The sequence below is a fragment of the Meiothermus cerbereus genome, from assembly GCF_051297115.1.
Lineage (GTDB): Bacteria > Deinococcota > Deinococci > Deinococcales > Thermaceae > Meiothermus > Meiothermus cerbereus_A.
This window is the reverse complement of the sequence record NZ_JBEVAL010000013.1, coordinates 1-50349: the sequence shown is the minus strand read 5'-3', so window position 1 is coordinate 50349 and position 50349 is coordinate 1. Positions and strand designations below refer to the sequence as shown.

Annotated in this window: 42 protein-coding genes and 1 other RNA gene; 28 read left to right on the top strand and 15 right to left on the bottom strand. The window is 61.9% G+C overall.

All coding sequences use genetic code 11. The features are described from left to right. The first annotated feature begins 269 nt into the window (after positions 1-269). Positions 270-1691, top strand: a complete 1422-nt coding sequence (locus ABWU19_RS04670; protein WP_435900601.1) for a hypothetical protein — start codon at positions 270-272, stop codon at positions 1689-1691. Positions 1692-1828: 137 nt separating this feature from the next. Beyond that, positions 1829-3250, top strand: a complete 1422-nt coding sequence (locus tag ABWU19_RS04665; protein WP_435900600.1) for a vWA domain-containing protein — start codon at positions 1829-1831, stop codon at positions 3248-3250. A gap of 267 nt (positions 3251-3517) precedes the next feature. Here ABWU19_RS04665 and ssrA read toward each other — a convergent pair. Next, positions 3518-3873: a transfer-messenger RNA gene (gene ssrA / locus ABWU19_RS04660) on the bottom strand. Positions 3874-3934: 61 nt separating this feature from the next. Between ssrA and ABWU19_RS04655 the strand changes: the two genes are divergently transcribed. From ABWU19_RS04655 to ABWU19_RS04645, 3 genes are all read left to right on the top strand, one after another. Then, positions 3935-4342, top strand: coding sequence for a hotdog fold thioesterase (locus ABWU19_RS04655; RefSeq protein ID WP_435900599.1), 408 nt, complete (start codon positions 3935-3937; stop codon positions 4340-4342). Between the two features lie 193 nt (positions 4343-4535). Continuing rightward, the gene (aroF, locus tag ABWU19_RS04650; RefSeq protein WP_435900598.1) at positions 4536-5573 is read left to right on the top strand and encodes a 3-deoxy-7-phosphoheptulonate synthase; all 1038 of its coding nucleotides are present in this window, start codon (positions 4536-4538) and stop codon (positions 5571-5573) included. Positions 5574-5715: 142 nt separating this feature from the next. Continuing rightward, a complete protein-coding gene (locus ABWU19_RS04645) occupies positions 5716-6795 on the top strand; it encodes a prephenate dehydrogenase/arogenate dehydrogenase family protein (protein WP_435900602.1) in 1080 nt (359 codons plus the stop codon). Here the strand turns inward: ABWU19_RS04645 and ABWU19_RS04640 are convergent. The 4 genes from ABWU19_RS04640 to secA all read right to left on the bottom strand — a co-directional run bounded on the left by ABWU19_RS04640 (position 6780) and on the right by secA (position 12227). Further along, positions 6780-7286 carry a DUF1648 domain-containing protein gene (locus ABWU19_RS04640; RefSeq protein WP_435900597.1) on the bottom strand — a complete coding sequence of 169 codons (507 nt, stop codon included), beginning with the start codon at positions 7284-7286 and terminating at the stop codon, positions 6780-6782. The genes ABWU19_RS04645 and ABWU19_RS04640 overlap by 16 nt on opposite strands. Positions 7287-7299: 13 nt before the next feature. After that, positions 7300-8115, bottom strand: a complete 816-nt coding sequence (locus ABWU19_RS04635; protein WP_435900596.1) for a metallophosphoesterase — start codon at positions 8113-8115, stop codon at positions 7300-7302. A gap of 108 nt (positions 8116-8223) precedes the next feature. After that, the gene (locus tag ABWU19_RS04630) at positions 8224-9099 is read right to left on the bottom strand and encodes a metallophosphoesterase (RefSeq protein ID WP_435900595.1); all 876 of its coding nucleotides are present in this window, start codon (positions 9097-9099) and stop codon (positions 8224-8226) included. A 101-nt stretch (positions 9100-9200) separates the two neighbouring features. Further along, on the bottom strand, positions 9201-12227 hold the full coding sequence (secA, locus tag ABWU19_RS04625) for a preprotein translocase subunit SecA (RefSeq protein ID WP_435900594.1): 3027 nt from the start codon (positions 12225-12227) through the stop codon (positions 9201-9203). Positions 12228-12430: 203 nt separating this feature from the next. Here secA and ABWU19_RS04620 point away from each other — a divergent pair, with 203 nt between their 5' ends. Next, on the top strand, positions 12431-13114 hold the full coding sequence (locus ABWU19_RS04620; RefSeq protein WP_435900593.1) for a TapB family protein: 684 nt from the start codon (positions 12431-12433) through the stop codon (positions 13112-13114). A 57-nt stretch (positions 13115-13171) separates the two neighbouring features. Here the strand turns inward: ABWU19_RS04620 and tsaD are convergent, their stop codons facing one another. Continuing rightward, complete coding sequence (tsaD, locus tag ABWU19_RS04615; protein WP_435900592.1) at positions 13172-14152, bottom strand: tRNA (adenosine(37)-N6)-threonylcarbamoyltransferase complex transferase subunit TsaD; 981 nt, start codon at positions 14150-14152, stop codon at positions 13172-13174. A 135-nt stretch (positions 14153-14287) separates the two neighbouring features. Here tsaD and ABWU19_RS04610 point away from each other — a divergent pair, with 135 nt between their 5' ends. Further along, positions 14288-15187 carry an AAA family ATPase gene (locus ABWU19_RS04610; RefSeq protein ID WP_435900591.1) on the top strand — a complete coding sequence of 300 codons (900 nt, stop codon included), beginning with the start codon at positions 14288-14290 and terminating at the stop codon, positions 15185-15187. A 780-nt stretch (positions 15188-15967) separates the two neighbouring features. Then, the gene (locus ABWU19_RS04605) at positions 15968-16288 is read left to right on the top strand and encodes a hypothetical protein (RefSeq protein WP_435900590.1); all 321 of its coding nucleotides are present in this window, start codon (positions 15968-15970) and stop codon (positions 16286-16288) included. A gap of 56 nt (positions 16289-16344) precedes the next feature. Here the strand turns inward: ABWU19_RS04605 and ABWU19_RS04600 are convergent, their stop codons facing one another. Then, a complete protein-coding gene (locus ABWU19_RS04600; RefSeq protein ID WP_435900589.1) occupies positions 16345-17274 on the bottom strand; it encodes an acetamidase/formamidase family protein in 930 nt (309 codons plus the stop codon). Positions 17275-17334: 60 nt separating this feature from the next. Here ABWU19_RS04600 and ABWU19_RS04595 point away from each other — a divergent pair, with 60 nt between their 5' ends. The 16 genes from ABWU19_RS04595 (at position 17335) to ABWU19_RS04520 (ending at position 35258) form a co-directional block, all read left to right on the top strand. After that, a complete protein-coding gene (locus tag ABWU19_RS04595) occupies positions 17335-19593 on the top strand; it encodes a xanthine dehydrogenase family protein molybdopterin-binding subunit (RefSeq protein ID WP_435900588.1) in 2259 nt (752 codons plus the stop codon). 365 nt (positions 19594-19958) lie between these two features. Then, the gene (locus ABWU19_RS04590; RefSeq protein ID WP_435900587.1) at positions 19959-22286 is read left to right on the top strand and encodes a bifunctional salicylyl-CoA 5-hydroxylase/oxidoreductase; all 2328 of its coding nucleotides are present in this window, start codon (positions 19959-19961) and stop codon (positions 22284-22286) included. Beyond that, positions 22283-23053 carry an SDR family NAD(P)-dependent oxidoreductase gene (locus tag ABWU19_RS04585; protein ID WP_435900586.1) on the top strand — a complete coding sequence of 257 codons (771 nt, stop codon included), beginning with the start codon at positions 22283-22285 and terminating at the stop codon, positions 23051-23053. Before ABWU19_RS04590 ends, ABWU19_RS04585 begins: the two co-directional genes overlap by 4 nt. Next, positions 23054-23539, top strand: a complete 486-nt coding sequence (locus tag ABWU19_RS04580; RefSeq protein ID WP_435900585.1) for a MarR family winged helix-turn-helix transcriptional regulator — start codon at positions 23054-23056, stop codon at positions 23537-23539. Further along, a complete protein-coding gene (locus tag ABWU19_RS04575) occupies positions 23536-24375 on the top strand; it encodes an enoyl-CoA hydratase family protein (protein ID WP_435900584.1) in 840 nt (279 codons plus the stop codon). Before ABWU19_RS04580 ends, ABWU19_RS04575 begins: the two co-directional genes overlap by 4 nt. Next, complete coding sequence (locus ABWU19_RS04570) at positions 24376-25638, top strand: acyl-CoA dehydrogenase family protein (RefSeq protein WP_435900583.1); 1263 nt, start codon at positions 24376-24378, stop codon at positions 25636-25638. Further along, positions 25635-27287, top strand: coding sequence for an AMP-binding protein (locus ABWU19_RS04565; protein ID WP_435900582.1), 1653 nt, complete (start codon positions 25635-25637; stop codon positions 27285-27287). The genes ABWU19_RS04570 and ABWU19_RS04565 overlap by 4 nt, the downstream gene beginning before the upstream one ends. A 5-nt stretch (positions 27288-27292) precedes the next feature. Then, a complete protein-coding gene (locus tag ABWU19_RS04560) occupies positions 27293-27706 on the top strand; it encodes a RidA family protein (protein WP_435900581.1) in 414 nt (137 codons plus the stop codon). An 8-nt stretch (positions 27707-27714) separates the two neighbouring features. Further along, complete coding sequence (kynU, locus tag ABWU19_RS04555) at positions 27715-28944, top strand: kynureninase (RefSeq protein WP_435900580.1); 1230 nt, start codon at positions 27715-27717, stop codon at positions 28942-28944. Beyond that, positions 28944-29771 (top strand): tryptophan 2,3-dioxygenase, encoded by an 828-nt coding sequence (gene kynA, locus ABWU19_RS04550; RefSeq protein ID WP_435900579.1) that lies wholly within the window; start codon positions 28944-28946, stop codon positions 29769-29771. The genes kynU and kynA overlap by 1 nt, the downstream gene beginning before the upstream one ends. Before the next feature lie 136 nt (positions 29772-29907). Then, positions 29908-31071, top strand: a complete 1164-nt coding sequence (locus ABWU19_RS04545) for an ABC transporter substrate-binding protein (RefSeq protein ID WP_435900578.1) — start codon at positions 29908-29910, stop codon at positions 31069-31071. Between the two features lie 57 nt (positions 31072-31128). Beyond that, positions 31129-32049 (top strand): branched-chain amino acid ABC transporter permease, encoded by a 921-nt coding sequence (locus ABWU19_RS04540; RefSeq protein WP_435900577.1) that lies wholly within the window; start codon positions 31129-31131, stop codon positions 32047-32049. Between the two features lie 11 nt (positions 32050-32060). Further along, on the top strand, positions 32061-32975 hold the full coding sequence (locus ABWU19_RS04535) for a branched-chain amino acid ABC transporter permease (RefSeq protein ID WP_435900576.1): 915 nt from the start codon (positions 32061-32063) through the stop codon (positions 32973-32975). Continuing rightward, a complete protein-coding gene (locus ABWU19_RS04530) occupies positions 32972-33724 on the top strand; it encodes an ABC transporter ATP-binding protein (protein ID WP_435900575.1) in 753 nt (250 codons plus the stop codon). The genes ABWU19_RS04535 and ABWU19_RS04530 overlap by 4 nt, the downstream gene beginning before the upstream one ends. Continuing rightward, complete coding sequence (locus tag ABWU19_RS04525) at positions 33721-34431, top strand: ABC transporter ATP-binding protein (protein WP_435900574.1); 711 nt, start codon at positions 33721-33723, stop codon at positions 34429-34431. Before ABWU19_RS04530 ends, ABWU19_RS04525 begins: the two co-directional genes overlap by 4 nt. Next, on the top strand, positions 34428-35258 hold the full coding sequence (locus ABWU19_RS04520; protein ID WP_435900573.1) for an alpha/beta hydrolase: 831 nt from the start codon (positions 34428-34430) through the stop codon (positions 35256-35258). Before ABWU19_RS04525 ends, ABWU19_RS04520 begins: the two co-directional genes overlap by 4 nt. Here the strand turns inward: ABWU19_RS04520 and dnaE are convergent. Beyond that, entirely contained in the window at positions 35255-39070 is a 3816-nt protein-coding gene (gene dnaE, locus ABWU19_RS04515; RefSeq protein ID WP_435900572.1) for a DNA polymerase III subunit alpha, read from the bottom strand. The genes ABWU19_RS04520 and dnaE overlap by 4 nt on opposite strands. Positions 39071-39252: 182 nt before the next feature. Here dnaE and asnS point away from each other — a divergent pair, with 182 nt between their 5' ends. Next, positions 39253-40575, top strand: coding sequence for an asparagine--tRNA ligase (gene asnS, locus ABWU19_RS04510; protein WP_435900571.1), 1323 nt, complete (start codon positions 39253-39255; stop codon positions 40573-40575). A gap of 178 nt (positions 40576-40753) precedes the next feature. On the opposite strand, the gene ABWU19_RS04505 is transcribed toward asnS, so the two are convergent. Beyond that, positions 40754-41509: a 2-phosphosulfolactate phosphatase gene (locus ABWU19_RS04505; RefSeq protein ID WP_435900570.1), complete on the bottom strand. Its 756-nt coding sequence runs from the start codon at positions 41507-41509 to the stop codon at positions 40754-40756. Between the two features lie 370 nt (positions 41510-41879). Beyond that, the gene (locus tag ABWU19_RS04500; protein ID WP_435900569.1) at positions 41880-42557 is read right to left on the bottom strand and encodes a Crp/Fnr family transcriptional regulator; all 678 of its coding nucleotides are present in this window, start codon (positions 42555-42557) and stop codon (positions 41880-41882) included. A gap of 18 nt (positions 42558-42575) precedes the next feature. Here ABWU19_RS04500 and ABWU19_RS04495 point away from each other — a divergent pair, with 18 nt between their 5' ends. Then, a complete protein-coding gene (locus ABWU19_RS04495; RefSeq protein ID WP_435900568.1) occupies positions 42576-43235 on the top strand; it encodes an ABC transporter ATP-binding protein in 660 nt (219 codons plus the stop codon). A gap of 274 nt (positions 43236-43509) precedes the next feature. Here ABWU19_RS04495 and ABWU19_RS04490 read toward each other — a convergent pair whose 3' ends face one another. After that, entirely contained in the window at positions 43510-44817 is a 1308-nt protein-coding gene (locus ABWU19_RS04490; RefSeq protein WP_435900567.1) for a protoporphyrinogen/coproporphyrinogen oxidase, read from the bottom strand. A 242-nt stretch (positions 44818-45059) separates the two neighbouring features. On the opposite strand from ABWU19_RS04490, the gene ABWU19_RS04485 reads away from it, so the two are divergent. Continuing rightward, positions 45060-45986: a peptidylprolyl isomerase gene (locus ABWU19_RS04485; protein WP_435900566.1), complete on the top strand. Its 927-nt coding sequence runs from the start codon at positions 45060-45062 to the stop codon at positions 45984-45986. Positions 45987-46228: 242 nt separating this feature from the next. On the opposite strand, the gene ABWU19_RS04480 is transcribed toward ABWU19_RS04485, so the two are convergent. The 3 genes from ABWU19_RS04480 to scpB form a co-directional block, all read right to left on the bottom strand. Then, the gene (locus tag ABWU19_RS04480) at positions 46229-46981 is read right to left on the bottom strand and encodes a WecB/TagA/CpsF family glycosyltransferase (protein ID WP_435900565.1); all 753 of its coding nucleotides are present in this window, start codon (positions 46979-46981) and stop codon (positions 46229-46231) included. 3 nt (positions 46982-46984) lie between these two features. Beyond that, positions 46985-47752 (bottom strand): 2-phosphosulfolactate phosphatase, encoded by a 768-nt coding sequence (locus ABWU19_RS04475; protein ID WP_435900564.1) that lies wholly within the window; start codon positions 47750-47752, stop codon positions 46985-46987. A gap of 143 nt (positions 47753-47895) precedes the next feature. After that, entirely contained in the window at positions 47896-48420 is a 525-nt protein-coding gene (scpB, locus tag ABWU19_RS04470; protein WP_435900563.1) for an SMC-Scp complex subunit ScpB, read from the bottom strand. A 122-nt stretch (positions 48421-48542) separates the two neighbouring features. Here scpB and ABWU19_RS04465 point away from each other — a divergent pair, with 122 nt between their 5' ends. Next, positions 48543-49763 carry a type II secretion system F family protein gene (locus ABWU19_RS04465; RefSeq protein WP_435900562.1) on the top strand — a complete coding sequence of 407 codons (1221 nt, stop codon included), beginning with the start codon at positions 48543-48545 and terminating at the stop codon, positions 49761-49763. Here the strand turns inward: ABWU19_RS04465 and ABWU19_RS04460 are convergent. Continuing rightward, the gene (locus ABWU19_RS04460; protein WP_435900561.1) at positions 49738-50196 is read right to left on the bottom strand and encodes an EVE domain-containing protein; all 459 of its coding nucleotides are present in this window, start codon (positions 50194-50196) and stop codon (positions 49738-49740) included. The two genes, ABWU19_RS04465 and ABWU19_RS04460, sit on opposite strands and share 26 nt — an antisense overlap. Between the last annotated feature and the right edge of the window lie 153 nt (positions 50197-50349).

The following is a 50349-nucleotide window of genomic DNA, read 5'->3' as shown; positions in this document are numbered from 1 at the left end:
TGTCCGAAAGATCGCTTGGGTAGCAGCTTGCTCGACTATTCATGCTCGATTATATCGTCTGGGAAAGTTTTAAGACAGTCTCTCATAAGAGATGTCTTTGATTTGTTCTTTTTGCTGGGGCCCCCACCTGAAGCTGCGCCAGGAGCTGCCCTTGCATCCGGTCGGTTTTGACCTGCCCTAAACAGAAAGCTTCAGGTGGGGTTTATATCACCCCCTCGTCAGGGCAAAAACAGTACATTTTCCAGATTCGGGCGAGTACCATGAAGGCTATGGTTCGCCCGTTGATCTTTTTGCTGCTTCTGCTGGGCTCTGCCCTGGCCCAAAACCTGCTTGCACTGGCTCCGCAGGGCGCTGTAGCCGGCTTTTACCTGAACGACCTGCGCGGCAGCCGAAGCCTGCGTGGGCTGGCCGCCGACTGGAAGCAAAGTGGGATGGAGGCCTTGCTTAACCGTGAGCTGCGGCAACAAGCAGGCTCCGATGCTGCCCTGCTGGGAATTGCCGCAGGCGGCCTGGCGGCAGCTTTGTATTCCGACGGGTTTTTTGTGATAGCCCGCCCCAGCGCCGAGGCCATGAAGGTCTTGCGCCGCGATACCAAAGGCCTGCGCCCCCAGGGCGGCTGGCTGGTGGGGGGTGACCGCGATGTCGAGACAGGCTTCAGCCGCGAGCTGGTGTTTTTTGCCTCACCCAAATATGCCCGCCTGTTCCTGCAAAACCGCCGGGGTCTGCAAGCCCCGGTGCGGGGGGACATCGTGCTGTGGGCAGCCCCTCCACAAGACCTGATACGTAGCCTGGATCTACCTCCCAGAACCAGCGCTGCGGCCCGCATCATCCGCCGCTTTAGCTATGCCATTCAACTCACCCCCGGAGGCTATACCGAAGAAACCCGTCTGGACCTAAACCCCGCCGCCGACCCCGCCCTGGCCAGCCTGCTGCTGCCCAAGGAACGCCCCTACAACGCCGCAGACCTTCCCCAGGGCTACGCGGTCTCGACCGGGGTGTTTGACCTGAGCCGCTTTGGTGCTTACCTGCCGGGCTTGCTGCGCGAGTTTGATGTGCGGCTAAATCTCGACCTGAGGGCATTTGGTGCACGCTTTGCCACCGTCACGGTGCCCGGGCCGCCCCCTGCCCCAGACGGGCGCAGCGAGGCCATACTGGGCCATAGTCTGATTTACTGGGAGCTACGCGACCCCGCAACCGCCGAGGCCAATCTGCTGGCGCTTTTGCAAAGCCTGGCGGCCTTCGCAAGCCCTGAGGGGCAGGGTGGCTTTAAGGTGCTGGGCAACGAAGGCGACTTTAAGGCGGTGGAGGTGGGGCTGATGGGGGTTCTTTACTACAAGCTCGAGCCCAGTCGGCTGGTAATAGCCACCAGCAAAAGCGCCCTGGCCGCCAGCAAGAACCCAGCCTGGCGCAACGATCCCGGCTTTCAGCGTTTCCGCGTGCGCATTCCCGCCAATGCAGTGGGCTATACCTTCAGCAACCAGGGTGCGCTCTTGCAGCAGCAGCTTGGTTCGCTACGCGACCTGTTGCCCCAAACCATCGGGAACCAGGGTGGTGCGCTCGAGCGCGACCTTGCCCAGTCCCTTACCCGCTTCCTCGAGCTTGCAGGCCAGCGCTTTGGCCTGGGGCTTGCCTATGCTGTGGTAGAGGGCAACAGCCTGGTTGGCCGGGGCTTTTACGAGGTGCGGTGGTAGCAGCAAGACCTGCCCTGCGCCTCAGCCATGCCGCGGGCCCATCCGTGCGGAGTTGGGTAGTAATCCAACGGTGTGCTTGGTTGGCATTGGTTGACCAGTGCGCTTTGATTTAAGCCCAAAGCGCCTATGCTAAAAGGGTGCAGGTGGCTTTTGCTTTGCCCTGGCTGTTGCTGCTGATACCCCCGGTCTTGGGGCTGGTCTGGCTATGGTACCGGCGCAGGCAGCCCCCCGTGCGCAAAGTGGCGGGGCTCTGGCTGTGGCAAAAAGCCTTGCGCAAAGGCCGGGCCCGCAGGCGCTTTGATGTGCGGCTATTTTTGCTGCTGCTTTCGGCTTTGCTGGCAACGCTGGCCCTGGCCCTACCCCAAATTTCGCTGGATCGCCCTGGCGAGCTGGTGGTGGTGCTGGACACCTCGGCCTCGATGGCCGCTACCGACGTAAGCCCCAGCCGCCTCGAGCGCGCCAAAACCCTGGCCCGTGAACACCTGGCGGCTTCGCCTCGAGCGGTTCTGGTCGTCGCAGCAAGCCAGGTGCAAACCTTTGGCCCGGCCCCAGGGCAAAGTTTGCTGGAAACCCTCGAGGGCCTTCGGCCCCAGGCGGCCAGCAGCAACCTCCCGCTTGCCATTGCAAGGGGCCGGGCCTTGCTGCCTGGGGCCCGGGTGCTGACCATCACCGACCAGGCCTCGCCACCTGACACCGATGGCTACCTCAACGTGGCCAGCAACGGCAGCAATGTGGGCATAACCGCGATTGGGCCTGGTTTTGTGGCGGTAGCCAACGCGGGGCCTGGGTTGTGGCGGGGCGAGCTGCTGGTAGACGGCCAGCGGTATGCGCTCGAGGTGCCCGCCAGTGGTTACAGCAGCCTGGAAGTACCCTCGGCCACACCCAGCGCCCGCATTCTGGGCAACGATGCTTTGGCCCTGGATAACCAGGCCCGTTTTTCCAGGCGACTGGTGCGGGTAGAGCTTTCGAGCCGCTCACCGGCGCTCGAGCGTCTCCTGGCCTTGCTGGGCACCAGCCGGGGCAGCCCCAGCGAAGTTGCCTTCGAGGTGGGCACCCCCCGGCGCGAGCCCACCCGCTTCACGGTTTTTTTTGCCGAGCAGGCCAGTGGACAGGCCACAGTACTCGACGTGGAGCGTACCCTCCCCTATTTGCGGGGGGCCGAACTGGTGGGCTACAGCCTCCCCATTCCCCCTCCCCCGCAAGCCCCCGGCTGGCGGCCTCTTGCCATTAGCGCCACCGGCCAGGTTCTGGCCTGGTATCACCAGGCTGGGGTGTACCTCCCCCCTGCCGAGCGCCTGCAAAACCTGCCGGCCTTTCCGGTTCTGCTCTACAACCTGGTCGTGCCCCGGGGCGAGATCAGGAGCGGCCTGCTAGACCCCAGCGAAACCCTGCTGCCCCGCCCCAGCCCCGACCAGCCCCTACCCCCCACACGCACCGTACAGATGGCTCCATGGCTGGCCTTGCTGGCCGCGCTGTTGTTGGCGGCAGAGTTTTACTTTTTCCAGTACCGGGTACTGCACAGACGCTTGGAAACCCAGGTATCCCTGAATGCCCCGTAGTGTGCCGCTTCTTTCGAGCACAGCAAAACGGGAATGGCGGCATGCTCGACAACTGCCTCAGAGAGAATGACACCCACTTCTTGTTTTCGTGCGGGGCAAAAATAGCGAAGACAGCATCTCGTAATGTAATCTCGCTGGATCCCTGCCATCTGTTTTTACCAAGAAGCAAAGTGAGCGTATTTGAAGGATTTCTTATGACCCGCACAAAACGAAAAGCCTCGGGTGGGGTCCATAAAAAACCACCCATGCGATTGCATGAGTGGCGCTTGGTGGAGGCGGGGAGGTTCGAACTCCCGTCCAAAGACTCATCCAGCAGACTTCTACGTGTGTAGTTGGTGTTTAGTTGTCGTCCAGGCTGTCGCCACCAACAGCGGGCCTGAACCAAGCTCCGAAGAGGTTTCGCTCTTGGCTACGGAGCCTTGCCTCGAGCTAGCCGACTTTAGGTCGTTCGTTCAGTACGCCATCGGCTGGGCTTCTGAAGAACGTCGCTGACTTAAGCAGCGAGAGCGTAGCTGTTGCTACGAACGTTGCCAGTTATGGCTTTGCCCATTTTTACGAGGCCATGGGCTACCTCGACACGCCGTACTGCCTTCAAGAGCCCCTGTCGAAACCAGAACGCCCCCAGGCGAATACGTATTGTAACAGGTTTTTTTCTTTTTGAGAAGGTGCGGTAGGCTATTACTCATGAGCAAGACCGACCCCACCCAGCTCGAGCGCGATTCACTGGTCAAAACCCTGGGTATCCATATTTTGGAGGCCTCCCCGCAAAAAGTGGTGGCCGAGATGGAAGTTACCCCCAGGCTGCACCAGCCTTTTGGCTACCTGCACGGGGGCGCTTCGGTGGCGTTGGCCGAAACGGTCGCCAGCATCGGGGCCTATCTGGCCGCACCCGAGGGCTATACCAGCTTTGGACTGGAAATCAATGCCAACCACCTGCGCTCCATGCAGTCCGGCAAGGTGACGGCCAGCGCAACCCCGCTCCACACGGGCCGCACCACCGCCGTCTGGAGCATTGAAATTCGTGATGAGCAGGGGCGCCTGGTCTGCATCTCGCGCTGCACGCTGGCCATCACCCCCATACGCGGAAGTTGACAAGCACAAGGACAGCCCGATATGCTCACGGACATATGCAGACCTCGAGGGGTTCCACAAGCCAGAATACCTGCTTTTTTGGGTATTTTTATTGGCCTGTACGCCCCGTGAGGCCTGCGTAGTCGTCTATGGCACCGCTGCTTCCGGGGATTAAGCTCCCCGGAAGTTTTTTTGCGCGCAAGGAGGGCAGGCGATGCTGATAATTATGAAACACGGTTCAGGGCCTCAAGAAATCGAGTCGGTGGTGGCGGAAGTACGCCGGGTGGGCTACCGGCCCCACGTGTCCGAGGGGGAGCACACCACCCTGATCGGGGCTATTGGCAAAGGGCCTACCCCAGAGCTGATTGAGCACTTCCGCGCGCTTTCTGCTGTGCAAGACGTTATTCCCATCTCCAAGCCCTACAAGCTGGCCTCGCTCGAGGTCTCGCCCAAGCCCACCGTCTTGCGCTGGAACACCGGGGCCACCGGGGGTGGTGAGGTGATGATTGCCGCGGGGCCATGTGGGGTAGAGGGCCTCGAGCAGACCCTCACGGCAGCCCACTATGTCAAAAAACACGGCGCCCAGATGCTCCGGGGTGGGGCCTTCAAGCCCCGCACCTCACCATATAGCTTCCAGGGCCTGGGCCAGGAAGGGCTGGAAATCCTGGCGGAAGCCCGCCGGAAAACCGGCCTGCCCATCGTAACCGAGGTGGTCTCGCCGGAACAGGTCGACCTGGTGGCCACCTATGCCGATGTGCTCCAGATTGGCGCACGGAACGCACAAAACTTTGCTCTGCTGCAAGCAGCGGGGCAGTCGGGCCGGGCGGTATTGCTCAAACGGGGCATGAGCATGACCCTGGAGGAGTTTTTGATGTCGGCCGAGTATGTGCTGGCCCAGGGCAACATGCGGGTGATTCTGGTAGAGCGCGGCATCCGCACCTTCGAGAAAACCACCCGCTTCACCCTGGACATCTCGGCAGTGCCGGTACTCAAAAGCCTGACCCACCTTCCGGTCTGGATAGACCCCTCGCACGCCGCCGGTAAGCGCGACTGGGTGACCCCCCTGGCGCTGGCTGGCCTGGCTGCGGGGGCCGATGGGTTGATTGTGGAAACCCACCCCGACCCCGAAAAAGCCCAGTCCGATGCAGCCCAGCAGCTCAACGAAGCCCAGTTTGCCGATATGATGAGCAGGGTTAAGGCCCTTCTGCCTGCGCTGGGGCACAGGCTGGCCCAGGAGCTAAAGCCCGTCTGAGCTGGCAATACCCCGCAGCACATCGGCATCCATCCCTTTGGGTGATGAGGTTTTCCAGAATTCTCAGGCGAACCATGTTTCACGCCGGATTGGGTTAGTTCGTTACCGGACGTGAAGAGGTCTTCAACAGACTTTCCCTATGATGAAGCCTTTGTTTGGCAAAGTTGGCATTTTTGGCATCGGTCTGCTGGGCGGCAGCGTAGCACTGGGTTTGCGCGAGCGCTTCCTGGCCGAGGAGATTCACGCCTACGACCCCGACCCTGGGGCCCTCGAGGATGCCCTGGCCCTTCAGGTCGTGGACAGGGTGCACGCTTCGCTGGGAAGCTGGGTAGCCGACCTCGACCTGGGTGTACTGGCCGCCCCGGTGGGGGTACTAATAAGCGAAGGTCAGAAGCTGGCGCAATTTTCTAGCCCTCATACCGTCTGGACCGATGTGGGCAGCGTTAAGCAGCCCGTCGTACAGGCCCTGACCGGCATTTTGCCCAACTTTGTGGGTTCGCACCCCATGGCGGGCAGCGAAAAAGCTGGGGTAGAAGCGGCCCACGCAGGCTTGTTGCAAAATGCAGTCTGGGTCATTACCCCTGCGTCCAGCACGGCCCCCAGCGCACTCACCACCATCCGCCTGCTGGTGCAGAACCTGGGTGCTTACCCTCTCGAGATCACCCCCGAACTACACGACCGGCTGGTGGCCCGCATCTCGCACCTGCCCTATTTGCTGGCGGTAGGGCTCAACCGGCTGGTGGCCCAGGACCCCCACCAGGAACTGCTGATGTTCCTGGCCGCTGGGGGCTTTCGTGACCTGACCCGTGTGGCCTCGGGTTCGCCCCGCATGAGCCGCGATATGGTGGTAGCCAACAAACAGGCCCTGCGCGAAGCCATCGAAGACCTGCGGGCAATAATGCTGGAGCTGGAAAACCTGCTCGAGCGCCCCGAAAACCTGCTCGAGGTGGCCCAGGAAGCCAAGCGCACCCGCGATTCCCTGCCTATCGTCAAGCGCAGCCTGCTGCCAGTAATGAACGAACTGGTGGTGCAAGTCCCCGACAAACCCGGGCAAATTGCCGCAGTCTCCACCGCTTTGGGCAACGCCGGGGTCAACATCAAAAACTTCGAGGTGCTGGCCATCCGGGACGAGGGCGGAGCCATCCGCATGGGCTTTGCCACCCCCGAGGAGCGCGAGCAGGCCCGCCAGATTCTGGGGGGCATCGGCTATAAGGTGCGCTGAACCCGCCGCAGCACCTGGTTGATGTCCCTGATCATCCAACCCAGTAGCAAGGCCAGAACTGCCAGGCCCAGCCAAGATGCTCCCCCCAGGCTCGGGGTTATTCCCGCCGCAACCTGGTATACCTTCCACTGGGTATATGCAAGATAAATGCAGGCCCAGCCCGTCAGTATGGCCAGGTGGCTGTCCAGCCTGCGCATCACCATGAGCTGCTTGGGCTGTGCCAAGGACAAGAAAAGCTTTTTGTTGGGTAGGTTGAGCAGCTCGGGGTACTTGAAAGCCAGCCGGGTAAGCACAAAAAACAGCAGCGCTACTCCCGAGGCCACCGCCGGGAGCGCCCAGAACTCCGAGCGATCCGCCCAGCGGGTCACGCCGCCATCGAAGCCAAAATGCCCTGGAATCCGCTCCGGCAAGTTCGGATAGGTTGCCGCAGTTAGATACCAGAAGCCTGCAAGCAAAAAACCTACCCAAATCCATCCGGTACTGCTTTTCATTGAGCTGATGGTATTACCCAAGCGGTTCAAAATGGTGAATCACCAGCTCGGCCGGGCAGGCCACCCGAATGGGTGCAGTGGAAAGGCCCAGGCCCCTCGAGATAAAGGCCGGAATAGGGTCGTCTACCCAGCCGCCCGCAAACTTCTGCCCGTAAAGCGAGGAAGTAAAGACAGGGCCGTACCATGGCAGCACAACCTGCCCCCCGTGGGTGTGGCCGCACAGGGCCAGGTCAACCGACCGGGGCACCTGGTAGAGGTAGTCGGGGTTGTGGCAGATGAGCAGGCAGGCTGAGGGGCTGTTGTAATGGGCCAAGGCTTGCTCTGCGCTGGGCTCGCCGTGCCACAGGTCCTCGACGCCGGCCAGAAATAAGTCGTCCCGCAACTGCACGCCAGCATTGTGCAAAAAGCTGATTCCCAGCTCTTGCAGGCGCTTTTCTAGTTCCACCGGGGGCAGCATGGGCACCCGCGGAGGGTTCGCCTTAGACCTTCTGGGTAACCCGTTTTGCGTAGGGTATCTGGCCTGGTAGCCACTAAAGCGGTAGTCGTGGTTGCCCCAGACCGCCCAGGTTCCCAAAGGGGCTTTGAGCCGCTCGAGTTCGGACAAAGTCGGCAGCACCTGGTGCTCGAGGTCCGCGTCGGTAAGGTCGCCCGTAATCACAATCAGATCGGGGCGCGCGGCCAGGGTGGCATCCACCCAGCGCCTTACCGAGCCCTGGCGCATAAAGAAACCAATATGCAGGTCGGAAAGATGGGCCACCCGTAAAGGGGCCGATAAACCCCGCAAGGGCCGCCGGTACTGCTGGACTGCGAAGTTATAGCCGAGGATCACCCCGATATCCTAACTGATAAAACCTCTGCTTGATTTGCTTTTCCTCAAAGCAGCGAGCAGGGGTGTGAACGCCAGGCAGCTTTGCTCGCTAGCGCCGGGGCTGGGCCTTCAGGCTTCTGGTGTGAATTCAAACAGCACCAGCTCGGCAGGGGCGTTTAGTCGCAGCGGCAGTACCGAAGTACCCAGCCCCCGCGAAACATAACCCCAGACCGGAGCACGCCCAGAACCAGGGCCTTTCTCGTACCATCCCGCCAGATAGCGCTGTTTATATTTCGATGGCGTCCAGGGGGCCCCAATGCCCGGCAGGTACACCTGACCCCCGTGGGTATGGCCGCTCAAAACCAGATCTACCGGCAAACCCTGGTAGTAGTCCCAAAAATCGGGGTTATGGGCCAGGGCCAGGCTGGCCTTACCCTTTCGATAGCCCTTTAGCGAGACGCTGGGGTTGGCCTCCTCGGCCCAGTAGTCGTCCACCCCACTCAGGTAAAGGTCGTCTCGAGCCCACAAGCCCTGGTTGGTCAGCACGGTTACGCCGTGTTTAGGCAACTGCTGGCTCAGGTAGCGCTTAACTGCGGGCTGGCCGTTGTCGTGGTTGCCCCAGATGGCGTACACCCCCAGGGATGCCCGCAACATACCGAGCGCAGCCGACAACTGCTCGAAATCGGGGGTGAGCGCCCGGTAAAGTCCCTTGAGCCCGTCCAGGCGCAGCCCGGAATCGATCAGATCGCCGGTGATGACGACCAGGTCGGGGTTCAGGGCATTGGCCGCCTGTACCCAGGCCCGCAACGAGGCTGCACGTACCCAGGGGCCATAATGCAGGTCGCTTAGCTGAACAACCCGCAGGGGCCGTTCCAACCCTGGCAACACCCGCCGGTGGCGAATAACTTCAAATCGGTAGGAAGCGCTGACCGCAAGCCCCCCGGTGCCGGTCAGGCCCAGGCCTGCCCAGCCCAGCAGGGTCAGGAAACGCCGTCGGGTCAGCATTACACCTCAGTGTACGCCCGAAACCAGGCCGCGTTTGTCTTTTTCAGAGCGTAGCGGTAAGCCTGAAGCCCCTTCAGCCGGCTTGCGGTGGGCATCCTGGGCTATCCCTTATTTTTCTTTTTTTCTTCTCGCTCGAGCCGGCGGCGCTCCGCACGGCTCAAACCGGAGTAGGCCGAGGCGGCTTTTTGCTGGCGGCGCACTGTAAAGGGGTCGCGGCTGGCCTGTGGCAAAGCCGCCTCCCCAGAGCCGCTGTACTCGACCCCCTCGGCCCTGGAAGCCGGGGTGGGCTGCTGGTTCACCTCAACCTGCAAGCGGAAAAGGAACTTGGTAACCTCGCTCTTGATGCCCGCGATCATCTCGTTGAAGAAGCGCGTGCCCTCGAGCTTGTACTCCTGGAAGGGGTCGCGCTGGCCGTAGCCGCGCAAAAAAATACCCTGCTTGAGCACGTCCATGCTGTGCAGGTGCTCCTTCCAGGCATTGTCCACTACCTGCAGGGTTACAAAGCGCTCCACCGCCCGCATCAGGTTTGGACCCTGGCGGTTAAGCTCGGCCTCGCGGGCCTCGTAGGCGGCACGGGCAGCTTCTACCAGGCGCTCCAGCCCCTCCTCGGCCTTGAGTTTGCGTAAGCCTTCAAAGTCGAAGTCTTTGAGGGCCGGGATGTAGTCGACCAGGCTCGAGCGCAGGCCCTCGATGTCCCAGTCGTCGGGGTGCTGCTGGGGGTTGAGGTAGTTGGCGGCCACCGCATCCACGGTGTCTTCAATCATGGCCAGGGCCCCCTCGCGCACCACCTCGTCGCTGCCCAACAGCACGTTGCGACGCTGGGCATACACCACCTCACGCTGGCGGGCCATTACTTCGTCAAGCCGCAAAAGCTGCTTGCGGATGTCGAAGTTGCGGTCCTCTACGCGCTTCTGGGCGCGCTCGATGGAGCGTGTGACCATCTGGTTTTCAATGGGCTCGGAGTCGTCGAAGCCCATCCGGTCGAGCATGGCAACAACGCGCTCGGAAGCAAACAGGCGCATCAGGTCGTCGTCGAAGGAGACATAGAAGCGGCTGCTGCCGGGGTCGCCCTGGCGGCCCGACCGACCGCGCAACTGGTTATCAATGCGGCGCGACTCGTGCCGCTCGGTACCGATGATGTGCAGGCCGCCCAGCTCCTTGACCCGCACCTCGTCGGCAGCGCAGGTATCGCGCAGCCGGCGAATCTCGTCAATCACCGACTGGCGTATCCCAATTTCGGCAGCCAGCTTAAGGGCCCCCTCCTCGTCGCCCTGCACCAGTTTTTTGATAAACAGTTCAACGCGCCACTCCGCGCGGGGCTCGAGGCCCTCCTTGCGCAGCAGGTCGGCGGCCAGGTACTCGGCGTTGCCCCCCAGCTTGATGTCGGTACCGCGCCCGGCCATGTTGGTGGAGATGGTGATGGTCTTGCTGCGACCGGCCTGGGCCACGATTTCCGATTCTTTTTCGTGGTACTTGGCGTTCAACACCTGGTGGGGGATGCCCTTGCGGATGCGCTCCAGGGTATGCACCGCTTTTTTGAGGTAATCCCAGGCCACACGGATATTGCCCTTAGCGGGAATGGTGGACTCGTGTTGCTCGAGCTCACTGTCGCGCAGGGCACCGGGGCGCTCGAGGGCTTTCTTGAGCCGATCCCACTCGGGGCCAGTCTGCTTCTCAATGGCTTTGGACAGGGCCTTAGCTCTGGCCTCCAGGCGGGGTAGATAGTGGCGGGGGTCTTTAAGCATGGCCGAAAGCCGCTCAGACTTCTCTACCGAGATGGTGCCCACCAAGACCGGCTGCCCCTTCTCGTACTTTTCGGCAATTTCCTCCACCACCGCAAAGAACTTGCCCTTCTCCGAGCGATAGACCACGTCGGAGTAGTCCTGGCGAATGACCGGGCGGTTGGTAGGGATGCTCACCACATCCATGGCGTAGATTTCCTGGAACTCCTTCTCTTCGGTCTTGGCCGTACCGGTCATGCCCGCGGTCTTCTCGAAGAGGCGGAAGAAGTTCTGATAGGTCACAGTCGCCAGGGTCTGGTTCTCGCGCTCGATTTTGACCCCTTCTTTGGCTTCGATGGCCTGGTGCAGCCCTTCACCAAACCGACGGCCCGGCTGCAAGCGGCCCGTAAACTCGTCCACGATGATAACCTGACCGTCCTGCACGATGTATTCCCGGTCGATGAAGTACAGCTCTTTGGCCCGGATAGCCTGGGTCAGCATATGGGCCAGTTCCATGTTCTCGGTGTTGAACAGCCCCTCCACCCCCAAGAGCTTCTCGGCCTTGGCAATGCCTTGCAGGGTCAGGTGCACGGCCTTTTGTTTTTCTTCGATGGTGTAGTCACCGGTGGGTTCGCCCTTGGTGCCCACGGGAGGCTTTTCCCCACGCTCGAGCTTCTTGGCAATCTCGGCCATGCGGTAATACATATCGGTGGCTTTTTCGGCGGGACCGCTGATGATCAGGGGGGTACGGGCCTCGTCGATCAGAATTGAGTCCACCTCGTCAATGATGGCGTAGTGCAGGGGGGTGTCGTGGCGCAGCACCAGTTGCTCCGGGGCCACCGCCATGTTGTCGCGCAGATAGTCGAAGCCGAGTTCGCTGTTGGTCACGTAGGTCACGTCGCACAAGTAGGCCTGACGGCGTTCATCAGGGGTGGAGTGGTTCTGCACCACCCCTACCGTCAGGCCCAGCCCCTTGTAGATGGGCCCCATCCACTCAGCGTCGCGCCGGGCCAGGTAGTCGTTAACCGTGACCAGGTGTACCCCTTTGCCGGTAATGGCATTGAGCGCAACAGCCAGGGTAGCCACCAGGGTTTTGCCCTCCCCGGTTTTCATTTCAGCGATCTTGCCCTCATGCAAAACCGCACCCCCAATGAGCTGCACGTCGTAGTGGCGCAGGCCCAGGAAACGTTTGGAGGCCTCACGGGTTAGCGCAAAAGCTCTGGGGAGCAGTTCGTCCAGGCTGCTGCCGTTTTGATAGGCTTCACGCAGCTTGGCGTACTCTGCAGCCAGGTTGTCAATGCGCGAAACCTCATCCTCGAGGGCATTTACCGGGGCTACCACTTCTTTCCAGTAGCGAGCCACCTTGCGTTCGTTGTTATCTAAAAGCTTATTAATCCAGGCCAGCATAACCAAGTGCGATTGTACCCTGTCTGAATGAGAATAGCTCGCAGTCTCCTGCCTGCGCCCCAGCCGAAAGCATCCAAACATCTGGCGTTTTGTTGTCAGAAAGAAACCAGCCAAAGCAGGCTATTGGGCGAGGGGCAAGGGTAAAAGTGCAGCTTCAAGGAAAATCCCGGCCTGGCGCACGGCAGTAGGCATAAACTAGAGGCATGCGCACCCTGACGTTGGCCCTGCTGCTGGGCAGCTCAGCCCTGGCCCAGCTTTGCGACCAGCCCTTCTCCCCCGCCCGCCCTGGCTGGGAGTGGCAGTACCGGGTAACGGGCGAACGCTCGAGCACGTATTCGATCCGCAAAACCAGCATCACCGATAGCGGCTTTATCCAGGTGCGCCAGGGCCCAAGCGGAAAGGAAGAAACCACCTACCGCTGTACCCCCGAGGGCATCGCTCCAGCAGACTTTGGCACCCAGGGCGGCGGACGTGTAGAAGCCGGAGCACAGCCCATCAGCTACGACCTGGACGTAGTAAAGGTAACTGGCGTGGCCATCCCTGACTATGACCGCTGGGGCATTGGCAGCAGCTGGAAGCTGGTACTGGAGATACGGGGTAATGGGCAGCAGGGCCCTTTGCGCTTCCAGGTTAGTGGCACCCTCGAGACCACCTACCGGGTGGTGGCCCGGGAAACCATCACCACCCCCGCAGGCCGCTTTATGGCCTACAAGCTGCAAACCACCTTTTTAACCCGGATACGGGCCAGCACCGGGCCGCTGAGCATACCGCTTAATTTCGAAAGCCAGGGCACGAGCTGGTACGCCGAGAATGTGGGCCTGGTCAAGAACATCCAGAAAACCCGCGACGGCGAAACCGTTACCGAGCTGGTGGCTTTGCGCAAGTGAGGGCAGTGCCCCACCCAGCACGTAAATACACGGCAGCATTGAGAGCTGCCGAAGGCTTCAGGCAGGGTTGCTCAGGGGCAGGTAGGCCGCAGCCGGAAGGCTTAACTCACTTGGCGGGTTGTGCGAGCGGGTACGCCAGGCCGCCAGGGCAATCATGGCGCCGTTATCGGTGGCAAGTCCCTTAGGGGGGAAAAGTAGCCGAAGGCCTGCTGCCTGCAAGCGGGCCTTGAGCGTGGCATTCTGCGCCACCCCTCCGGTTACCAGCAAGGTGGTGAGACCCGTATGCTGGGCCGCCCTGGTCACGACCTGCACAATGTGCTCAACCACAACCTGCTGGAACTTGGCGGCAATATCGGCCGGGGCATAGCCTTTCTCTAAAGCCCTGGCCACAGCCGTTTTCAGTCCCGAGAAGCTAAAGGCCAAACCCTCCTGACCCTGGAGCGGTACTGAGAGTGGAACCTTGCTGGCATCACCTTGCTGGGCAAGTTTTTCGATTTCAGGCCCTCCCGGATAGCCCAGCCCCAGTAGGCGGGCCGACTTGTCGAAAGCCTCGCCTGCGGCGTCATCCAGGGTGGCCCCCAGCAGCCGGTAGGTCCCCCAGGCAGGCACCTCGAACAAATGGGTATGGCCGCCGGAGGCAATCAAAGCCAGAAAAGGCGGCTCGACCCCTTGGTGCTCGGCCAGCGCCGCGTAGATGTGGCCCTCGAGGTGGTGCACCGCCACAAAAGGCTTTCCCAGGGCAAAGGCCAGCCCCTTGCCGTAGGTGTAGCCCACCAGCAAGGCCCCGATTAAGCCTGGCCCCCGGGTCGCGGCAATCAGGTCGAGGTCGGATACCCCGATGCCCGCCTGGGCCAGGGCCTGCTGTACCAGACCATCAATCACCTGGGTGTGTTCCCTCGAGGCCAGTTCGGGCACCACCCCCCCGTAGCGCTGGTGTAGCAGGGTTTGCGAGGCCACCAGGTTGACCACCACACTCCCATCGCACACCAGGCCCACACCGGTATCGTCGCAGGAGGTATCGATACCCAGAATCCACACAAACCCAATTGTGGCCCCCGTAGCTCCAAAGGTCAAATCAACACCCGACCCCGGGCACTCTGGGTTTAGCCACGCATACACAATTTCCAGCAGCCTTGCATTTCTGCAAAGCCCGTACCAGCTATACTCAGCCTTGTGCGAGCTACCCTCAAAGCCCTGGAAACTTCTCTCAAGACCGTTCTTTTCGGGCAGGAGCAGGTCATCCGCGAACTGCTGGCGACTGCCGTTGCGGGCGGACACGCGCTTCTGGAAGGGCTACCGGGGCTGGGAAAAACCCTCCTGGCCAGGGCCTTTGCCGAAGCCAGTGGCCTTTCCTACCGCCGCATTCAGTTCACCCCGGACCTGCTGCCCGCCGATGTGACCGGAACCGAGATCCTGGAGGACGGGCGGTTTGTTTTTCGTCGGGGGCCTATATTCGCCCAGGTGGTATTGGCAGATGAAATCAACCGGGCCACCCCCAAGACCCAGTCGGCCCTGCTGGAAGCCATGCAGGAGCGGGGCGTGACGGTGAGCGGAACCCGTTATTCCCTGCCCGAGCCTTTTTTGGTGCTGGCCACGCAGAATCCGCTGGAGCTCGAGGGCACCTACCCCCTGCCCGAGGCCCAGCTCGACCGCTTTATGGCCAAGGTTACCGTCCAGGCCCCGCCCAGAACCACCTGGATCAGGATTCTTTCGGAAGAACCTGCGGCTCCCCAGCCGGTGGAAGGGCTGGACCTGCTGGTAGCCCGCGCCGAAGCGCAGCAGGTGGTGGTCAGCCAGCCCGCCCTCGAGGCCATTGCCAACACCGCGCAGCTCGCCAACGAAGAGAAGCACCTGCGCATGGGGCTCTCACCCCGTGGGGCCAAGGCCTGGCTGGCTCTGGCAAAAGCCCTGGCCTACCTCGAGGGCCGCGCCCACCTCGACTGGGAAGACCTGCGCAGCGCCGTCAGGCCCGCCCTTTCCCACCGCCTGCTCCTGACCGAAGAGGCCCAGTTCGAGGGCGTTCAGGTAGCCCAGATTATCCAGGATCTGCTGCGCCGCACCATGCCCAAGTAATGCCATATTGAGCTTTTTCGCGGAGTACCCGGCTATCGGCGTAAAACCCTTGCGTAATCGAGACCCAGGTTAGAGGTGCCCTGTAAGGGCGCCCTGGCGCTCGTTTTACCGTTAGGGCCCGTGACCAAATTTCTCATCTGCAAGGCCACCGCAAGCCTGTACACTGAAGATAAAGAGAAGAAACCAAATGGTCTTTTGAGGTTCGGTAGAAGTCTGGCTGTGGCTTAGCAATGCTCAACTACGCAATGCCACACAACGAGGAGGGAGTTCTGAAAGTTCGTGACACGCTATATGGGCTCTTGGTAACTATGTACGGCTACTTCGTTGGGGGTCGCTCTCTGAGCGAGGCCACGCCTATTATTCCGGGCATCCTGGGTTTTATTATCTTGCTTCTCCTACTACCGCCATACTTGCGCCTGAAAGCTGCTGGTTATATGGCCGCAGGAGTAGCACTGGGAATAGGGGTAGGCTGGTTAGTCCCCGCATGGGACTGGGTTGTTCCCACTGCCATCGCAGTTCTCGCGCTGGTTTTAACCAGAGGGCGCTGAAATTACGCTATCGGGATAAAGTGCATGGGCATGGGCTATCGCAGCGACCTCGAGCAAGTGGTTCTGGCGCTGGAAGCGAAGGAGGGAAGAAGATGAAAGGGTTGGTCGTTTTTTGCATACTCACGAGTGAATATGTCTGTGAAGTCGTCTGTGGATGTGGTTAGGGGGGTCGGTAAATATGAAACTCCGAAGGTCTCTCCCAAACCTGATAATGGTCCTTTTCATGCTTCTGGTGTCCGACGTGTTTAGCTCCTATCTGGATTACGCAAAAAGAGAGTTTCTTCTTGCAGCAACCGGCGCTTTGCTTGTTGGCATGGGCCTGGCCTTTAGGCTCACTCCTAACATAAAGTCCTGGGGTGGATACCGCTATCTCAATAGCATGTACATCACTTTTGCGATGCTGGGGGCCTTGTGGCTGATTCGAACAATTTTGTTATTTCAGCAGGCTGGGCTCAGCCTCTGGCCTTTGGTTGGAGTTATAGTGCTGGGCGTTTCTATTGGCTTCGCAGTGAGCTGGTTTGGACTCAAACTAGAGTTGCGTGAATCAACGTAACTCATACGCGGTTACGCAGCGTCACCAGCCAAAGGCTATTAGACCAACCTATTCGGTCAGCCCGGCAAGTGCTCCAGGTGCCTCTTGGGCATTTTGCAGACCATGGTGTAGGCCGGATCGAAGACGTTGCCTAGATCGTAGCGCACACACTGGCCCATCAGTTGCGAGGCCCCCTGAATATCCAGCCCGTACTGGGTGGTGAGCCAGCGCAGCATCTCACTGGTAGCGTGCTGCACACACTGGTCGAGGGGTCGGGCGTTGCCCACGGTAAAGATGTACTCCGCATCCTCTCCCCTGGGCCAGCGGATATGCTGGCCTTTGATGAGGTCTACCGAAAACTGCACGTCCATGGAAATTTTAATGCCGGTTCCGGCAATTTCGCCGTCTCCCTGTAAGGCGTGTCCATCGCCAAGGAAAAACAGGGCCCCTTCCACCTGCACAGGAAAATAAGCCGTGACTCCCTCTTTGAACCCCCGGTAGTCCATGTTGCCACCGTGCGGCCCAGAGGTAGCGGTGGAGATGGCCTGGCCCTGGCCAGGCGCCACCCCAAAGCAGCCCAGCATGGGCTCCAGCGGGAGCTCGAGGCCCTCCAAGCCCCTCACCGTCGAACGCAGCCGTGCGGTATTGCTCGCAAGGTCCACCTCCCAGTCCAGCCAGCGCCCGGAACCCCGGGCCTGGGCCAGCACAGGCACATCCTCGGGGTCGACTACATTGGCGGCCAGGACTGCCCCCGACCAGGCTTGGTTACGGTTTGGCCTGAGCTGTTCCAGCCGTACCACCAGGGTATCGCCCGGCATAGCCCCTTCGACGTAAAAAGGCCCGGTCACGGGGTTACCCCTGGGGGTTACCTGCTGCAGGTTCCGATCCTGACCCGCCGCATCCACACAGCTGGTTCGTACCGTATCGCCTGGCGCAATGTGAAGCACTGGGGGGTGAGCAGCAAGGGTGTGGTGATAGTGGGTGGGTTCAAAGGTGTGCGTGGGCATAGCACCCCCAGCATACGCCCCAATCCACATTCTTCTGGGATTTGTGGGTAACATAACCTCATGTCGAACCGCTACATCGGTCAACCCATGAAGCGCCTGGAGGACGGCAAGCTGGTGCGGGGCCAGGGGCAGTACCTGGCCGACGTGAAGTCCGAGCATCTGCTGCACCTGGCCCTGGTGCGAAGCCCCTATGCCCACGCCCGGCTGGTCTCGGTAGATGCCTCCGAAGCCACAAAACTACCGGGCGTGGTGGGGGTGTATACCTCGAGCGACCTTCCCGAGCTCTTTGCCCCGGCCTCGCTGCCGCGCGATGCCCAGGGCGTTTTGCATCCGCTGCTGGCCCGTGAGCGGGTGCGGTACGTGGGAGAGCCGGTGGTGGCCGTGCTGGCGACTTCCGAGGCCCTGGCCCAGGATGCAGCCCAGCAGGTGTTTGTGGACTACGAACCCCTTCCGGCCTATCCTGAGCTGCTGCAAGCCCAGGAAGCCCCGGCCATCCACCCCCACCTGCAGAGCAACATCGCCCTCACGCGCAAGACCGTAGCGGGTGAGGTGGCCCCGGCTTTTGCCCAGGCCCACAAGGTGGTACGCGGGCGGCTAGTACAGCAGCGGGTAGCCCCCAGCGCGATGGAGCCTCGGGGCGTTCTGGCCAGCTGGGACGGCATCCGCGAGGCCCTCACGCTCTGGTCGAGCACCCAGATGCCCCACGACCTGCGCAGTGCGGTAGCCGAAAGGCTGGGGCTGGCCGAGAACCAGGTGCGGGTCATCACCCCGGATGTGGGCGGGGCCTTTGGGGCCAAAATAAACGTCTACCCCGAAGAAATCCTGGTGGCCTACCTGGCCCGACAGCTGGGCCAGAGCGTGCGCTGGGTGGAGGGGCGCGGCGAGAGCTTTAATGCCACCATCCACGGGCGGGCCCAGGTGGCCGAGCTGGAGATGGCTTTCGATGCCGAAGGAAAAATTTTGGGGCTGCGGGGGCGGGTGCTGGCCGACCTGGGGGCCTATGCCCTCGAGACCACCCTGGGCAACGCCCCTGGCACCATCCTGATGCTGCAGGGCCCCTACGAGATTCCTGCGCTGGAGCTCGAGCTCCTGGGCGTCTACACCAACGCCACCCCCACCGGGGCCTACCGGGGGGCCGGGCGGCCCGAGGCCACCTATTACCTGGAGCGCCTGATGGACATGGGCGCGCGCGAGCTGGGCCTAGACCCCGCCGAGATTCGCCGCAAAAACTTCATCGGCGGCCCCTTCCCCTACAAAACCCGCACCGGGGCCAAATACGACTCTGGGGCCTACGCCGAGGTGCTGGACAAACTGCTAGAAGTAAGCAACTACCCAGCGCTTCGGGCCGAGCAGGCCCAGGCCAGAAGCCAGGGCCGCCTGGTGGGCCTGGGGCTTTGCAGCTACGTCGAAATTACCGGCTATGGCTGGGACACCGCCGGGGTGCGGATAAATCCCGATGGCAGCGCGGTGGTCTTCACCGGCACCTCGCCCCACGGCCAGGGCACCCAGAACGCCTTCGTGCAGATTGTGGCCGAGCGGCTGGGCCTTTTGCCCGAGCGCATCCGCGTGGTGCAGGGCGATACCCTGGCTATTCCCTATGGCATGGGCACGGCGGGCAGCCGCACCCTCTCGGTGGGGGGCTCGGCGGTGCTGAAGGCCGCCGACCTGGTACGCGACAAAATGGTTCGCATCGCGGCCCACCTCCTCGAGGCTGCCCCCGAAGACATCGAGCTGCTCGAGCAGGGCTGGGGGGTGCGCGGCACCGAAAAAGCGGTTGGACTCGAGCAGATTCTTGCTGCTGCCTTCAACCCCCGCAAGCTGCCAGCGGGTCTGGAGCCAGGCCTCGAGGGCCACGCCAGTTTCTCCCTCAAGGAGGCCAACTACCCCTTTGGGGCCCACCTGGCCGTGGTCGAGGTAGACCCCGAGACCGGCCAGGTACGCCTTCTGCGCTACATCGCGGTCGACGACTGCGGGGTGGTGGTGAACCCGCTGCTCTTCGAGGGCCAACAGCACGGCGGCATCGCCCAGGGTATCGGGCAGGCTTTGCTCGAGGGCATCGTCTACGACCAGGAAGGACAGAACCGCACCGCCAACTACCTGGAATACGCCCTGCCCAAAGCCGACCAGATTCCCCCTATAGAGCCACACCACCACCAGACCCCCTCCCCCACCAACCCCCTGGGCGTGAAGGGTGTGGGCGAGGCCGGGGCCATTGCGGCCACTCCGGCGGTGGTCAATGCGGTGATGGACGCCCTGGGCATCGCCCACCTGGATATGCCCCTCACCCCGGAGAAGGTCTGGCGAGCCCTTCAGCGATAACCCAGCTAGAGCGCTCTTCACAAGTATTGAGCTGCTTACAACTTGATTGAGCTGCTTACAACTTGATTGCTTTGTTCTGCACAGCACAGTTTCCTCCCGGATGGGAAGCCACGCCTGTGAAGAGTGCGATAGCTCATGCTTTGACCGCTTACCGGTTTTACCCGGTGTGGCAGCCGACTTCGACAGGCTCAGCCGGCCTCCTGGGTAGCTTCCGGTAACTGCTTGAGGCTAACGGGTCAAATCTTTTGTAATCCGGCTTACACCCTTTTATCTTAGAGCTAAATATTTTAGTTCTAAAACAAAAGCGGAGCAACCATGAATAAAAGCCAGAGGGCTAACCAGCTAACAGCGGTATGGAGGCGGCGGTGAGGATAGTTTGCATCGGCGGTGGGCCAGCCGGGCTCTACTTTGCCTTGCTGATGAAAAAGCAAAACCCCGCCCACCAGATCACGGTGCTCGAGCGCAACCGCCCGGACGATACCTTCGGCTGGGGGGTGGTCTTCTCCGACCAGACCCTGGGCAACCTGGAAAAAGCCGACTACCCCAGCTACCTCCAGATTAGCCGGGCCTTCCACCACTGGGACGCCCTCGAGGTGCACTTCAAGGGCCGGGTTATCCGGTCTGGGGGGCACGGCTTTATCGGGATTGGCCGTAAAAAGCTCCTCAACTTTCTGCAAAACCGCTGTTTGGAGCTGGGGGTTCACCTGGTCTTCCAGACCGAGGTCACCGACGATGAAGCCATTGCCAGGGAGTACAAGGCCGATCTGGTCATCGCCGCCGATGGCATCAACAGCCGCATCCGCAAAAAGTATGAACCCACCTATCAGCCCGACATTGAACTGCGTAAGTGCCGCTTCGTCTGGCTGGGCACCCACCAGCCCTTTCCGGCCTTCACTTTTGCCTTTGAACAAACCGAATGGGGCTGGTTCCAGGCCCACGCCTATCAGTTTGACCCGCACACCTCGACTTTTATCGTGGAAACACCCGAAGAGGTCTGGCTCGAGGCGGGCCTGGACAAGATGAGCCAGGAGGAGGGCATCGCTTTTTGCGAACGGCTTTTCGCCAGGCACCTGGGCGGGCACCGGCTGATGTCCAACGCGGCCCACCTGCGGGGCTCGGCCATCTGGATCAAGTTCCCCCGGGTGGTCTGCCAGAAATGGGTGCATTGGAACGGCAAGGTGCCGGTGGTGTTGATGGGCGACGCTGCCCACACCGCCCACTTCTCGATTGGCAGCGGCACCAAGCTGGCCCTGGAGGACGCCATCGAGCTGGCCCGCACCTTCGAGCGGCTGGGCGATACCCCGGCCCAGCTCAGGGAGGTGCTGGAAACCTACCAGGAGGTGCGGCAGATAGAGGTGCTCAAGCTGCAAAACGCCGCCCGCAACTCCACCGAGTGGTTCGAGAACGTGGAGCGCTACAGCCACTTTGAAGCCGAGCAGTTTGCCTATAGCCTGCTCACCCGCTCCCAGCGCATCTCCCACGAGAACCTGCGCTTGCGCGACCGCAAGTACCTCGAGGGCTACGAGACCTGGCTGGCGCAGAAATCCGGCCTGCCCGCCCGCCCCATTCCGCCCATGTTCACCCCCTTCAGGCTGCGGGGCCTCACCCTCAAAAACCGGGTGGTGGTCTCGCCCATGGCCATGTACTCGGCCAAAGATGGGCTGGTGAACGACTTCCACCTGGTGCACCTGGGGGCGCGGGCTTTGGGTGGGGCCGCTTTGGTCTTCAGCGAGATGACCGCACCCTCGCCCGACGGTCGCATCTCCCCCGGCTGTGCGGGGCTGTACAGCGAAGCGCATATGCTAGCTTACAAACGCATCGTGGACTTCGTGCACCAGCACAGCGATGCCAAGATCGGGCTGCAGCTGGGGCACGCCGGGCCCAAAGGCTCAACCCAGCTGGGCTGGGAGGCCCAGGACGAGCCCCTGCCGGAAGGCAACTGGCCGCTGCTGGCCCCCTCGCCCATCCCCTACGGCCCCCACAACCAGACCCCCCACGCGATGACCCCAGAAGACATGGAGCGGGTCAAGGCCGACTTTGTGCGGGCTGCCGAGTGGGGGGTGGAGGCGGGCTTCGACTGGCTCGAGCTGCACTGTGCCCACGGCTACCTGCTCTCGGCCTTCATATGCCCGCTCACCAACCACCGCACCGACGCGTATGGCGGGAGCCTGGAGAACCGCTGCCGCTACCCCCTCGAGGTCTTCCGGGCTTTGCGTGCGGTCTGGCCGGAGCACCTGCCGATCTCGGTGCGGATTTCCGCCCACGACTGGGCCCCCGGCGGCAACACCCCCGACGACGCGGTAGAGATCGCCCGTCTGTTCAAAGAGGCCGGGTGCGACCTGATCGACGTCTCCTCGGGGCAGACCACCCGCCAGGCCAGGCCGGTGTACGGGCGCATGTACCAAACGCCTTTCGCCGACCGCATCCGCAACGAGGTGGGCATCGCCACCATGGCGGTGGGGGCCATCTACGAGGCCGACCATGTGAACTCCATCATCGCCGCGGGGCGGGCCGACCTGTGCGCCATCGCCCGGCCCCACCTGGCCGACCCCCACTGGACCCTGCACCAGGCCGCGCGGCTGGGTTACACCGAAATAGGCTGGCCCAAGCAGTACCTATCGGGCAAGAGCCAGCTCGAGCGCAACCTGGCCCGGGCCTCGCTCGAGCGGGCCGAGGAGCTGGCCATCCGATGAACACAGAGTCGCTCGCGGGAAAACACGCCGTGGTGACCGGCGCCGGGCGCGGCATTGGGGCCGCCACCGCGGCGGCTTTGGCCCAGGCCGGGGCCAGGCTAACGCTGATGGGGCGCAACCGGGCGCAGCTGGAGGCCCAAGCCGGCAAGCTGGAAGCTCAAGTCCATGTGGAAGTCTGCGACGTCTCCGACCCCGCGCAGGTGCAGCGGGCCTTTGCGGGCGCAAGGGCCGCTTTGGGGGAGGTGGCGATCCTGGTCAACAACGCCGGACAGGCCGAGAGCCAGCCCTTCGCCCGCACCGACCTGGGGCTATGGGAAAGGATGCTGGCGGTGAACCTGACCGGAACGTTTTTGTGCACCCAGGCCGCGCTGCCGGGAATGCTGGGGGCGGGCTGGGGCCGCATCGTCAACATCGCCAGCACCGCCGGACTCAAGGGCTACCCCTACGTGAGCGCCTACTGTGCCGCCAAGCACGGGGTGATCGGCCTGACCCGTTCGCTGGCGCTGGAGCTGGCCAGGAAGAACATCACCGTCAACGCGGTCTGCCCCGGCTACACCCAGACCGACCTGCTCGAGGCCAGCCTGGCCCAGATTGCGCAGAAGACCCGGAAGAGCGCCGCCCAGGCACGGGCTGAGCTGGCTCGAGCCAACCCCCAGGGGCGGCTGGTGGAGCCGCAGGAAGTCGCTCAGGCCGTGCTGTGGCTGTGCCTGCCGGAATCGGCAGCCATTAACGGACAGGCCATCGCCGTTGCAGGAGGAGAGGTATAGATGCTCACGGTGGAAAAAGACCTCGAGACCCGCCTGGCCAAAGACCACCACCAGGCCATCAAGCTCTGGCTACGGATGCTCACCTGCACCAACCGCATCACCGGCAAAATCCGCAGCCGCCTGCGGGAAAACTTCAACACCACCCTGCCCCGCTTCGACCTCTTAGCCCAGCTCGAGCGCCACCCCGAGGGCCTGCGGATGGGCGAACTCTCGCGGCGCATGATGGTGACCACCGGCAACATCACGGGGATTACCGACCAGCTCGAGGCCGAAGGTCTGGTGCGGCGCGAGGTGGATCCCAGCGACCGGCGCTCCTTTGTGGTCAAGCTCACCCCCGAGGGGCGGCGCCTGTTTGGGGAGATGGCAGCAGTGCACGAGGGCTGGGTAATTGAGCTATTCGAGGGGCTCTCGAGCGAGGAAAAAGAGACCCTCTACGTCCTTTTGGGTAAGCTCAAGCAACACCTGAACGGAAAGGAGACCCGATGAAAGAGAAGCGGCGGGTGGATGGGGCCTGTACCCTGGCCGACTATCCGGCCCAGCACTTCCGCTGGCAGGTCGAGGGCCGGGTGGCTACCCTCACCCTGAACCGGCCCGAGCGCAAAAACCCCCTGACCTTCGAGTCCTATGCCGAGCTGCGCGACCTCTTCCGGGCCCTGCCCTACGCCGAGGACGTGCGGGTGGTGGTGCTCAGCGGGGCCGGGGGCAACTTCTGCTCGGGCGGCGATGTCCACGAGATCATCGGCCCCCTGACCCGGATGGATACCCCCAGCCTGCTGGCCTTCACCCGCATGACCGGCGACCTGGTGCGGGCCATGCGGGCCTGCCCTCAGCCCATCATCAGCGCGGTGGATGGGGTTTGTGCGGGGGCCGGGGCCATTCTGGCTATGGCCTCGGACATCCGCTTTGGCACTGCCCGTAGCAAAACCCTTTTCCTGTTCAGTCGGGTGGGGCTGGCGGGCTCGGACATGGGGGCCTGCGCCATGCTGCCGCGCATCATCGGGCAGGGCCGGGCCGCCGAGCTTCTGTACACGGGCCGGGCCATGAGCGGAGAGGAGGGCCTGGCCTGGGGTTTCTTCAACCGGCTGTGTGCGCCGGAGCAGCTGCTAGGGGAAGCCCAGCAGTTTGCCCTCGAGCTGGCCCAGGGCCCCACCTTCGCCCACGCCATGACCAAGCGGATGCTGCACCAGGAGTGGAGCATGGGCTTAGACGAGGCCATCGAGGCCGAGGCCCAGGCCCAGGCCCTGTGCATGACCACCCAGGACTTCCGCCGGGCTTACGAGGCCTTTGTGACCAAAGAGAAGCCGGTTTTCGAGGGGGATTGAATGCAGCACGCACACCTCGAGTGGCCCTTCTTCGAAGCCCAGCACCGCAAGCTGGCCCTGGAGCTGCAAGCCTGGGCAGCGCAGAACCTCGCCCCACACCACCCGCAGGATGTGGACGAACCCCTTCGGGACGGAGCAAGCGCCGTGCACCAGGTGGACGAACCCCTTCGGGACGGAGCAAGCGCCGTGCACCAGGTGGACGAAACCTGCCGCAAACTGGTGCGGGCGCTGGGCGAGGCAGGCTGGACACGCTACGCAGTGGGGGGGCAGGCCTACGGGGGCCTGTACGAGACCATAGACACCCGCGCTGTCTGCCTCATCCGCGAGACCCTGGCCTACCACCAGGGCCTGGCCGACTTCGCCTTTGCCATGCAGGGGCTGGGCTCGGGCGCCATCACCTTGCATGGCACCCCGGAACAAAAAGCTTATTACCTGCCCAGGGTAGCAAAAGGCGAGTACATCGCCGCATTTGCCCTTTCCGAACCCGAGGCGGGCTCCGATGTGGGGGCCATGACCACCGAGGCCCGCCCCGAAGGCCAGACCTACGTGCTGAACGGACGGAAGACCTGGATCTCCAACGGCGGCATCGCCGACTTCTATGTGGTGTTTGCCCGCGCGCCGGGTAGCCAGGGCTCCAAGGGCATCAGCGCCTTTGTGCTCGAGGCCGACACGCCGGGTCTCAAGGTCGCCCAGCGCCTCGAGGTCATGGCGCCGCACCCGCTGGCCACGCTCTCTTTTGAAGACTGCCGCATTGCCAAAAGCCAGCTTCTGGGCACAGAAGGCCAGGGCTTCAAAATCGCCATGCAGACCCTGGACATCTTTCGCACCTCGGTCGCGGCAGCGGCTTTGGGCTTTGCCCGGCGGGCCCTGCACGAGGCCTTGGAGCGTGCGACCCAGCGGCGCATGTTCGGCCAAACCCTGGCCGACTTCCAGCTCACCCAGGCCCGCCTGGCCCAGATGGCTACCCAGGTAGACGCCGCAGCCCTGCTCACCTACCGTGCGGCCTGGCTGCGCGACCAAGGCCGACAGGTTACGCAAGAGGCCGCCATGGCCAAGCTCTGTGCCACCGAGAATGCCCAGCAGGTAATAGACGCAGCCTTGCAGATGTGGGGTGGGCTGGGTGTGACCCGGGGGCAGGTGGTGGAGTCGCTCTACCGCGAGATCCGCGCCCTGCGCATCTACGAAGGGGCCAGTGAGGTGCAGCAGCTCATCATCGCCCGCGAGTTGCTCAAAACCTACCGCGCGGAGGGGGTTACAGCATGAAAGGAAGGTTTGCCATGGGATACACCGCCCACAGCGACAGTTTTGTCCGCGAAAACCTGCCGCCCAAAGAGGCCTGGCCCGAGCTCATCTTCAAGCTACCCGAGCTACAGTTTCCCGAGCGGCTTAACTGTGCCAGCGAGCTGCTGGACCAGATGGCCCTAAAGCACCCCGACCGGCCCTGCCTGGTGTCGCCTGGTCTACGCCTGAGCTACGGCGCGCTGCTGGAACAGGCCAACCGCATGGCCCACGTGCTGGTAGAAGATATGGGCCTCGAGCCCGGCAACCGCGTGCTGCTGCGGGCCCCCAACCACCCCCTGCTGGTGGCCGCCTGGTACGCGGTATTGAAAGCCGGGGGCATCGTCGTGACCACCATGCCCTTGCTGCGGGCCAAGGAACTGAGCGAGGTCATACAAAAAGCCCGGGTTTCCCACGCGCTGTGCGACATCCGATTCAAAGACGATCTGGAGCAGGCCCGGGCTGGCTGCCCCAGCCTGAAGCAGGTGCTCTACTGGGGCGAGGGGGGGCAGCTCGAGGCCCTGGCAGCAGGCAAACCCAGCACTTTTACCAACCTAGACACCGCCAGTGACGACGCAGCCCTTATTGCCTTTACTTCCGGCACCACTGGCAAACCCAAGGGCTGCGTGCACTTTCATCGTGACCTGCTGGCTGTCTGTGACACCTTCGGCAAGTACATCTTGCGGGCCAGCCCGGAGGATGTCTTTATCGGCAGTCCGCCCCTGGCTTTTACCTATGGGCTGGGTGGCCTGGTGCTCTTCCCCATGCGGATCGGGGCCCGCAGCGTGCTGCTGGAGCGGGCCAGCCCTGAGCTCTTGCTGGCAGCCATCCCCGAGTTCAGGGCCAGCGTGGTCTTCACCTCCCCCACCGCCTACCGGGCCATGGCGCCCCTGGCCCAGCAGTACGACCTCTCCTCGCTGAAGAAGTGCGTCTCGGCGGGCGAGCCCCTGCCGGCTTCTACCCGCCGCCTCTGGAAGGAAGCCACCGGCGTTGAGCTTATTGACGGCATCGGGGCCACCGAGATGCTGCACATCTTCATCTCCCACACCGAGGAAGAGGCCAAGCCAGGGGCCACCGGCAAGCCCGTGCCGGGCTACCAGGCCTGTGTACTGGATGAAGAGGGCAACCCCCTTCCGCCCGGCCAGATTGGCCGCCTGGCGGTAAAGGGCCCCACCGGCTGCCGCTACCTGGCCGACGAACGACAGCGCAACTATGTCCAGAACGGCTGGAACATCACCGGGGACACCTACTTGATGGACGAGCAGGGCTACTTTGTCTACCAGGCCCGCAGCGACGATATGATCGTCTCGGCAGGCTACAACATCGCCGGACCCGAGGTGGAAGACGCCCTGCTGCTCCACCCCGCGGTGGCGGAGTGCGCGGTAGTGGGTGCCCCAGACCCCGAGCGGGGACAGGTGGTGAAGGCCTATGTGGTGCTGCGACCGGGCCTGAGCCCCTCCGCCGAGCTGGTTAAGGAGCTGCAAGATTTCGTGAAGCAGCAAATCGCCCCCTACAAGTATCCACGGCTTATCGAGTTCCGCGAAAGTCTGCCGCGCACCCAGACCGGCAAGTTGCAGCGCTTCGTGCTACGCCAGGAAGCAGCAAACCTACCCGAAGCACGCAGGTTATCCTGAGTCCCATGAAACAGAGTGCCAAACACTTTCAAGTTCTCCAGCCCCAGGGCTGGCCCATGCCCAGGGGCTACGCGAATGGAATTGTCGCACAGGGCAGGCTGGTTTTTTTGGCCGGCATGGTTGGCTGGAACCGCCAGAGGGTTTTTGAGAGTGACGACTTTGCGGCCCAGACCCGCCAGGCCTTGCAAAATATCCTGGAAACCCTGGCCGAAGCCGGTGGCCGGCCCGAGCACCTGGTGCGTCTGACCTGGTTTGTCACCAGCAAACAGGAGTACCTGGATTCATTACCCGCCCTGGGTGAGATCTATCGCGCGCTGATGGGCCGTCACTACCCCGCCATGTCGGTGGTGGAGGTCAAGGCCCTGATGGAAGCACAAGCTAAGGTGGAGATTGAAGCCACCGCGGTTATCCCCGAGTAAGGAGACCCATGACCCTCGCCGAGATTAAAAGCCTCGACCAAGCCGACCCTTTGGCAGCCAAGCGGGACGAGTTTTTTTTGCCCGAAGGGGTCATCTACCTGGACGGCAACTCGCTGGGGGCCTTGCCTAAGCGGGTGGTGGCCCGCATGGCGCAGGTGGTACAGCAAGAGTGGGGCCAGAGCCTGATCAAAAGCTGGAACACCCACGGCTGGATTGACCTGCCCCAGCGGGTGGGGGCCAAAATCGCCCGGCTGGTTGGGGCCGAACCCGACGAGGTGGTGGTGGCCGACTCCACCTCGGTGAACCTCTTTAAGGTGCTTCTGGCCGCGCTCGAGCTCCGCCCAGGGCGCAAGGTGATCCTCTCCGACATCGCCAACTTTCCCACCGACCTCTACATCGCACAGGGCATCACCGATCTGCTGAAGCGCCATGAACTGCGGCTTGTATCCAAAGAGGAAATAGAGAGCAGCCTGGACGAAGAGGTTGCGGTCTTGCTGCTCACCGAGGTGGACTACCGCACGGGCTACCGCTACGAGATGGCCCACCTGACCCGGCTGGCCCAGCAAAAAGGCGCGCTGGTGGTGTGGGATCTGGCCCATAGTGCTGGCGCATTTCCGGTACACCTGAACCAGGCCCAGGTGGATTTCGCCGTGGGTTGTGGCTACAAGTACTTGAACGGAGGCCCTGGCGCACCGGCTTTTCTGTTCGTAGCCCGGCGACACCAGGCCGCCACCCGTCCCTTTCTCACCGGCTGGATGGGGCACGCCGACCCCTTTGCCTTTAGCCCCGAATACCTGCCGGCCGAAGACCTGCGCCGCCTAACGGTGGGAACACCGCCCATTCTCTCGCTGAGCGCCCTGGAGGCAGCCCTCGAGGTCTTCGAGGGGGTGGATCTGGCCCTGCTGCGGCAAAAGTCGCTCCAGCTCAGCGACCTCTTTATCCAGTTGATGGAGCCCCTGGCCGCCCGCTACGGCTTCCAGCTAGCCACACCGCTCGAGCACGCCCGGCGCGGCAGCCAGGTGGCTTACCGACATCCGGAAGGCTACGCCGTCATGCAGGCCCTGATCGCCCAGGGGGTGGTGGGGGACTTCCGCGCCCCCGACATCCTGCGCTTTGGCTTTACACCACTTTACCTGCGCTTCGAAGATGTCTACCAGGCGGTGCAACGGCTGGCCCAGGTCATGCAAAGTGGCCTTTGGAAGGAAGCACGTTTCCAGGAAAGGGCAAAGGTAACCTGATGAAAGACACCACCTACCAAGCCGCCCACACCGACTTCAGTCACGACCTGTCCTATGGCGACTACTTGCGCCTGGAGACACTCCTGGCCGCCCAGCAGCCCCTCACCGAGGCCCACGACGAGATGCTGTTCATCGTGATTCACCAGGTGCAGGAGCTCTGGATGAAGCTCATCATCCATGAGCTGAATAGCGCCATGGGGCTGCTGCAGCAGGGCATCGTGGATCCGGCCCTCAAAATGCTGGCCCGGGTCTGCCGGGCCCAGGAGCAGATGAGCGCCAGCTGGGAGGTACTGGCCACCATGACCCCCTCGGACTACCTCCAATTCCGCTCGGCTTTTGGCCGGGCCTCGGGGTTTCAGTCGTACCAGTACCGCCTGATCGAGTTCTTGCTGGGGAACAAAGAACCCTTCATGATGAAACCCCACCGGCACAAACCCGAGCAGTACCGGAGGCTCGAGGCCGCTTTGCATGCCCCCAGCCTGTACGATCTGGCGCTTCGCCTACTGGCCCAGGGCGGTCTTGCGCTGCCCGAGGCCGTGCTAAAGCGCGACTTCGCCAAGCCCTACGAACCCCAGGAAGCCGTGGCCGAGGCCTGGCTTACGGTCTATCGGCAGCCTGAACGCTACTGGGATTTGTACTACCTGGCAGAAAAACTGGTGGATGTGGAGGTCAATTTCCGCCGCTGGCGCTTTAGCCACCTCACCACCGTCGAGCGCACCATCGGCCACAAAAAAGGTACCGGGGGCACCGCCGGGGTGGCCTATCTCAAGCGGGCCCTCGAGATTGTGCTCTTTCCGGAGCTCTGGCAGGTACGCACCTTGCTTTGAGCCACCCACTGAAAGGTTGATTTTTATGCAAAGGCCCCAAGGTTACACTCCATAGAAACCCTGCAAACAGGGCTCCAGCAGAGGTCACGCTTATGGCTGAAGTGAAAATCCATCTGAACACACCGGAGGAGGCAAGATGAAAAAGTTGGTCTGGCTACTGGTTCTTTTGGCTGCAATTGGTTCTTTAGGTCTGGCTCAGCGCAGTGTGAAAATCGGTTTTGTCAGTACCCTCTCGGGCGGGGGGGCGGCCCTGGGGATCGACGCCCGCGATGGCTTCAACCTGGCCTTGCGCCATCTCAACAACCAGCTTGGGGGCCTACCGGTAGAGGTCATCGTGGCCGACGACCAGCAAAACCCCGACGTAGCCCGCCAGGCCGTAGACCGCATGCTCAAGCGCGACCGGGTAGACTTCCTCACCGGCATCATCTTCTCAAACATTCTTTTAGCTGTGGGAGATGCCATCTTTGAGGAAAAGACCTTCTACATAAGCCTGAACGCCGGTCCCTCAGAGTATGCTGGGGAACAGTGCAGCCCCTACTTCGTAAACGTGGCCTGGCAAAACGACAACCTGCACGAGGCCATGGGCCAGTATGTGCAGACCCGGCGCTTCGAGAACGTCTTTTTGCTGGCACCCAACTACCCTGCCGGGCGCGACGCCCTTACTGGCTTCAAGCGCTACTTTAAAGGCCGGGTGGTGGCCGAAGTCTACCACCGGCTGAACCAGCTCGACTTCTCGGCGGAGATTGCTCAGATTCGTGCGGCACGGCCCAAGGCGGTTTACGCCTTCGAGCCGGGGGCCATGGGCGTCAATTTCATCAAGCAGTATGCCGAGTCCGGGCTGATTCGGGAAATTCCCCTATTCCTACCGGGCTTCTCGGCAGATGCCGACGTAATTCGTGCCGTGGGCCGGGCCCTGGTGGGCATCTACAACAGCTCGCAGTGGACCTTAGAGCTCAACAACCCCATCAACCAGCGCTTCGTGGAGGACTTCCGCAAAGCCTATGGCCGCATCCCCACCCTATACGCCTCGCAGGGTTACGATGCAGCGCTGTTGCTGGATACCGCCATTAAAGCCGTAGGGGGCGACCTGAGCAAGAAAGATGAGTTGCGCAAGGCCATGCTGGCTGGGTTCAATAGCACCCGCGGGTTCATCCGCTTTAGCCCCAACGGCTACCCCATCCAGAACTATTACCTGCGTCAGGTCATCCAGCAGCCAAACGGCGAGATAGTAAACCGCCAGGTGGGTACCATCTTCACCAACCACCGCGATGCCTACGTGGATAAGTGTAGGTTAAAATAAGCCTATAGCGACAACAAAGCCACCCTGCTGTTCTCTACCCCCAAAGGCCACCCGACTATGCCCCCAACCCTATTCGTAGAGCAGGTTCTAAACGGTTTCCAGTTCGGCCTGATGCTCTTTTTGCTGGCAGCCGGCCTGACCCTGGTTTTGGGCATCATGGACACCATCAACCTGGCCCACGGCTCGCTGTACATGATTGGGGCCTACCTGACCGCTACTTTGGTCGGGGCCACCGGCAACTTCTGGCTGGCCGTGCCACTAGCCGTGCTGGGCACTGCCTTGGTCGGGATGCTGCTCGAGCTCAGCGTACTGCGCCAGCTGTACCGGCGTGACCACCTCTCGCAGGTGCTGGCCACCTTCGCCTTGATTCTCATCATCAACGAGGTGGTGCGGATGATCTGGGGTTCCCAACCCCTGCTGCTCTCAACACCAGAGGGGCTATCGGGGCCGGTGGAGATTCTGCCTGGCCTGTACTACCCGGCCTTCCGCCTGGTCATCATTGGGGTGGGGCTTCTGGTAGCGCTGCTTTTGTTCTGGCTGGTCAACCGCACCAAGGTGGGCATGTGGCTTCGGGCCGGGGCTTCCAACCGCGAGATGGCCCAGGCCATGGGTGTGCCCATCAAGCCCCTCTTCACCCTGCTGTTTGGGGTGGGGGCCGGGCTTTGTGCCATCGCTGGAGCCTTCCTGGGACCCATTCTGGCCGTGCAGATTGGCATGGGCGAGAGCATCTTGATTCTGGCCTTCGTGGTGATCGTGATTGGCGGTATCGGCTCCGTCAAGGGAGCCCTGGTGGGCGCCTTGCTGGTAGGCCTGGTGGACACCGCCGGGCGGGCTTTTCTACCGCTGCTTCTCTCCCAGGTAGCCTCGCCGGAGGTGGCCTCCAACCTGGGGCCGGCCCTGGCCTCGATTCTGATTTATCTGCTGATGGCCGTGATCTTATTCATTAGGCCGCAGGGACTCTTTCCGGCCCGGACGTAGGGGTAGAGGCCATGCAGTGGTTCTTCTCCTTAACTTTACTGGGCTTTCTACTGCTCTTCCCGCCCCTTGCCAGCGCAACCGGCCTCGAGTTCTACCAGGGCCTCCTGACCAAAATTATGGTCTACGCCCTGGCCGCCAGCAGCCTGAACCTGATTCTGGGCTACGGGGGGATGGTGAGCTTCGGACACGCGGCCTACTTTGGCCTGGGGGCCTACACGGTAGCCATACTGATGCGCGAAGGCGTCACCTCGGCCTGGGTCATCTGGGCGGTGGCAGTGGGCTTGAGCGCACTCTTAGCTCTCCTGATTGGGGTCATCAGCCTGCGTACACGGGGGGTCTACTTCATCATGATCACCCTGGCCTTCGCCCAAATGATCTACTACCTGGTGGTCTCCTTCAAGCAGTACGGCGGCGAGGACGGTCGCCGGGCCCGGCGACCGGAGTTTGGCCTTTTTGAGCTGAACGACACCACGCTCTACTACCTAACCCTGGGGGTGCTGCTGGCCGCGCTTTATCTAATGCACAGGCTGGTGCACTCGAGGTTTGGGCGGGTCTTGCAGGCTATTCGCGAAAACGAATCCCGCGCCCTGGCCCTGGGCTACCCGGTCTTCCGCTTTCAGCTGGTGGCCTTTGTGCTGGCCGGAGCCGCGGCGGGTCTGGCCGGGGTGCTGATGGCCCATTACACCCAGTATGTCTCACCCAGCCTGCTGGCCTGGCAGCAGTCCGGCCATCTGATGATGATGGTCATCCTGGGGGGGGTGGGCCAGTTCTGGGGCGGGGTGCTGGGGGCAGCGGTGCTCTCGCTGGTGGAAGAGGTTCTGCAAGACCTGACCATCCACTGGCAGCTTGGGGTGGGGGTGATCCTGCTGTTCATCGTGCTTTTTGCCCCCCAGGGCCTGGCCGGGCTTTTGCGGAGGAAGGTATGAGTCTGCTGGAGCTGGTGGGGCTCAGCAGGCATTTTGGCGGTGTGCTGGCAGTAAACAACTGCAGCCTGAGCGTGGCCCCGGGCGAGATCCACGCCCTGATCGGGCCCAACGGGGCCGGTAAGACCACCCTGATCAACCTGATTACCGGCGTGCTCAAGCCCAGCAGCGGGCAGGTGCGCTTCCAGGGTGAAGACATCACCCATCTGCCCGCCCATCTGCGGGTGCACCGGGGCCTGGCCCGCACCTTCCAGATCACCAATCTGTTCAAAAACCACACCGTTCGGGCCAACCTCGAGCTGGCCGTGCAGGCCCGCTCGGGCAGCAGCTTCCGTTTCTGGCAGCCGGTCTCGCGGGAAAAACACCTGACCGAGGAGGCCCTGGCCGTGGCGCTGCAGATAGGGCTGGCCGGGCGCTTTGAGGTGGTGGTGGGCAAGCTCTCTCACGGAGAACAGCGGGCCCTCGAGGTGGGCCTGGCCCTGGCCTCCCGTCCCAGGCTCTTGCTACTGGACGAGCCCATGGCCGGGATGGGCCTGGAGGAATCGGAAAAGATGATCGAGCTGATTGCCCGGCTGGCCCAGCAGCACACCATCCTGCTGGTCGAGCACGACATGGGCGCGGTCTTCCGGCTGGCCCAGCGCATCTCGGTACTGGTCTACGGTCAGGTAATTGCCTCGGGAAGCCCGGCGGAAATCCGGGCCAACCCTGAGGTGCACAAGGCCTACCTGGGCGAGGAAGGGGGTGCTGCTTGAGCGTATTACTCGAGGTAGAAGACCTGGAGACCTTCTACGGCCAGAGCCAGGTGCTTTTCGGGGTGAGCCTGCGGGTGGAGGAAGGCCAGGTAGCCACCCTGCTGGGCCGCAACGGCATGGGCAAAACCACCACCGTGCGCTCCATTGTGGGCCTGACCCCAGCCCGTAAGGGGCGGGTTCGCTTTGCCGGGCGGTTCATCGAAGCCCTGGCCCCCGAGCAGATTGCTGCCCTGGGCATTGCTATAGTCCCCGAGGGGCGACAGATTTTTCCCAATCTTACGGTGGAGGAGAACCTGGTCGCCTTCGCGGCCAACCGCAACCAAAGCCCGAACCCTTGGACACTTGCGCGCGTCTGGGAGCTCTTCCCGCGCCTGCAGGAACGTCGCAACAACTTGGGCTTCCAGCTATCCGGGGGCGAGCAGCAGATGCTGGCCATTGGTCGTGCCCTTATGACCAACCCTCGGCTTTTGATTCTGGACGAGGCCACCGAGGGCCTGGCCCCTTTATTGCGGCAGGAAATCTGGCGGGTCTTGCGGCTGCTAAAGGAAAACGGCCAGACCATCCTGGTGATTGACAAGTACCTCGAGCGCCTCCTGGCCCTGGCCGACCAACACACCATCCTGGAACGGGGACGGGTGGTCTGGCAGGGCGACTCCACCAGCCTAAAAGCCAGACCCGAGGTGTGGAAGCAATACCTGAGCGTATGAGCAAGCCTTCCTGGTACGAGTTAGAGTACAGCCCTCGTCTTAGCGTGCCCGACGCCGAGGACTACTTTAGGCGCTGGGCCTTGGAGGCCAGGGCTGCCCGAAGCGCCCTGCCGCACCAGCGCGACCTGGCTTACGGCAGTGGGCCCAACGAGACCCTCGACCTCTTTTTGGCTGAGAACAGCCGCTACCTTCTGGTATTCATCCACGGCGGCTATTGGCGGGCCTTCGACAAGGACGACTTCTCCTGGCTGGCCCCGCCGCTGGTGGCCCGGAGCATAAGCCTGGCGGTGCTGAACTACGCGCTCTGCCCAGCCGTGAGCATCGGCCAGATCACCGAACAATGCCGGCGGGCGGTGGCCTGGCTCTACCAGGCCGCCCCCAGGTATGGGCTGGGGGGTGTACCCCTCCTGATCAGCGGGCACTCCGCTGGGGGGCACCTCACCGCTGAGATGTTCGCCACCCCCTGGGATCGCTATAGTCTCCCCTCAGAAGCCATTGCCGGGGGCATCTCCATTAGCGGCTTGTTTGATCTAGAGCCGTTGATTCAAGTGTCGTTCAACGCCGATCTGAGGCTCGATGTGGAAAGCGCCAGGGCTTGCAGTCCTGTCTACAAAACCCCCACCCTGCGGGCCCCGCTGGTGCTGGCGGTGGGGGCGCTGGAGTCCAGCGAGTTCCAGCGCCAAAGCCACCTGCTGAAGGCAGCCTGGCCCGCGAACTGCAGCGAAGTAAGGTCGGTACCGGGCCGACACCACTTCAACGTCCTGGACGAACTCGCCGATCCTGACAGCCCGGTGTGGGCTTCTTTTAACGGGGCCAGTCCCCCTTAGAACGGAACCACCGGCCCCTGATCCGATCCTTTTTGGTTCCTAAAGTTGCCCTCGGCAGGCTTGCCAAAGCCCAGCAGCACCTCACGGTCGGGAATCAGGCGGGCCTCGAGCCAGTCCAGGTCTTGCAACAACTTGGGAGCCTGCTCGCTCACCTTGACCTCCCGGGCTTCGATCATGGCCCAGCCCCCCGGCCCCCGCACCTTGAGCTGTACCGGCAGCCCTCCGGTCATCTCGTCGAGTCGGCTGCGCAGCTCCAGGAGTTTTTCTTCGTCGAGCAGGGCCAGGTCTAGCTCGAGCTCCAGCACCCTGGGCAGGCCCTCGAGCTCGCTGTAAGGAAACACATCCTGCGCCACCACCCGCAGGCTCTCCCCCTCGCCATCAGGCTCCACCTCTACCAGCACCAGCACCGCGGCATCCTCGGCGATGCGGGGGGAAATTTTGTCGTAGGCCCGGCCAAACGCCACCACCTCTACCGCCCCGGTTTCGTCGGCCAGGGTAAAACGCACCAGCATTCCGCCCGACTTGGTCGGCTTGCGCACAATGCCCTCTACCATGCCCGCCAGCAGCAAGCGCGCCCGCTGGGCGATCCCCTGTCGGGACAGACGGCTATCGCCGCTGCTCACCAAGTTGCCGCTGCCCTTTTGCTCGGCAAAAGCCTGGGGCAGCTCCTCCACCGTGCAGCTTGCCGCCTCGCGCAGGCCCTGGTAGCGCGAAAGCGGATGGCCGGTTACGTAGATGCCCAGGGCCTCCTTTTCCATGCGAAGCTCGGTTAAGGCATCCAGCAGTGGGGCTTTGGGGATTACGGGTTCCTGCGCCTCACCAAAAAGCCCCATCATGCCCGACTGGGCCAGCTCGCGTTCGGACTGGGCCCACTTGAGCAGGTCGTCAAGCGCCGCCAGCATGGGGCCTCGAGGGCCAAAAGCATCAAAAGCCCCGGCCTTAATCAGCGACTCCACCACCCGCTTGTTGGCTACGGTTCCCTCGAGCCGCCGCAGGAAGTCCGGCAACGATTTATAAGGCCCCCCTCGCTCGCGCTCTTTCAGGATAAGCTCCGTAGGCGTCTCGCCCACGTTTTTTACTGCCGACAGCCCAAACAGCACGCTCTTTTCCAGCGCCCGGAAACTAAAGCCCGACTGGTTGATATCGGGGGGGAGCACCTCCACCCCGGCGATGCGGGCCGCCCGGATGTACTCCGCCACTTTATCGGAGTCGTGGCGTTCGACCGTGAGCACCGCAGCAAAAAACTCCACCGGGAAGTGGGCTTTTACGTAGGCGGTCTGGTAGGTCAGCATGGCGTAAGCCGCCGCGTGGCTTTTGTTGAAGCCGTAGTTGGCGAAGGCCTCGAGCAGGTCAAACAGCCGGTCGGCTTCGTCGGCGGGAATGCCCTTTTTGGCCGCCCCTTCCTTGAACTGCGCCCGCTGCTTAACCATCTCCTCCATCTTCTTCTTGCCCATGGCCCGCCGCAGCAGGTCGGCCTCGCCCAGGCTGTAGCCCGCTACAGCAGTCGCTATCTGCATAATTTGCTCCTGGTAAACAGGAATCCCGTAGGTCTCCTCCAGGATGGGCCGGATGTACTTCTCGGCGTTGGGGAACTGCGGGTAGCTCACCTCCTCGCGCCCGTGGTGGCGGCGGATGTAGGTGGGAATGTTCTCCATGGGGCCGGGCCGGTAAAGGGCACCCAGGGCGATGATGTCCTGGATGCGGCGCGGCTTGAGGCCCCGCACCGCGCTGGTCATGCCGGCTGAGTCGAGCTGAAAAACCCCCTTGGTCTCCCCCCGGCCCAGTAGCTCAAAGGTTCTGGCATCGTCGATGGGCAGGTTATCGAAATCGAGCTCGACCCCTTTGGACTCTTTGACAATGCGTTTGCACTCATCCAGAAAGGAAAGCGTCCGCAGGCCCAAAAAGTCCATTTTCAAAAACCCCAAGGCCTCCACCGAACCCATGTCGTACTGGGTCACCTTGGCTCCGTTATCCCCAGCCCGCATCAAAGGGATGTGGTCGCGCAGGGGTACGTCGGAGATGACCACCCCCGCGGCGTGCACGCTGCTCTGGCGCGAAAGGCCCTCGAGCTTCTGGGCCACCTCGAGCACCCGCTTGACCAACGGGTCTTTCTCCATCTCGGCCCGCAGGTCGGGAATGGCTTCGACGGCCTTGTCCAGCGGCATCGGCTTGCCAAAAGTCACCGGGATGAGCTTGGCCAGTTCGTCAGCCTTTTTGACCGGCAGCCCAAACACCCGCGCAGCGTCTTTGATGGCGGCCTTGGCCGCCAGCGTACCAAACGTACCGATCTGGGCTACCATCTCGTCGCCGTAGCGCTGGCGCACATACTCAATCACCTCACCCCGGCGCACGTCGGAAAAATCGGTATCGATATCGGGCATGGAAACCCGAGCCGGGTTGAGGAAGCGTTCAAAAAGCAGGTTGTAGGCCAGGGGGTCAATGTTGGTAATGCGGGTGGCATAGGTGACCAGTGAGCCCGCCGCCGAGCCACGGCCCGGCCCCACCGAGATGCCGTTGTCCTTGGCCCAGTTGATGAAGTCGCCCACGATAAGCAGGTAACCCGGAAAACCCATGCGCTCTACCACGGTCAGCTCGTAGATGGCACGGGACAGAATGGCCCACCCGTCCCATTCGATGCCTTCCTTGAGTTCGGGCAGGTGGGCCCGGGTGGCCTCGAGGTCCTCGATGCGGGCCAGCTCCAGGGCCAGCATCTCCCCATCGCCATGCGGCACCGGTCGGCCTATCTTGCGCAAAAACTCCCGGTACAGCTCAGGGGTCACCCGTTCGGGGTAACGCTTGAGCAGCCCGTTAAATGTGAGCTCGCGGAAATAGGTCACCTCGGTACGGCCCTCGGGCAGAGGGTATTTGGGAATGCGGTACTGCACTTTTTTGGGCACCAGCTCCACATCGCACATCCGCCCGATGTTCACCGAGTTGTCGAAGAGTTCGTCCATGCGGCTGCCCCAGAGTTCTTTTTCGTCCTCGAAGGTCTGGCGCATCTCCTCGGGGCTCTTAACGTAAAACTCGTCGCAGGGGAACTTCCAGCGGTTTGGGTCGTCCCAGGTCGACTTCGACTGCACCGCGAGCAACACCGCGTGGGCCTCGGCGTCTTCTTTCTTAACATAGTGGCCGTCGTTGGTGGCTACCAGGCCCAGGCCGTACTTGTCGGCAAACTCCTTCAAAACTTTGTTCACCTTATGTTGTTCGGCCAGGCCGTGGTCTTGAATCTCGATAAAGTAGCGCTCCGGGCCGAAAATCGAGAGGTACTCCTGCAGGCGTTTTTCGGCATCCTCAAAGCGCTCTTGCAGGATGAACTGCGGAATCTCGGCCCCCAGGCAGCCCGAAAGCGCAATAATGCCAGCGTTGTGCTCGCGCAAGATCTCACGGTCGATACGGGGTTTGCTGTAGAAGCCCTCGAGGTAGGCCCGGCTGGCCAGGCGGGAGAGGTTCTGGTAGCCCTCCATATTCTGGGCCAGCAACGTGAGGTGAAAGTAGCCCCCGTCCAGCCCCTTGCCCTGCTTGCGGTCGAAGCGCGATTCCGCCGCCACATAGGCCTCGTAGCCGATAATCGGTTTGACCCCCATCTCGCTGGCGTATTTGTAAAACTGCACCGCCCCGAACATGTTGCCGTGGTCGGTCATGGCCAGCATGGGCTCTTGGGGCGAGACCTGCTTGACCCATTTCAGGAGGTCTTTGAGCCGGGCCGCCCCATCCAGCAGGCTGAACTGGGTGTGCTGGTGCAGGTGGGCAAATTTACAAGCCGGGCAGGTACTGGGGTTATGCCGGTTCTGTGGATTTAGGTCGGTGGCCATTACGCAGGTATCATAACGCAAATCGGGGGCGCGGGGGGGGCATGAACCCACAAAATCAAAGCCTGAGATGTCATGAAATTGGCTCGCCCCCGCACGTGGGTACAGGGTCCCGCGGCTGGGCCAGCTTGCCGACCCGGGTCAGCAAACTGACCAAATCTGGTATTTATGGTTAGAATCACCCTGTGCAAAGGGTTTTCATTGAAGAACTGGCAAAATACGACGGTCAAGAGGTCATCATCCGGGGGTGGCTCACCGGCCGCCGCTCCAAGGGCAAAATTCACTTTTTGCAACTGCGCGATGGCACGGGCTTCATGCAGGCCACCGCCTTCAAGGGTGAGCTGCCCGACGAACAGTTCGAGGAGGCCGACCACCTGCCCCAGGAGACAGCCCTGGAGGTGCAGGGGCTGGTGCGCGCCGACAGCCGGGCGCCAGGGGGCTATGAGCTTTCGCTGCGAGGGCTTAAGGTAATTGCCCGACCCAGCCGGGAGTACCCCATCACCCCCAAGGAACACGGGGTCGATTTTCTGATGGATCATCGCCACCTGTATCTGCGCCACCGCCGGGCCTGGGCGGTGCTGCGGGTACGCGATGAGCTCGAGCGCGCCATCCACGACTTCTTTCATGCTCGGGGCTTTGTCCGCATGGATGCCCCCATCCTGACCCCCAATGCAGTAGAGGGCACCACCGACCTGTTCGAGGTAGACCTGTTCGACGGCGAGAAGGCCTACCTCTCGCAGTCGGGCCAGCTTTATGCCGAGGCCGGGGCCCTGGCCTTTGGTAAGGTTTACACCTTTGGCCCCACCTTCCGGGCCGAGCGCAGCAAAACCCGGCGGCATCTGCTGGAGTTCTGGATGATTGAGCCGGAAGTGGCCTTTATGACCCACGAGGAGAACATGCAGCTTCAGGAAGATCTGGTGGTCTACCTGGTCGGGCGGGTGCTGGAAAACAAAAAGCTCGAGCTCGAGATGCTCGAGCGCGACACAACCGTGCTGGAGAGCACCGCGCAGGGCAAGTACCCCCGAATTACCTACACCCAGGCGGTAGAGATGGTCAACCAGCTTGCCCAGAGGCCCGAACTCGAGCTCACCCCCCTAAACTGGGGCGACGACTTTGGCGCCCCACATGAAGCCGCCCTCACCGCACAGTTTGACCGGCCCATTTTTGTGGAGAAATACCCGGCTGCCATCAAGGCCTTCTACATGCAGCCCGACCCCAGCGACCCACGCCTGGTACTCAACGCCGATATGCTGGCCCCCGAGGGGGTAGGCGAGATTATCGGGGGCTCGCAACGCATCCACGACCCCGAGCTGCTGCTGCAGAAGATTCGCGAGCATAACCTGCCCGAAGAAGTCTTCGACTGGTATATGGACCTGAGGCTATTCGGAACCGTGCCACACGCAGGGTTTGGCATCGGCCTCGAGCGCACCGTGCGCTGGATCTGCGGCATTGAGCACATCCGCGAGGCCATTCCATTTCCCCGCATGTACACCCGGATGCGACCCTAAAACAAACCTCACCCAAAGCATTCCGCTTTGGCCCAGGCTATCGCACCCTTCACAGGCCTGGCCTCCCATCCGGGAGGCCACTATGCTGTACCGAACACAGCAACCAAGTTAGGTAGAGAGTCAATGCTTATGAAGAGCACGCTATATCCTGATAAGAAGTGTCCTTGGGGGGCCTCCACTATAGGGCCGGAATCTGGCTCGAGCTGGTGTTGTTCGGGCGCTGGGCTCGCTTAAAAATGAGGGCCTCCCCCACCCGCCCCTCGAGCATGCCTACCGCTGGCGAGGCTGCAACCTGGGCACAGAAAGGCACATCGGCCTCGAGCCCCACCTGGCGCAAGGCCTGGGCAGCACCGGACAGGTGGAGGGGCTCGAGCGGATCGGGGTAGGCCCGGCGCGTGGTAAGGGCTGTAAGCGCCCCATCCTCGAGTTCATAAGAACCCATAATCTGCAAAAACTCAGCCAGCACACCTGCGGTATACACATCGTCCAGCCCAATCCGCCCTTCTTTGCCCGCACACAAAATGGCCACTTCCTCGGTAGCCAGCTGGTGCGCCAACCGGGCTGCAGCGTGGGCGTTATAGAGCGAGGCCAGCAGCACGTGTTTGGCGCTACGGGCGGCCAGGTGTGCGGTGCGGGTGCCGTTGGTAGTGCACATCACCACAATTTTTCCACCCACCGGCGCTTCCAGCGCATCCCGCGGCGAGTTGCCATAATCAAAACCTGCGGGTTTGAGCCCGCCTTCCTCACCGGCCAGTACCACATCGGTGTCGCGGAAGGCCCGGGCGCTTTCCAGATCGGAGGTGAGGTACAAAGCGCTGGCCCCCGCCTCCAAAAAGGCCGTCGCGGTAGTTGTGGCTCGAATCACATCTACTACCAGCACCACATCTGGGTAGCTCAGGTTGTCCTGTGGAACTAGATCAGCCCGTAAGCGCATATCTCTTGCCTCAAAAGAAGGTCTATCCCCTGGCATGATGCAGGGGAATCTCCCCCAAAAACCTCACCATGCCCAGCGTTCAAAAAGCTGTGGGGTAGCTGCTTTTTGCCGGCGTCGGTCGCCCAGGTAGCAAAAACCACCATCGCACCGGCGAGCTGGTTGGCAAAAAGGGGGGGCACAAGCTGAGACATAGATGAGGACGAAGGGAATCATAACGGATAAACCCACAACTGTGCAAAGAGACCTCCGAGGAAACCCCATCCCCACAGCGATAGATAACCTTGACCGCACCAACGAGCGGGTCGAAGCAGGGCCAGTATCTTTGCTGCAGCAGGCTGCCCGATGAGTGGCCATCCCGCCCGGGGCTGGCTTAGCGCAATCCGAACAAAACTTCTTCTAGCCCTGCTGGGTCGAGAATTTCCACATAGCCCGAGCCCACCTTCACCAGTTCTTCTTCCCGCAAAGCGTGCAGCACTCGAGTTACCGTCTCGCGGCTGGTCCCGGAGAGCTGGGCCAGTTCCTGGTGGGTCAGCTTCATCTTGAGCCCATCGCCATACCGTTGCTTGCGCAGCTTGGTCAAGGCATAGGCCACCCTGCCCCGGGCCTCCTCAAAGGAAAGCACCTCGAGCTCGAGGTCGGCCTCACGCAAGCGCCTTGCCAGGATGGTCGCCAGGTTGTGCAAGATTTCCGGCCATTTGCGCACCAGGCTCCAGTAGGCATCCTGGTATAAGACCAGGAGCACCGAGTCCAGGGTGGTTTCCGCCGAGGCACTGCGGGGCTGGTCATCCAGCAGACTCATCTCCCCAAACACCTCCCCAGGGCCCAGGTAAGCGAACATCCGCTCACGACCATCCAGGTAGGTTCGGAAGATACGAACCTGGCCGCTTTGCACAATATAGAGTGCAGCCCCCATATCTCCCGCCTCAAATATCAGTTTACCCGCCGGGTAGTTACGGGTAACAAAGGCCTCCCGGGCTACCTCGAGCGCCTGTGGAGGTACCCCTTGAAATAGGGGGGTTTTTGCCAGTACCTGTGTGTCAGCCAACATCAGGTACACTCTACAAGGGTGCGTAACGCTTTGCCAATAGCAGACAACACGCCGGTGCTGGAAGTCACCGACCTGAGCTTTTCCTACGACGAAGTCAGGTTATTCCAAAACCTCAGCTTCGCGCTGCATAAGGGCGAGGTTCGGGTAATTCTGGGCCCTTCGGGCAGTGGCAAAACCACCCTTTTACACCTGCTGGCTGGCTTGTTGAACCTCCAGCAAGGTGAGATCAGGTGGAACGGGCAGAGCATTCGTGTACAAAATGAAGAGGAGCTGGCCCAGCGCAGGCTGCGCTTCACCGGCCTGGTTTTTCAGCATCACTACCTGCAGGCCGAACTCACGGCGCTGGAGAACATCCTGGTTCCCGGATATCTGGCAGGCGAGGTAGATACGGCCTGGGGTCAGGAGTTGCTGCAACGAATTGGGTTGCAAAACCGGGCCAAGCTGCACCCCAAAGCCCTCTCTGGCGGCGAACGGCAGCGAATCGCGGTGGCCCGGGCCCTCTACAACCGGCCCAGGCTGCTCCTGGCCGACGAGCCCACCGGCAGCCTGGATCGGCGCAATGCCGAGAAGGTTTGGGAACTCATGCTCAACTTAGCCAAAGACCTGGGCACCGCCGTTATCATTGCCACCCACGACGAACACCTGGTACGGGGTCTTCCGGAAATACGGCTGGGCTGAACCCACAAGGCAATTTGCTACACCCTGCCCCTTGAGCACAGATTACCGCTACAGATGTTCATCCATGCGTTAGGGAAAGCTTTCCCATCACCGAACCACCTGCTTCGAGAGTTGCCATAGCGCGCTCTTCACAATTATTGAGCCGCTCAAAAACTTATGCGCCGTCCTGCACAGCACAGTTGTCTCCCGGATGGGATGCAACGCCTGCGAAGAGTGCGATAGGCATTCGGCGGTGGGCTGGTGGAGCGGGTTATCTACCAGCCCCTACGGCTTTTTACTCCTGGGGGGCCGAGAGGGCCAGGAAGTTGAGCATGTGCTGGACGGTCTTGTGGCTGTGTTGAATCTGGTGGGCCAGACCAGGGCCAGCCAGATAGCCCCCGGTAAGGAAGAGGCCGGGCGCATGCACCAGGGCCTGCTCGAGGGCCTCGACCCGGCGGGTATGGCCCTGGGTAAATTGGGGCCTCGAGCGCGGCTGGCGGAAAACCCAGGCGGCCAGGGGGCGTATTGGGGTTTGCAGGTGTCGGCTGGTGTCGAGCTGGGCCAGGCGAGAAAGCTCGGCATCGGTAGAGCGGGCCACATCTCCAACGAACTGCACGCGGGCCAGGCTCAGCTCAGGGTTGAGCTGGGTTAGCCGCAGGGCCCAGCCCGCATAACCCTCCGCCTGGGCCCAGTAGTATTCGGCTGGCTCTATGCCCGGTTGGGGGTGTCGGTAGAGCAAATACGCCCTGGCGCTGTGTTGGTAGGGGAACTGGTTGAGCAGGGTGGTCATTTGCGGGGCTGTTGGACGGAAAACCTGAGCTGCTCGAGGGGCCGGGAGCGCGACCACAACTGCATCCGCCTCGAGGCTGCCTCCCCGCACATGCACCTGCCAGCGGCCTACATCGCGGGAAATGGCCAGGGCTTCCTGGCCGGTAAGAATCCGGGCTTTTTGCAGGTGGTTGGCCAGGGCCTGAACCAGACTGCCCATTCCAGCAGCCAGGTGCCAGCGGCCCTCCGACCTGAGTTGGCGGCCACCCACCATCAGACCCCCCTGGCGCTCGAGCCGGAGCAGGGCAGCAAAAGCTGCGGGAGTCGAAGCCTCCTCCGCCGGGCCGCCCAGCAGCACACCCAGGTATGGCTCCAGCACCTCCCAGACTTCCGGGCCCAGCCTCCGGCGAAAAAAAGCACCCAGTGGCTCATCTTTAACCAATGCGGGGGGCACCAGGCGTTCAGTGCCAAGCCGCCATTTGACCCTGCGGCCAAAGGGCAACTCCACCAGCCGATGCAGGCCATAGCCGGTAGCGGGGTTCAGACCGGGGGGCAGAACCCAGTCCTGTCCCCTGGAGCGAACCACCCGTTTAAGGCTGGGAAGGGGCTGTGGCTCGAGGCCCAGCTCGGCGCAAAGCGTGAACAAGGTGCTGGGCTGCTCGTCGAAGTACCCGTCGCCCAGCTCAAGCGCCCAGCCCTCCAGCTTCACCGTCTGGTTATGGCCGCCCAGGTTATGGGTGGCCTCGAGCAGGCTGACCTCGAGCCCGGCTTGGCTGGCCCAGTAGGCCACGGTTAATCCCGAAAGCCCCCCACCGATGATGACTGCTTTACTCATGCGCCGGCCCCGCACCCCAGACCGTAGGGTCTGAAACCCAGCCAAGCACCCAGACTGCTCGAAACATCAAAACTCTTGCACACCTGCCGATTCTATCCTGTAAAACCCGCTTCTGGGCAGGGCGGTTTTTCTCGCTGCAATCACAGTGTGGCCCAGAACGTGTTAGCATAACCCCACAAGCAGTTCTGCAACCATCGCAAGCTGTTGGCGGGTTGGGAATATGCTGCCCCAGGGGTGTGTAGATGAAGATAAAACACGTGCTGTTGCTATTTTTGACACTAGGCTCGCTGGCTATGGCCCAGCCCAACCCCGTCGTAGCCACTGTGGCCAGCTCTTCCATTACCAAAAGCCAGTTTGACCTGCAGTTCCGTTTGTTTGTGCGCGATTTTTTGCGGCAGCGCGGCCAGGCCTACAGCCCGGAAGCGGAAGCAGCGCTGGCCGAGTTTAAGCCCCGGTTCCTGGACCGGATGGCCCGTGACCGGGCCATCGTTCTTGCCGCTGAAACAGCGGGCTTTGCCGCCAAAAAAACGGATATAGATGCGGCCATCGAGGAGGTAAAAGCCGACTTCGAGAGCGAGGAAGAGTTTATCCAGGCCCTGAAGGAGGCCGGTATTCCTGGTATCGAGGCCTACTACGAGCTGGTCTACGAAGCTCTGACTTATAACGCCTACCTCGAGCACCTGCTCCAGCGGTTGCAGGTCAGTGAGCCTGCGCTGCGGATGCTCTACCTGGTCTCCAAACAGCAGTTTGTTGTGCCAGCGCGGTACTGCTCCTCGCACATTCTGGTTGGCACGGCCCAAGAAGCCAACCAGGTAATTGCCCGGCTGGGCAAGGGTGAAAAGTTTACCGACCTGGCCAAAGAGCTTTCACAGGACCCCGGCAGCAAAGACGAAGGCGGCAACCTCGGCTGCGAACCCAGAGGCACCTATATAGCCCCCTTCGAGCTAGCCCTGACCGCGCTAAAACCCGGAGAAAGCTCCAAGACCCCAGTCAAAACTGAGTTTGGTTATCACATCATCTTGCTCAACCGCATCGAGGCTGCCAGTTTCCAGTCTTTCGAACAGGTCAGAGGGGGGCTGGAGCAAGCCATCCGGGATACCGCCTTGCAGAAGGTGCTGGACAACATCGTAAACCGCACCCCCATCAGGCTGTTCCCCGAGAACCTGTAGCACAAATGCTCAACTGCTGTACTGGGTATTGGTAGGCGATGCCCTGGCTACGACCAGTCTTGCGGAGAAGCAATGTCCTGGATTCGTTCTTTTGCTGGGGCTCCCACCATAAAGCAGCGGGGAGATCCAGTCGGAGTTTGAGCTGCACGTTTGGGTTCGTATGCGCTAAAGATCTGCGGGCTCGATTTGCCTCCACCCGCAGCATCGTTGTTTGGCCGATGTTTATGGGGCAGTGCCAGGCTTTATTCACCTCTACCCCTGCTACCCACCGATTGAGGCCCGAGCTTTTCCCTTAAAACCAGGCGCACGAAATGCAGCAGCCGGGGAAACCGGCCCCAGCGTCGCCGGTCTAGTGCTATGCGCACCAGCCATTCAATCTTGAGCCGTTGTGCCCAGGCAGGAGCCCGTTTAACCTCTCCGGCCAGTACGTCGATCATGCCACCCACGCCAATGGCAACCCTGGCCCCCAGCCGGGCCTTGTGACGATGAATAAAGGTGTCCTGTCGTTCGCCCATTCCCACCACCAGCAAGTCGGGCTGGGCCTGCCGGATGGCCTCCACCACAGCCTCTTCATCGGTGAAAAAGCCATCCTGAACCCCACAAACCTGGATTCCCCAGCGGGCTTTAGCGTGCTGCGCTGCGCGCAAGGCTACTCCAGGGGCAGCTCCTAAAAAATAGACGCGCAAGCGAGGCCCAAAACGCGCAAAGGCCGCGGGCAGGATCTCCGAACCCGGCACCCGGTCGGTGAGGCGGTGTCCTGTAAGCAGCCTCACCGCCCAGACAATCCCGACCCCATCGGCCGTAACCAGCTCGCACTCCTGAAGGGCTTGCTTGAGGGCAGGCTCGGTTTGAGCGCGCACCACGGCCTCGGGGTTGGTGGTGATGATCTGGGCGCAGTAGCGCTCAGGATGAGACATTTTGCTTTCGATCCAGTTTAGGGTTTGCTCGAGGTCTACCAGATCGACTGGGGTACCCAGAACTTCTACGCGGTGCACGCCCTACCTCGCTTGAAAACAAAAACCAAAGCGGTCTTTGGTCAGGCCGTACTGCTTTGCCTCCAGCAGCCGTACTTGCCTTAGCCTTGGGACTACCTCTTCTACGCTAACCAAACTTGCCAGGGCCAGTTCTTCGCTACGGCCTGCACGGTAAAGTTGTTTACCCAGATCGGACTGCACCAGCGCCTCTTGCGGGTCTGGGAAGGATTTGAGCAGGGCAGTAGCCAGCCGTGCGCCTTCCTGTAGCGCACCTTCCTTACCCAGGGATTGGTACAGGCGCTTGGCTATAAAACCTGCCACAACGGTACTGGCCAGGCTGGGCTCGAGCCGGGCCTGGGTTGCGGCAACCACGGTGTCTATGTGCTGCTCAACGGCGTAAGCCACCGCCGCTCTGGCGTTGCGAAAATAAGCCAGGGCAGTCTGTAACGGCATCTGCTCCAACGACTCGGCCAGTGGCGGAGCCAGCAGAACACAGGTTTTTCCCTCGGCCCGAAGCCCCGGCAAAGTCTGCAACGAGATTCCGCCATGAAACCCTTCCAGCGGAAGACCCTCCTGTTCGCCCAGGAGCAGCGCGCCCCCCTCAGCCAGTGCTAAAGCAGCCCGCACGCTCCTGGCAACCCAGACCTCCTGGGCTCCGGCAGCCAGTAAAACACCTACCGCACTGCCATAAAACACGTCCACTACCAGTACCGGCTGGGGATATGGAGGTTTGGGAACCAAATCTACCCGTAGCGTCACAGCGTAATAGCCTCCCTTAAGTGCATCGCGCACCCTTCCTGCGGCATTATATAGAAGGGCCGACGTCACACTGGCCCGTCGCATTATGGCACAGCCCAGGGCGGGTGCTGGGGGCTGGTGGCAAAAATAAGCTCACTACGCGGTCTAAAGGGGATTGCTGTTTTCTTTAAGCCACTTTAGCTGCGTAATAGCAGCACCGGGCCCTCCCCCAGCGGGGGCAGGTCGGCCAGGCTTTCCAGCCCAAACATTTCTAAAAACCGGTCGGTGGTGCCGTACAGCTTAGGCCGCCCCACGGCGTCCTTCTCACCCACAATCTGAACCAGCTGGCGCTCTACCAGCCCCTCGAGCACCCCCTCCACGCTCTTGCCGCGCAAAGCTTCCAGTTCGGCTCGAGTAAGCGGCTGCTGATAAGCGATCAGTGCAAGCACCTCCAGGGCTGCTTTGGAAATGCGCGGCGGGGTAGGGCGCAATACCTGCTCGACCGCCGACAGGTGCACGGCATGTACCACCAGCCGCCACCCCCCCGCCACCCGCTCGAGCTGTACCCCCAGACGACCATCGGCCAGGTCGCGCTCGAGGGCCACCACCGCCCGGGTGAGCGCCTCTTCGCTACCCAGCGGGCTCAGCTCTTTCAGGGAAAGTGGCCTCCCTGCCGCAAACAATACTGCCAGAACCTGGGCTTTAAGATTCTGTATATCCATACCTGACATCTCTGCCTCTGGGTGGCACTAAGCACCCCCCTCCCCTTCTCCTCCAGGTCAAATTGGCTCAATGTGGTTATTTCACCTACCCCTGGCCCTGCAAAGGCTATACTAGGGTGAGTATGCCAACCTATCAATACAAGGCCAGGGACCGCCAGGGGCGCTTGATCAATGCTGTCATCGAAGCAGATGACATGCGCACAGCTGCCCGCATCCTGCGAGAAAAGGGCCTGTTCATCGCCGAAATCAAGGAGCCCGGCAGGGGCCTGCAGGCCGAGATTAAGCTGCCAGGGCTGGATCCCCAGCCCGGCCTCAAAGACCTGGCCATCTTCAGCCGCCAGCTAGCCACCATGCTCAACGCCGGTTTGCCGATTGTGCAGGCCCTAGCGATTTTGGAGAAGCAGACCGAGAAAAAGAAGTTCCAGGCCATTCTCAAGGAAATTCGCACCGAGGTCGAGGGGGGGGGCAACTTCAGCGAAGCCCTTAGCAAACATAAGCTTTTTAGCCGCCTCTACATCAACCTGGTGCGGGCAGGCGAGACCTCGGGTACGCTGGATGCCATTCTGGATCGTCTGGCCACCTTCCTGGAAAACGAGCTGGCCCTGATCGGCAAAATTCGTTCGGCCATGACTTATCCGGCCATCGTATTTGTGTTTGCAATTGGGGTGACCTACTTCCTCCTCACCGGCATCGTGCCGCAGTTTGCCCAGATCCTGACTGGGCTGGGCTCGGAGCTGCCGCCGCTGACCCGGGCCCTGATGGGCATCTCCGACTTTTTGCGCCAGGGCACCATTTTTATCGTGTTGATTGCGGTGGCCCTGTTTTTTGCCTACCGGGCCTACTATCGAACCGATAAAGGTCGGCATCAGATTGACCAGATAAAGCTAAAGCTCCCCGTGTTCGGCAACCTGATGAAGAAAAGCGCGCTGGCTCGCTTTTCACGCACCTTTGGCTTGCTGATCTCGAGCGGGGTAAACATCGTAGAAGCCCTGGACATCACCAAAGGCACCGCCGGCAACGCCATTGTGGAAGACATCCTCGAGCAGACCAAGATCGCCATCCAGTCGGGCGAGCCCGTCTACACCACCATCCAGGCCCACCCGCAGGTCTTCCCCCCCATGGTGAGTTCGATGATTGCCATCGGTGAAGAGACGGGCGCCCTCGATACCATGCTGCAAAAGATTGCCGACTTCTACGAGCGCGAGGTAGACGAAGCGGTCAGCGCCCTGACTGCCGCCATCGAGCCGCTGATGATCATCTTCCTGGGCTTTGTGGTGGGGGTGATTGTGGCCGGGATGTTCCTGCCGCTGTTCAAGATTATCGGGACGCTTTCAACGCAATAATCCGCTCGGCCACGTCCAAATCGACGGGCATCACCGACAACCGATTGCCCCGGCGAAGCAAAATAAGCTCGTCGGGGCTGAAGTTTTGCCGCAAGAGCCCCAGGGTAAGCATCGGCTCGAACTTCTCCACAAAGCCCACCCGCACCGTCCACCAGCGCGGATTGTCAACCGTGCTGCTGGGGTCGAAATAGGGCGACTTTGGGTCAAACTGGCTGGGGTCGGCAAGGTGGGTCTCGATTATCTTGCACAGCCCCACAATGCCGGGGGGCTCGGTGCTGGAGTGGTAGAAAAAAGCCAGGTCGCCCACCTGCATGGCCTTTAGAAAATTGCGCGCCTGGTAGTTGCGAACCCCGTCCCAGAGGGTGGTTTTCTGCTTTTTCAGGTCGTCTATGCCAAACACCTCGGGTTCCGACTTAAGCAGCCAGTAGTTCATACCTGGACAGTCTATCTTTAGCCGAGTTTGAGATTTTGCAGTCTAAAACACCCACGTGACGACTCCCCGCTCTTCAGAGCGGGGCTTCTCGGTTCTCACGGGACGGCCCACGCCGTACCCATCCCCGAAGGCTCCGTCCGAGCCTTTGCCAGA

What these genes read in the sequence shown, in the direction of transcription:
- ABWU19_RS04670 (WP_435900601.1), top strand. Translation starts at nt 270, where the DNA reads ATGGTTCGCCCGTTGATCTTTTTGCTGCTTCTGCTGGGCTCTGCCCTG.
- ABWU19_RS04655 (WP_435900599.1), top strand. Translation starts at nt 3,935, where the DNA reads ATGAGCAAGACCGACCCCACCCAGCTCGAGCGCGATTCACTGGTCAAA.
- aroF (WP_435900598.1), top strand. Translation starts at nt 4,536, where the DNA reads ATGCTGATAATTATGAAACACGGTTCAGGGCCTCAAGAAATCGAGTCG.
- ABWU19_RS04645 (WP_435900602.1), top strand. Translation starts at nt 5,716, where the DNA reads ATGAAGCCTTTGTTTGGCAAAGTTGGCATTTTTGGCATCGGTCTGCTG.
- ABWU19_RS04640 (WP_435900597.1), bottom strand. Translation starts at nt 7,286, where the DNA reads ATGAAAAGCAGTACCGGATGGATTTGGGTAGGTTTTTTGCTTGCAGGC.
- ABWU19_RS04630 (WP_435900595.1), bottom strand. Translation starts at nt 9,099, where the DNA reads ATGCTGACCCGACGGCGTTTCCTGACCCTGCTGGGCTGGGCAGGCCTG.
- secA (WP_435900594.1), bottom strand. Translation starts at nt 12,227, where the DNA reads ATGCTGGCCTGGATTAATAAGCTTTTAGATAACAACGAACGCAAGGTG.
- ABWU19_RS04620 (WP_435900593.1), top strand. Translation starts at nt 12,431, where the DNA reads ATGCGCACCCTGACGTTGGCCCTGCTGCTGGGCAGCTCAGCCCTGGCC.
- ABWU19_RS04600 (WP_435900589.1), bottom strand. Translation starts at nt 17,274, where the DNA reads ATGCCCACGCACACCTTTGAACCCACCCACTATCACCACACCCTTGCT.
- ABWU19_RS04595 (WP_435900588.1), top strand. Translation starts at nt 17,335, where the DNA reads ATGTCGAACCGCTACATCGGTCAACCCATGAAGCGCCTGGAGGACGGC.
- ABWU19_RS04585 (WP_435900586.1), top strand. Translation starts at nt 22,283, where the DNA reads ATGAACACAGAGTCGCTCGCGGGAAAACACGCCGTGGTGACCGGCGCC.
- ABWU19_RS04580 (WP_435900585.1), top strand. Translation starts at nt 23,054, where the DNA reads ATGCTCACGGTGGAAAAAGACCTCGAGACCCGCCTGGCCAAAGACCAC.
- ABWU19_RS04575 (WP_435900584.1), top strand. Translation starts at nt 23,536, where the DNA reads ATGAAAGAGAAGCGGCGGGTGGATGGGGCCTGTACCCTGGCCGACTAT.
- ABWU19_RS04570 (WP_435900583.1), top strand. Translation starts at nt 24,376, where the DNA reads ATGCAGCACGCACACCTCGAGTGGCCCTTCTTCGAAGCCCAGCACCGC.
- ABWU19_RS04565 (WP_435900582.1), top strand. Translation starts at nt 25,635, where the DNA reads ATGAAAGGAAGGTTTGCCATGGGATACACCGCCCACAGCGACAGTTTT.
- ABWU19_RS04560 (WP_435900581.1), top strand. Translation starts at nt 27,293, where the DNA reads ATGAAACAGAGTGCCAAACACTTTCAAGTTCTCCAGCCCCAGGGCTGG.
- kynU (WP_435900580.1), top strand. Translation starts at nt 27,715, where the DNA reads ATGACCCTCGCCGAGATTAAAAGCCTCGACCAAGCCGACCCTTTGGCA.
- kynA (WP_435900579.1), top strand. Translation starts at nt 28,944, where the DNA reads ATGAAAGACACCACCTACCAAGCCGCCCACACCGACTTCAGTCACGAC.
- ABWU19_RS04545 (WP_435900578.1), top strand. Translation starts at nt 29,908, where the DNA reads ATGAAAAAGTTGGTCTGGCTACTGGTTCTTTTGGCTGCAATTGGTTCT.
- ABWU19_RS04540 (WP_435900577.1), top strand. Translation starts at nt 31,129, where the DNA reads ATGCCCCCAACCCTATTCGTAGAGCAGGTTCTAAACGGTTTCCAGTTC.
- ABWU19_RS04535 (WP_435900576.1), top strand. Translation starts at nt 32,061, where the DNA reads ATGCAGTGGTTCTTCTCCTTAACTTTACTGGGCTTTCTACTGCTCTTC.
- ABWU19_RS04530 (WP_435900575.1), top strand. Translation starts at nt 32,972, where the DNA reads ATGAGTCTGCTGGAGCTGGTGGGGCTCAGCAGGCATTTTGGCGGTGTG.
- ABWU19_RS04520 (WP_435900573.1), top strand. Translation starts at nt 34,428, where the DNA reads ATGAGCAAGCCTTCCTGGTACGAGTTAGAGTACAGCCCTCGTCTTAGC.
- dnaE (WP_435900572.1), bottom strand. Translation starts at nt 39,070, where the DNA reads ATGGCCACCGACCTAAATCCACAGAACCGGCATAACCCCAGTACCTGC.
- ABWU19_RS04505 (WP_435900570.1), bottom strand. Translation starts at nt 41,509, where the DNA reads ATGCGCTTACGGGCTGATCTAGTTCCACAGGACAACCTGAGCTACCCA.
- ABWU19_RS04500 (WP_435900569.1), bottom strand. Translation starts at nt 42,557, where the DNA reads ATGTTGGCTGACACACAGGTACTGGCAAAAACCCCCCTATTTCAAGGG.
- ABWU19_RS04490 (WP_435900567.1), bottom strand. Translation starts at nt 44,817, where the DNA reads ATGAGTAAAGCAGTCATCATCGGTGGGGGGCTTTCGGGATTAACCGTG.
- ABWU19_RS04485 (WP_435900566.1), top strand. Translation starts at nt 45,060, where the DNA reads ATGAAGATAAAACACGTGCTGTTGCTATTTTTGACACTAGGCTCGCTG.
- scpB (WP_435900563.1), bottom strand. Translation starts at nt 48,420, where the DNA reads ATGGATATACAGAATCTTAAAGCCCAGGTTCTGGCAGTATTGTTTGCG.
- ABWU19_RS04465 (WP_435900562.1), top strand. Translation starts at nt 48,543, where the DNA reads ATGCCAACCTATCAATACAAGGCCAGGGACCGCCAGGGGCGCTTGATC.
- ABWU19_RS04460 (WP_435900561.1), bottom strand. Translation starts at nt 50,196, where the DNA reads ATGAACTACTGGCTGCTTAAGTCGGAACCCGAGGTGTTTGGCATAGAC.